This is a genomic window from Brenneria tiliae (assembly GCF_023347575.1).
Taxonomy (GTDB): domain Bacteria; phylum Pseudomonadota; class Gammaproteobacteria; order Enterobacterales; family Enterobacteriaceae; genus Brenneria; species Brenneria corticis.
Genome location: NZ_JAKPCB010000092.1, coordinates 115,343 through 173,013, shown reverse-complemented (window position 1 = coordinate 173,013; position 57,671 = coordinate 115,343). Strand labels below are relative to the sequence as shown.

Here is a 57,671-nt window from a genome sequence, read left to right as displayed (position 1 = left end):
CTTTGGAAATCATGCGCAGTTGCAATACCAGGCGCTCTTCCAGCTGTCTTCGCTGTTCCGGTCCGACATCCAGCGCTTCCGCTCCGGCACTGAAAACGATGGTCACCATCGCTTCCGACTGCGCTTCCGCAAAACTGCGCGGGATATGATTTTCGACTTCCAGATAATCCGCCAGTTCGGCGATAAAATGCTGAATCTCACGCGCGACCGCGGCACGGAAAGCAGCGGAAGTCCCTGAGCGCTCACGTAGTAACAATCTGAAAGCATTTGGGTTATTGCCGATAAATTCCATAAAGGTCGAGACGGAGGTTTTGATTACGCTGCCGCTTTTGGCAATCCGCTGCCGCGCCTGGCGCATCAGCTGGCGCAACATTAGCCCGCTTTCATCCACCATCGTCAGCCCCAGCTCATCCACATCACGGAAGTGGCGGTAGAAAGATGTCGGCGCAATACCGGCTTCCCGGGCGACTTCACGTAAACTCAGGCTGGCAAAACTGCGCTCGGCGCTTAACTGGCTGAACGCCGCCTCAATAAGGGAACGACGCGTCCGTTCTTTTTGTTGTGCTCTGACACCCATTATCCTGCCCAAACCATCTGCTCTCCTTTCCAGAAAGGCACTATAGCAAACTTTATTGTCAACATAGCGCGACAAACTTTGCCATATTAAAAATGTGATAATAGGTTTCCACAATAAATACCAGGATGATTGGGATCCCGCACGGGAAATGTTACAATCACGTTATTGTTTTGTACAAACAGGTTATCCGATTATGACCCTACAACAGCAATTCGATTATGACGCCATCGTTATCGGTTCCGGCCCGGGGGGTGAAGGCGCCGCCATGGGATTGTCCAAACAGGGCGCCAAAATAGCGGTGATTGAACGGCACTATAATGTCGGCGGCGGCTGCACCCATTGGGGAACCATCCCTTCCAAAGCGCTGCGTCATGCCGTCAGCCGTATTATTGAATTTAACCAGAACCCGCTCTACAGCGATAACGCCCGCGTTATCAGTTCCTCCTTTTCCGATATCCTGCGCCACGCCGATAGCGTAATCGGCCAGCAAACCCAGATGCGCCAGGGGTTTTATGAACGTAACCAGTGCGCGTTGTTCTCCGGCGAGGCCCGGTTTATCGACGCCCATACCCTTGCGGTGCATTATCCGGACAATACCCACGACACGCTGACCGCGGCCAATATCATCATTGCCAGCGGCTCACGCCCCTACCACCCCGCAACGGTCGACTTTGACCACCCCCGCATCTACGACAGCGACTCCATTCTGCAGCTCGACCACGAACCCAGACATGTGATTATCTACGGCGCCGGGGTGATTGGCTGCGAGTACGCGTCCATTTTTCGCGGCCTTAACGTCAAGGTTGATCTGATCAATACCCGCGATCGCCTGCTGGCCTTCCTCGATCAGGAGATGTCGGATGCCCTGTCCTACCACTTCTGGAATAACGGCGTGGTGATCCGCCATAACGAAGAGTTTGAAAGCATCGAGGGGGTGGAAGACGGCGTTATCGTCAACCTCAAGTCCGGTAAAAAGATGAAGGCTGACTGTCTGCTGTACGCCAACGGCCGCACCGGCAATACCGAAACGCTCGGTCTGGAACAGATCGGCCTGAGTACCGACAGCCGCGGACAACTTAACGTCAACAGCCTGTATCAGACCGGGCTGGCGCATATTTACGCCGTCGGCGACGTGATTGGCTACCCCAGTCTGGCTTCCGCGGCTTACGATCAGGGCCGCCTTGCCGCACAGGCCATCATCAAAGGCGATGCCAACGCCCATCTGATCGAAGATATTCCCACCGGAATTTACACCATTCCTGAAATCAGCTCCGTGGGGAAAACCGAGCAGCAGCTCACGGCGATGAAAGTCCCCTATGAAGTGGGGCGGGCGCAGTTCAAACATCTGGCGCGCGCGCAGATTGTCGGCATGAACGTGGGAAGCCTGAAGATCTTATTCCACCGCGAGACGAAACAGATTCTGGGCATTCACTGTTTCGGCGAGCGCGCGGCCGAGATTATTCATATCGGGCAGGCGATAATGGAACAGAAAGGTGAAGGTAATACTATCGAATACTTCATTAATACCACCTTCAATTACCCAACCATGGCGGAAGCCTACCGGGTTGCCGCGCTAAATGGGTTAAACCGCCTGTTCTGACGCGGCATCCATATAGATTTGCATATGCTCGCGGATGGTATCGGCCAGTTGCTCATAGCGCCCGCGCAGCGGCGAGCCGGGGCGGTAAATCAGAGCGATGGTGCGCTTCGGCTCCGGTTTGTAGCAGGGCAGATAGCAGACGCCGTCACGCTCACGTTCATGGGGCACCGCCAGCGCCGGCAATAACGTGATGCCGCTGCCCGCCGCCACCATATTGCGCAGCGTTTCCAGGCTGGTGGCGCGAAAATGCGTGTCCTCGTCCGCTCCGGCCTGAAAACAGAACCCCAACGCCTGATCGCGCAGGCAGTGTCCGTCTTCCAGCATCAGCAATTTCTCGCCGGACAGGTCGGCCATCGCCACCCGCTCGCGGTTGGCCCAGGGATGCCCCTGATAAATCGCCAGTTTCATCGGTTCGTCAAACAGGGGGACTTCGATAAAGGCTTCAGACTCTTTCACCAACGCCAAGATGGCGCAATCCAGCTTGCCGCTGTCCAACTGCGCCAGCAGCTGATGGGTCTGTGCTTCATGCAGATACATTTCAAGCTTGGGGAAAGTGCGGTGCAGCATGGGAATGATTTGCGGCAGCAGGTAAGGTCCCACCGTCGGGATCAGGCCGATATGCAGCGGCCCTGACATGGTTTCACCCTGCTGGCTGGCCATCTCTTTCAACACCTTGACTTCACGTAATACGGTGCGCGCCTGTTCAACCAGCAATAAACCCGCCTGAGTAAACAGCACCTTTCTACTGGTCCGCTCCAGCAGCATAACGCCTAATTCATCTTCCAGCTTACGGATTTGTCCACTGAGCGTTGGCTGACTAACGTGGCAAGAATCCGCGGCGCGCCGGAAATGACGATGTTCTGCCAACGCCACCAGATACTCCAGATCCCGAATATTCATTTATTATTCTCCTTATTGTGATAGCAAGTGACGATGGATAGAATAGCAACGATAGGCATTTGCTATCAATAGCCAAAATGAATAATATATCCCACCGTGCGTATCTATTTATTTCTACCTAAGTAAAACAACATCTTTACTATTAATAGGTCGAGTCCATGTTTATCAGCCTGCGCTTTCAGCCACCTGTCACGCTATAACGAGTTAACGGGCGTATTCAAGCAATTTGGCGTTGATAGCATTTTGTGTCTCCCGGCTAACGCCATATTTGTAATGAATGCCGGAAAGCAGATCAATACGCAGACAATATCGTATTCCTCCGCTAGGGGAATAGAGAATTCGCCAATATGCTGATGAAAAAACCCGGCGTTGAATGCCGCAGAAACAGAGGGCGGTTTTATCCGGCGATTTGATGGAAGAGACGGAGAACCTTGAGCGATAAGATCGAAAACCCCGCGGCGGCGGGGTTTCAGGCGGTGCCTATCAGGCTACGTCAGGGCGCACGCCCAGAGTATGGCAAATCGCGTAGCTCAATTCAGCACGGTTGAGGGTGTAGAAGTGGAAGTCTTTTACCCCTTCACGACTGAGGATTTTCACCATATCCATGGCAATGGCGGCGCCGACCATTTTGCGCGTATCGGGATCGTTATCCAGGCCGTCGAACATCGCCGTCATCCAGTTCGGCACGCGAACATTGGTCATGGTGGCGAAGCGCTGCAATTGCTTAAAATTGGAAACCGGCAGAATGCCGGGAACGATCTCGACGTCAATACCGGTTGAAACACAGCGATCGCGAAAACGCAGGTAGCTTTCCACATCAAAAAAGAACTGGGTGATCGCCCGGTTGGCGCCGGCGTCAATTTTACGCTTTAGATTGATCAGGTCAGCCTGGGCGCTTTTCGCTTCCGGATGCACTTCAGGATAGGCGGCGACGGAAATATCAAAGTCGCCGACTTCTTTTAACAGGGAGACCAGGTCGGCCGCATACATATCGGGTTTACCGCCGCCGGCCGGCAAATCCCCGCGCAGCGCGACGATATGACGAATACCGCTCCGCCAGTAATCCTGGGCGATTTCGCGCAGATGGTCGCGGGAAGCATCGACACAGGTAAGATGGGGAGCCGCTTCCAGTCCGGTGCGTTCTTTAATCGTCTTGATAATGCTGTGAGTGCGATCGCGCTCACCTGAATTCGCCCCGTAGGTAACGGAAACGAACTTCGGTTTAAGGCTGCTCAGACGGTCGATGGAGTTCCACAGCGTTTCTTCCATCTCACTGGTGCGCGGTGGGAAAAATTCAAATGAAACATTTATCTGTCCCTGCAATTCCGCCAGGCTTTGATTCAGCGCTTCCCGCTGATTTGCGTGAAAAAAACTCATCCTGCTACCCCATCGACCGTTGCTATTATTATCATTCATAAACGTCTATACGTTTAGACGTCTATATAAAAAATGACGCAATCCGCCCGATGAGTCAATGTTTTTAACCGCCGGAGGCGGTGATGATTACTCATGTAACATGAAAGAAATTCATGATGCGCAAGACGTAGCGGGCGGGCGACGGCGCAACGGCGCCGAAACACGCGTTGCCGACCGTCAGCATTCATTTTAAAGCAGTTGCGCCAGACGATTTAAATCCGACTGGATGGCCCCGGCGGTCACATCCCGTCCGGCTCCCGGACCGCGGATCACCAGCGGGTTATCCCGATACCAGCGGCTTTCGATGGCAAACACATTATCGCACGGCAATAATGACGCCAGCGGGTGATCGGGCCGGACGGCCTCGACGCCGACGCGCGCCTTGCCGTTACTGTCAAAACGGGCGACGTGCCGCAGTACCAACCCCATCTCCTGAGCGGCTTCCAGCCGTTGCAGCATCTGCTCGTTAAGCGGCTCGCCGTTCTCAAAGAATTGATCGACGGAACCTTGTTCGCAGCCCGCCGGCACCAACGATTCAACGCGCACCTGGCTTGGTTCGATTTCATATCCGGCCTCGCGAGCCAGGATCACCAGCTTGCGCATCACGTCCTGTCCGGACAGATCAACGCGCGGATCCGGTTCCGTCAGCCCTTGCTGACAGGCCTGATCCACCAGCTCGGTAAACGGCACCGAACCGTCGAATTGCAGGAACAGCCACGACAGCGTGCCGGAGAAAATACCGCTGATAGACAGAATAGCGTCGCCGCTTTCCCGCAGATCCCGCACGGCGAAGTTAACCGGCAAACCGGCGCCGACGGTGGCGTTGTATAACCAGTGGCGGCCCGTTTTGGCGAAGGCGTCGCGGATCTGGCGATAGTTATTGCCGCCGGAGGCTCCCGCCAGCTTGTTGGCGCTGATCACATGAAAACCGTAGCTGGCGAAATCAAGATACAAATCAGCGACCGATTCGCTGGCGGTCACATCCAGCACCACCAAATCATCAAACGGGTGGGCGCGCATCCACAGGAACAGATCTTCGCCGTCACGCTCCTGCGCTTCATCGTCGAAAAAGGCCAACGCCCTGCTGGCGTCCAGACCGTCGTAATTCAGCAGACTGCGGGTGCTGTCCACCACCCCGGCGAGAACGAACTCAAAGCCGGTGCGGGCGGAAATATTCGTTTGCTCGCGGGCAAACAGCTCCAGCCAGCGGGAACCGATATTCCCTTTGCCGAACAGCACCAGGCCGATGCGTTTTTCGGCGCGGAACAGCGAGTGATGCAACCCGCGGATCAGGTGTTCCGTCGGCCCGACGCGCAGCACCGCCACCAGGCTGATGCCATCTTCGGACTGCCAGATAAACTCTGTCGGCTGATCTTTCAGCTGTTGGTAGAAACGGTGGCTGTGTAGCGGATTCTTGCAGACGCCGGCCCCCACCATCGCCACCAGCACCAGATCTTCGCGCATGGTCAACTGCACGGGCAAAGCGGCCTGATTGAGTAATTTCCAGGCGCTGTCGACCACCTCGGAGGTGTAGCACAGCTGCAGCAGATTGCGATCGTGATGAACGCCGGTCGCCAGCGGTTTTATCTGCGCGCGGTTCAGCAATTGTTCGATCTCTTTCTGCAGCAGCGGGAAGTCGTGTTCCGGCGGCACCTGAACGTCGATCAGACAGACGTCGTCGTGGCTGGTGACGATTTTGGCGCCGGTGCCGGACGCCAGCACGCGCTCAATACGCGTAGAGCCCTGTTCCGGCTGATAACTGCAGCGCAGTTGCAGATCGATATCACTGCCGGATACCGGCTGCAAGGTGCGGGTATGCAGCACCGGCGCGGCGAGGCGCGCCAGTTCGCTGGCTTCATCCAGCCGTAACAGCGGCAGCAGGCAGGCATCTTTGACTTTGCGCGGGTCGGCGCTGTATACCCCGGCGACGTCGCTCCAGATGGTCACGCGTTCAACGCCCGCCAAGGCGCCGATCTGGGTGGCGGAATAGTCGCTGCCGTTGCGTCCCAGCAGCACCGATTCGCCCGCCTCGTTGCGGCAGATAAACCCGGTGACCACCAGACGCTGCCCGGCGTGCTGCGCCAGACACTGTTGCAGCAGCGGCCAGGAGCGGCCCTCATCCACCTGGGGCTGCGCCGCCCGTTCGGCGCGCAGAAAGTCACGCGCATCCAGCCAGGAAGATTGCATATCCAGCTGGTTAAGCAGCGCGGACATCAGGCGGGCCGACCAGATCTCGCCGTGGCCGACGACTTCGGCATACACGGCGTCGGTGATATCGCCATCCAGCAGCGCGGCCAACCGTTCCAGATCGCGGATAAACTGGGTGGTCAGCGGTTCGGCCGCGTCAGGAGGCAACAGCCCGGCAATCAGGTCGCTTTGATAGCGACGCAGCGCCTGCTGAACCTGATGCGCGGAAAGCCGATCGCTTTGGCTCAGCTTTAGCCAGCTGATGAGCTGGTTAGTGGTGCCGCCGGCGGCGGAAACCACCATCAAATCGCCGGGATGACTGTGCTCGGCCATAATACCGGCAACGCGCTGATAACACTTCACGTCGGCCAGACTGCTGCCGCCAAACTTATGCAGCTGCCGCCCGGTTAAGGTTCCCGCTACTCCTGATGCACTCATTCTTACCTCTTCGCTGCGGCCTGAAATGCGCGATCCAGATCGGCAACCAGATCGTCGCCATCTTCAATACCGGTTGAAATACGCAGTAACGTTTCAGAAATCCCGGCGGCGGCGCGCGCTTCCGGCGCCATACCGGCATGCGTCATCGTCGCCGCATGGGAAATCAGGCTTTCCACTCCGCCCAGCGACTCCGCCAGGGTAAAGAACTCCAGCGACGCCAGGAAGCGGCGCAGGGTATCTTCATCGCCGTCCAGCTCAAAACTGAGCATGGCGCCAAATCCGGATTGCTGACGGCGCGCGATCTCATGACCGGGATTCTGCGGCAGTGAAGGGTGATATAAATTTTTCACCAGCGGCTGTTGCTGTAAATACTCCACCAACTGTAGCGCATTTTTCTGCGCCGCGGCCATACGCGGAGACAGGGTGCGCAGACCGCGCAGTAGCAGATAGCTGTCAAACGCGCCGCCGGTGACGCCAATATTGTTCGCCCACCAGGCCAGCTCCGTCGCCGTTTCTTGATCGCGGGCAATCACCGCCCCGGCGACCACGTCGGAATGGCCGTTCAGATACTTGGTGCAGGAGTGAACCACCAGATCCGCGCCCAGCGCCAGCGGTTGCTGCAAGGCGGGGCTGAGGAAGGTGTTATCCACCACGCTGACGGCCCCCGCCGCTCGCGCCGCCTGGCAAATGGCCGCGATATCCACCACCCGCAGCAGAGGATTGCTGGGGCTTTCCACCAGCACCAGTTTAGGCTTCTCTTCCAGCGCCGCGTTGAGCGCCGCTTCATCCCCCTGGTCGACAAACCTGACGCGAAAGGCGCCGCGTTTGTTCAGGCTGTCGAACAGGCGGTAGCTGCCGCCATAGCAATCATGCGGCGCTACCAGCAGATCGCCGGGACGCAGAAAGACCGTACACACCAGCATAATGGCCGACATGCCGCTGCTGGTCATCACCGCGTCCGCACCGCCTTCCAGTTCGGCCAGCGCGCGCTGAACGACATCGCGGGTTGGGTTGCCCCGGCGAGAATAGTCGTGCGCTCTTGGCTGATTAAATCCGGTAAAGTTATAGGTACTGGAAAGATGAATGGGGGGGACAACGCAGCCGTATTGCTCGTCATTATTTAATCCGCTGCGTACTGCGATGGTAGCCTGTTTACGCGTCATCTGCTCTTTTCCTGGCTGGAAGCTGAAAGTAGGAACTAAAGAGTAAACCCAGTTGAGTTAGCCGTCAATACATCTAGACTTCTAAACTTCTTTGCGTATAGATTGAGCATCAGCATAATAACCGCTAGAATTGTGCTATTTCATGACAGCTTCTGTCTTCATCACGATTAATTTAAGGTATCCCATGGCTGAGTGGAACGGCGAGTATGTCAGCCCTTACGCTGAACACGGTAAAAAAAGCGAACAGGTTAAAAAAATTACTGTCTCTATTCCGCTGAAAGTATTGAAGATACTGACTGACGAGCGGACCCGGCGTCAGGTTAATAACCTGCGTCACGCAACCAATAGCGAACTGCTGTGCGAGGCTTTTTTGCACGCATTCACCGGCCAGCCGCTGCCGAACGATAAGGATCTTCGTAAAGAACGCAGCGACGAAATTCCGGAAGCGGCCAAAATCATCATGCGGGAGATGGGGATCGACCCGGATACCTGGGAATATTGATGGTCGGGCGGGACGGTGTTATGAGATGTCGTATCGGCGGGTGATAACCAACAAAGGCACCCTTGGGTGCCTTTGTTGTCTTACAGCTGACCGGTAACGCTTATTTTTTGCTGCCCGGTACGCTGAAACGCTTGTTGAAGCGATCGACACGACCACCCGTTGCAACATCACGCTGCTTACCGGTGTAGAACGGGTGGCATTCGCCACAGACGTCCAGGTTCAGGTCGTGACCCACGGTAGAATGGGTTTTGATGACGTTACCGCAAGAGCACGTTGCCGTAACTTCTGCATAATTCGGGTGAATACCTTTTTTCATGGGAAACCTCTGTTAAGGCCGTGTCGCTATCCAGCCCTGTTCCGCCAGACACCACACGAAAGTTGAGTAAGAAGTTGAATCAATCAACCATTATACCACGCAGTATAATGGCGGCGAATCATACAGAATCCAACCAGCCGATGCAATCGCATCCACACATTATCGTGCGCAGCATGTACACTAGCGCCTGTTATTATTTCACGCCTATGCCGCGGTTGGTTAAAATCGCCATATTCTGATCCCTGCCGGAGAAGTCATGTCTGTCGCTCAGGTCGCGCTCCCCGTGCCATTAGCACGTACATTCGATTATATACTCCCCGCGGGCGTTAAGCCTCAGGTTGGCGTGCGCGTCAGCGTCTCTTTCGGCAACCGCAAGGCTATCGGCATTATCGCCGCGCTCAGCGAGTCCAGCGAACTGGCGTTGGCGCAGCTAAAGCCGCTGCACGCCGTACTCGACGAGCAGCCGCTGTTTCCCCCCAGCCTGTGGCGCATTCTGCTGTGGGCGGTGGACTACTATCACTACCCGATCGGGGAAGTGCTGTTCCATGCCTTACCCATCCTGCTGCGCCAGGGCAAGCCGGCGCACCGCGCGCCGCTGTGGCAATGGTTCGCCACGGAACAGGGCAAGGCGACCCCGCTGGACGCGCTGAAGCGCGCGCCGAAACAGCAGCAGGCGATGGCGGCGCTGCTTCAGGCGCCGCTTTACCGCCACCAGGTCGGCGAAACCGACCTGACGGAAACCGCGCTGCAGGCCCTGCGCAAAAAGGGACTGTGCGATTTAACCGCCGCCAGACAAACGGTGCGCGACTGGCGTAAAGACTTCAGCATCTCCACCGAGCGCCTGCGTCTGAATACCGAACAGGCCACCGCCGTCGGAGCGATTCGCAGCGAGGACCAACACTTTGCCGCCTGGTTGCTGGCGGGAATTACCGGCTCGGGAAAAACGGAAGTGTATCTCAGCGTGCTGGAGAACGTACTGACGCAGGGCAAACAGGCCCTGGTCCTGGTGCCGGAGATCGGCCTGACGCCGCAGACCATCGCCCGCTTCCGCGAGCGTTTCAATGCGCCGGTCGACGTGCTGCATTCCGGCCTTAATGACAGCGAACGGCTCGCCGTCTGGCTGAGCGCCCGCGCAGGCGAGACGGCCATCGTCATCGGCACCCGTTCGGCCCTGTTTACCCCCTTTGCCCGGCTGGGCCTGATCGTCATCGACGAGGAGCACGACAGCTCATACAAACAGCAGGAAGGCTGGCGTTATCATGCGCGCGACCTGGCGGTATTCCGCGCCAGAGAGGAAAATATTCCCATCATTATGGGCACGGCCACCCCGGCGCTGGAAACGCTGTATAACGTCCAGACGGGCAAATACCGGCGGTTGAAGCTCAGTAAACGGCCGGGAAACGCCAGGCTGGCCAGCCAGCACCTGCTTGATCTAAAGGGTCAGCCGCTTACCGCCGGGTTATCGCAACCGCTTATCGCCCGCATCCGCCATCACCTGGCGCAGGATAATCAGGTGATTTTATTCCTCAACCGCCGCGGCTTCGCCCCGGTGGTGATGTGCCACGAGTGCGGCTGGATTGCGGAGTGCCCGCGCTGCGATCACTATTACACCCTGCACCAGCATCAGCAGATACTGAGCTGCCATCATTGCGACAGCCACCGCCCGGTGCCGCATCAGTGCCCGCAATGCGGCACCACCAATCTGGTGCCGGTGGGAATGGGGACGGAGCGGCTGGAACAGGTGCTGGAGCCGCTGTTTGCGGGAACGCCGATAACGCGCATCGATCGCGATACCACCAGCCGCAAAGGGGCGCTGGAACAGCAGCTTTCCCAGGTAAGACAGGGCGGCGCCCGCATCCTTATCGGTACGCAAATGCTGGCGAAAGGCCATCACTTTCCCAATGTGACGCTGGTTGCGCTGCTGGACGTCGACAGTTCGCTGTTCTCCGCCGATTTTCGCGCCGCCGAGCGTTTCGCCCAGCTTTATACCCAGGTTTCAGGGCGCGCCGGGCGGGCGGGAAAGGCGGGAGAAGTGGTGTTGCAGACCCATCATCCGGAGCATCCTTTATTGCAAATCCTGCTGCAACAGGGCTACGACGCCTTCGCCAGCCAAACGTTAAAAGAGAGGCAAAGCGTTTTTCTGCCGCCCTACACCAGCCACATCCTGTTTCGCGCCGACGACCATGATAATCAGCAGGCGTCGCTGTTCCTGCAACAGTTGAGGAACCTGCTGGAAAGCAGCCCGCTGCGCGATGAATCGCTGTGGTTGCTTGGTCCGGTGCCGGCATTGCAGCCCAAACGCGCGGGCCGTTTCCGCTGGCAGTTGCTGCTGCAGCATCCCTCAAGGGCGTTGTTGCAACGCCTGGTCAGAACGTCAATACCGTTGATCGGCACGCTGCCGCAGTCGCGCAAGGTAAAGTGGGTGCTGGACGTCGATCCAACGGACAGTTAGCGCATCCGCCGCCGCCGTGGTTGCGAACCGCGTCGAAAAACTGACATCTGTCACAGTTTCTATGCAAATTAAGCAATAAAAATTGCGCTCAATCTGTTAAGACTGTGCGCGGAGGCGGTATTCTGAAAAACATCGCCATTGCGTACCGCCATTGATAAATGACGGCCGAAAACCACAGCCCGCAAGGTAAATCAGAGAATCCTGGCTGATAGCGCCAGTTTACGCTGACGCAAGGAGAAAAGCGTTGGAGCAGAAAAAAGAAGTCGCCACGGCAACGATGAAAGACGTGGCGGACAAGGCCGGCGTGTCGACCGCCACCGTATCGCGTACGTTGATGAATCCGGAAAAAGTATCCGCGACGACGCGCAAGAAAGTCGAACAGGCGGTTATTGCCGTGGGATATTCTCCCCATTCCCTGGCCCGAAACCTCAGGCGCAATGAATCACGCACCATCCTGACTATTGTACCGGACATCTGCGATCCCTATTTTTCCGAGCTATTCAGAGGGATCGAAGAAACCGCGGCCGAACACGGCTATCTGGTACTGATTGGCGACTGCGCCCACCAGCGGCAGAAAGAGAAAACCTTTGTCGATTTAATCATTACCAAACAGATTGACGGTATGCTGCTGCTGGGGTCCGACCTGCCGTTCGACGCCGGGAAAGAAGAGCAGCGCAGCCTGCCGCCGATGGTGATGGCCAATGAATTTTCACCGGAGCTGGAGTTGCCGACGGTACATATTGATAATCTGACGGCCGCGTTTGAGGCGGTGCACTATCTGCATCAGTTGGGCCATCAGCGTATCGCCTGTATTGCCGGGCCGGAACATATGCCCCTGAGCCAATACCGCCTGCAGGGGTATGTTCAGGCGTTGCGCCGCAGCGGCATCACCATTGATAACCAATATATTATCCGCGGCGATTTTACTTATGAAACCGGGGCAAACGGCTTAACGGCGCTGATGAAGCACCCTCAGCCCCCAAGCGCCATTTTTTGCCATAACGACATCATGGCGCTTGGCGTGCTTGCGCAGGCCAAAAAAATCGGGCTGGATATACCGCACGACCTCTCCGTGGTCGGTTTCGACGATATCGAGCAAGCCCGGTACTGCTGGCCGCCATTGACAACGGTGGCGCAACCGCGTTATCAGATCGGACGCGAAGCGATGCTGCTACTATTAGAGCAGCTACACGGCCACCGGGTACAAACCGGCTCCCGGCTGCTGGCCAGCGAACTGGTTATTCGCGACAGCACCGCGGCGCTGAATTATTCCCGCAACAGGCTTTAAGACTTCTGGTGCTGGTCAAATATTTTAGGGTTCAGTAACATGTCCTCCTGATTACTTTATTCAATTCACAGCGAAAAAACAGTGGCACAAAGAGACTACGTCAGCCGGGGGCGCTCGGGCACCCGCCGGAAAAAGACAACCGGCCGGAGAAAAAGCAACGCGTCAGGAACGTCTAAGACCATGATAGCGCTGGCTGTCGCCGTTTTAGTCACCTTTGCGGGCGGGTTGTATTTTATCGCCCATAATACGCCGGAGGAGTCGCCGGTATTGCCACGCCAAAGTACCGGGAAAGGGAATGGACTGCCTCCCAAGCCGGAAGAACGCTGGCGCTACATTAAAGAGCTGGAAAACCGCCAGCTTGGCGTTCCTGCGCCGACCGAACCCTCCGCCGGGGGGGAAATCCAGTCGCCGGTACAGCTGACCGACGAACAACGCCAGCTGCTGGAACAGATGCAGTCCGATATGCGCCGCCAGCCGACGCAGCTCTCCGAGGTGCCTTACAACGATCAGACCCAGGTGCCGCGCTCGGCGGTCACCATCAACCCGCCGGCGCAAACACAGCCGGCAACGCCGCCGGTCACGCGGGCGCCGCCGGCAGCGACGCCGGTAGCGCCGAGGCAGGAAACGGCGAAACAGCCGCCGGCGCCCAAAACGGAAAAAACACAGCGCTGGATTGTGCAGTGCGGATCGTTCAAAAGCATGGAGCCGGCCGAGTCGGTAAGGGCGCAGCTGGCTTTCGCCGGCATTGAAAGCCGCATCGCCTCCAACGGCGGGTGGAACCGCATCACGCTCGGCCCCTATGCCAACCGCGCCGCAGCCGACAAAATGCTGCAGCGTCTCAGAGAGATCGGCACCGCCAGCTGTATCCCGCTTGCCAGTGGGGGTTGAAAACCCCGGCACCCCGCCCCATCTATAAATCAATATGCCCCGCTGACCGCGGGGGCCTTTTTTTCAGTAACGGGGACTTACTCGTGACAACAATTGTAAGTGTACGCCGCAACGGCCATGTGGTCATTGGCGGCGATGGGCAGGCCACGCTGGGAAATACCGTGATGAAAGGCAACGTGCGTAAAGTACGCCGCCTGTATAACGATCGCGTTATCGCAGGCTTTGCCGGCGGTACGGCCGATGCATTCACGCTGTTCGAGCTATTTGAGCGCAAGCTGGAAATGCATCAGGGCCATCTGGTGAAAGCCGCGGTAGAACTGGCGAAGGACTGGCGTACCGACCGTATGCTGCGTCGTCTGGAAGCGCTGCTGGCCGTGGCCGATGAAAATGCGTCGCTGATTATTACCGGCAACGGCGATGTCGTGCAGCCGGAAAATGATTTGATCGCCATCGGCTCCGGCGGTCCTTACGCTCAGGCCGCCGCTCGCGCGTTGCTGGAAAATACCGAGTTAAGCGCACGGGATATTGTCGAGAAATCGTTAGGTATTGCTGGCGATATCTGTATCTACACCAACCAGTTCCACACGATTGAAGAATTAGCCTCCAAGGCGTAAGGATCAACTATGTCTGAAATGACCCCGCGCGAGATAGTCAGCGAACTTGATAGCTATATTATCGGTCAGCACAACGCCAAACGAGCGGTGGCCATCGCGCTGCGCAACCGCTGGCGGCGCATGCAGCTGGAAGAAGCGCTGCGCCACGAAGTCACGCCGAAAAATATTCTGATGATCGGCCCTACCGGCGTGGGTAAGACCGAAATCGCCCGCCGTCTGGCCAAGCTGGCCAATGCGCCGTTCATCAAGGTTGAGGCCACCAAATTTACCGAAGTCGGCTATGTCGGTAAGGAAGTTGACTCGATCATCCGTGATTTGACCGATTCGGCGATAAAAATGGTGCGTCAGCAATCCATCGAGAAGAACCGTCATCGGGCCGAAGAGCTGGCGGAAGAGCGGATCCTCGACGTTCTGATCCCCCCGGCCAAAAACAACTGGGGACAGCCTGAAGAGAATCAGGAACCCTCGGCGACGCGCCAGGCGTTTCGCAAGAAGCTGCGTGAAGGCCAGCTGGACGATAAGGAAATCGAGATCGATCTGACCGCCGCGCCGGTCGGCGTCGAAATCATGGCGCCGCCGGGCATGGAAGAGATGACCAACCAGCTGCAATCCATGTTTCAGAACCTGGCGGGGCAGAAACAGAAAGCCCGCAAGGTGAAAATCAAGGAGGCCTTTAAGCTGCTGGTGGAAGAGGAAGCTGCCAAACTGGTTAACCCGGAAGAGCTGAAGCAGCTGGCGATCGAGTCCGTCGAGCAGCACGGCATCGTGTTTATCGATGAGATCGACAAAATCTGTAAGCGCGGCGAAACCTCCGGCCCGGACGTGTCCCGCGAAGGGGTACAGCGCGACCTGCTGCCGCTGGTGGAAGGCTGCACCGTCTCGACCAAGCACGGTATGGTCAAAACCGACCACATCCTGTTTATCGCCTCCGGCGCGTTCCAGGTTTCCAGCCCGTCGGACCTGATCCCGGAACTGCAGGGACGTTTGCCCATTCGCGTTGAATTACAGGCGCTGACGACGGAGGATTTTGAGCGTATCCTGACGGAGCCAAGCGCATCATTGACCGAGCAATACAAGGCATTGATGGCAACGGAAGGTGTCATCATCGAATTCTCCGCCGACGGGATCCGGCGGATTGCGGAAGCCGCGTGGCAGGTCAACGAGCGTACCGAGAATATCGGCGCCCGTCGTCTGCATACCGTGCTGGAGCGTTTGATTGAAGATATCTCTTACGATGCCAGCGAAATGAGCGGTCAAAACGTTACCATTGACGCAGATTACGTACGTAATCACCTGGATGAATTAGTAGCAGATGAAGATCTGAGCCGATTTATCTTATAATCCGTTTTCACGGACGTCCTGTTAATCGTTAAACGGGAGGCTCTGGCCTCCCGTTTGTGTTTATGGCGCTGCCGTTACCGAAACTTTTTATTATTCATAAACAATAAAAATTGAAGCACACCATGACCTTATCAACCCATAACAGCAAGATCAAAGCCTGGCTGGACAGTTTGCGTCCCAAAACGTTGCCATTAGCTTTCGCCTCTATCGTCACCGGCTCGGCGATTGCAGGCTGGCACAGCAGTTTTAAGCCAGGGATCGCTTTACTGGCTTTGCTTACCGCCGGATTACTGCAGATTCTGTCCAATCTGGCGAATGACTATGGGGATGCGGTAAAAGGCAGCGACACCGCGGACCGCATCGGTCCGCTGCGCGGGATCCAGACCGGCGCCATTACCCTGACGCAGCTCAGGAACGCGCTGATAGCGACCGTTGCCCTGACCATTATTTCCGGGGTGTCGCTGGTGATTGCCGCCTGTGAAAAACCAACCGATATCATCGGCTTTCTGATCCTGGGATTACTGGCTATTCTGGCCGCCATTACCTATACCGTCGGCAACAAGCCTTACGGCTATATCGGGCTGGGCGATATCTCGGTGCTGATATTCTTCGGCTGGCTGAGCGTGGCCGGCTCCTACTACCTGCAAACGGGCCATTTCGACAGCATCGTCCTGCTGCCGGCCACCGCCTGCGGCCTGCTGGCCACCGCGGTGCTGAATATCAACAACCTGCGCGATATCGACAACGACCGCATCAGCGGGAAAAATACCCTGGCGGTGCGCCTGGGATCGCAAAAGGCCCGCTGCTATCACACCGTGCTGCTGCTGCTGGCGCCGGTTTGCCTCGGACTGTTCGCCATACTCTATCTGCACAGTCTGGCCGGCTGGCTGTTTATCCTGACGCTGCCTTTGCTGCTCAAACAGGCCATTTACGTGCTGCGCGAAACCAGCGCGTTCAGCATGCGCCCGATGCTGGAAAAAACCGTCAAAGGCGCTCTGCTGACCAATCTTCTGTTTGCCGTGGGCGTTATGCTGAGCTGACAGGAAGTGCGCAAGATACGCAACGGTTTACTGATGCGTATCAAGTTAACATTTGATGATTTTGCCAACATCCTTCAGAAAGGGATATACTCATTACCCCCAGCGGCAAACTGACGTCAATCCTATGAAATACGATACTTCCGAACTGTGCGATATCTATCACGAAGAGGTTAACGTTGTCGAACCTCTGTTCTCCAATTTTGGCGGGCGTACTTCATTTGGTGGGAAAATCACCACGGTGAAATGTTTTGAGGATAACGGCCTGCTTTATGACCTGCTGGAAGAGAACGGCAGCGGGCGCGTGCTCCTGATCGACGGCGGCGGCTCGGTGCGTCGGGCGTTAATCGACGCCGCGCTGGCCAGGCTGGCGACCCAGAACGAATGGGAAGGCATCGTCGTCTACGGCGCCGTGCGTCAGGTGGACGATCTGGCTGAGCTGGATATCGGCATCCAGGCGATGGCCGCGATCCCGGTCGGGGCGGTCGGCGAAGGCGTTGGCGAGAGCGATATCCGGGTTAATTTCGGCGGCGTGACGTTCTTCTCCGGCGATCACCTCTACGCTGACAACACCGGGATCATTCTGGCGGAAGATCCGCTGGATATTGAATAACGCCCCGTTCGGTGGTGAAAAGGGCGAATCATCGCCCTTTTCTGCAAAACCCGCAGCCTATCTCGGTATGGGATGGATGCGCTTAGACCTCTTCCATTTTCCCTAACAGCGCGCGCAGGCGATCCTGCCAGACCGTCTGTTCTTCTTTCAGCTGTTCGTTCTCGCGCACCAGCGCTTCACGGGAACCCGCCGCCGCCTGCACCTCTTGCGACAAGGCGTTGTTTTTCTCTTTCAGCTCTTCAATTTCCATTTGTAACAAAGTAATAGTATCAATCGCTTGCTGAACTTTTGCTTCCAGCTTTTCAAACACTTCAAATGACATTCTTCAAACCCCTTTTAATCGCAAGGCATAAATTCGGTTAACGCCGGCCCGCGGCAGCTGCGCGATCGCACACCTGACGCGGCGCCCGTCGTTTAATACGCCTATAGACGTAACCTGATGGCGAAACTGATCAACAGCGACCATAACGGAATTGTATGTAGCCAATGTATCCCTGTCTAGCAGACATCCCCCCACAATATCGAGTGTGACATCTTTTCTTCGCCGCCACTATCAGCACAAACTGAAAAACAGGCCTGACGGCCGGCCTTCTTTATGGCTAAAGTTAATAAATTTAACCTGGCATTTAACATAAGGCGGGCGTTACCAACCACCAAACGGCAATTCACCATGCGAATACGCTCATTTTTTTGACAAACAACACACATTTTGATTTCGATATTTCTCGTTTTCGAACATTAACGATAAATTCACATCACCAATACATTCAAAGCAAGAAAGCAAAGGACGCTGCATTCCGGTTCCCTTGCAAGATCCACCACTCTGTACCCTAGCCATTAGGAAAATAATTATGAGTCAATTAGAAAGTTCCACCTTAAAAGGCCAGTGTATCGCCGAGTTTCTGGGCACCGGCCTGTTGATCTTCTTCGGCGTCGGCTGCGTCGCCGCGTTAAAACTGGCGGGCGCCAGCTTCGGGCAATGGGAAATCAGCATCATCTGGGGGTTGGGGGTGGCGATGGCCATTTACCTGACCGCCGCGATTTCCGGCGCGCATCTTAACCCGGCGGTCACTATCGCCCTGTGGCTGTTCGCCTGTTTTGATCGCCGCAAAGTCGTCCCCTACATTCTGGCCCAGATAGCGGGCGCATTCTGCTCCGCGGCGCTGGTCTACGGCCTGTATTACAATCTGTTCGTGGATTTTGAGCAGACGCACCATATAGTGCGCGGCAGCGTGGAAAGCCTGAATCTCGCCAGTACCTTCTCGACTTATCCGCACCCGCAGATTTCCGTCATCCAGGCGTTCCTGGTCGAAACGGTGATTACCGCTATCCTGATGTGTCTGATTCTGGCGCTGACCGACGACGGCAACGGTATCCCGCGCGGGCCGCTGGCGCCGCTGCTGATCGGTATTTTAATCGCCGTTATCGGCGCCTCCATGGGGCCGCTCACCGGCTTTGCGCTGAACCCGGCGCGTGACTTCGGTCCCAAGCTGTTCACCTTCCTGGCGGGCTGGGGAGAGGTCGCTTTCACCGGCGCGCGCGACATACCTTACTTCCTGGTGCCGATTTTCGGCCCCATCGTCGGCGCCTGCCTGGGAGCCTTCGGCTACCGCGCCTTGATTGGCCGCCATCTGCCGTGTGACGTTTGCAAAACCGACGGCGAAACGACGGTAGGCACCGAGACCCGTTAAACTTAACGCCACGGCGATCGTTCCTTTACGGTTAACAATGACAGGATTGAATTTATGACCACGGAAAAAAAATACATAGTCGCGCTCGATCAGGGCACCACCAGCTCCCGCGCCGTAGTGCTGGATCATGACGCCAACATCATCAGCGTTTCACAGCGCGAGTTCAGCCAAATTTATCCAAAAGCGGGTTGGGTAGAACACGACCCGATGGAAATCTGGGCTTCGCAAAGCTCCACGCTGGTGGAAGTGCTGGCCAAAGCCGATATCAATTCCGACGAAGTCGCGGGCATCGGCATCACCAACCAGCGCGAAACCGCCATCGTGTGGGAGAAAGACACCGGCAAACCGATTTACAACGCCATTGTCTGGCAGTGCCGCCGCACGGCGGAGATCTGCGAAAAGCTGAAGAAAGACGGTCTGGAGCAGTATATCCGCGACACCACCGGCCTGGTGATCGACCCCTATTTCTCCGGCACCAAGGTGAAATGGATCCTCGATCACGTTGAAGGCTCGCGCGAGCGGGCGCAGCGCGGCGAACTACTGTTCGGCACCGTGGATACCTGGCTGATCTGGAAAATGACCCAGGGACGCGTCCACGTCACCGATTACACCAACGCCTCCCGCACCATGCTGTTCAATATCCATACCCTTGAATGGGATGAGCGCATGTTGCAGGCGCTGGATATTCCACGCGCCATGCTGCCCGAAGTGCGCGCCTCCTCGGAAATTTACGGGCAAACCAATATCGGCGGTAAAGGCGGCACGCGTATCCCGATTGCCGGTATCGCCGGCGATCAGCAGGCGGCGCTGTACGGCCAGCTGTGCGTTCATCCGGGGATGGCGAAAAACACCTACGGCACCGGCTGCTTCCTGCTGATGAACACCGGCACCGAAGCCGTGCTCTCAAAACACGGCCTGCTGACCACCATTGCCTGCGGGCCGCGCGGTGAAGTCAATTACGCCCTGGAAGGCTCCGTCTTCGTCGGCGGCGCCTCCATCCAGTGGCTGCGCGATGAGCTGAAGCTGATTGGCGAATCGATGGATTCGGAATACTTCGCCACCAAAGTCAAGGATACCAACGGCGTGTATGTGGTTCCCGCCTTTACCGGGCTTGGCGCCCCCTACTGGGACCCGTACGCCCGCGGCGCGATCTTCGGCCTGACCCGCGGCGTCAACGCCAACCACATTATCCGCGCCACGCTGGAATCCATCGCCTACCAGACTCGCGATGTGCTGGACGCCATGCAGGCGGACGCGAATACCCGCCTGAAGGCGCTGCGCGTCGATGGCGGCGCCGTCGCCAACAACTTCCTGATGCAATTCCAGTCCGATATTCTCGGCACCCGCGTCGAGCGTCCGGAAGTGCGCGAAGTGACCGCTCTGGGCGCCGCTTTCCTGGCCGGTCTGGCGACCGGATTCTGGAACGATCTGGATGAAGTGAAAAGCAAAGCCACCATTGAACGTGAATTCCGCCCCAGTATCGAAACGGTTGAGCGCAACTTCCGTTACAAAGGCTGGCAAAAAGCCGTCGCCCGCGCCCGTGAATGGGAAGAGCACGACGAGTAATCCCCACCGGGCGCGCCCGTCGCGCCCGTTTTCCCACGCCCGATCCCAGCGCCCCGGCGCACGCTTTACCAGCGCTAAAACGGCGGCCAGGGCCGTTCCGCAGCATGTTACGGCAAGGTGTTACCATTTTCGTGATCGGCATCATGTCGTTATTCAACACCCTCTTGCTGTTAGCGATAATATTGCCCCGCGCCGCGGGTAACGGGCTTTCCATTTCAGAGGGCCAGAGTGCATAATCTTATTTTCTTCCCATGCCATTCCTTCAGGTAGCCTCCGCATGAAAAACCAGCGCGTCACGCTGCAGGATATTGCACAGTTATCCGGCGTCACCAAGATGACCGTCAGCCGTTACCTTCGCACGCCGGATAAAGTTGCGCCTGAAACCGCCAAACGCATCGCCCAGGTGATGGCCGAGGTCAATTACTGCGACGAAAATCGCAAAGAAGGCACGCAGCCCGCCTTCGCGCCGCGCATTGGCATACTGGTGCCCTCATTTAACAACCAAATATTTTCCGACCTGCTGGCAGGCATCGAGTCGGTAACAGCGGCAAACGGTTATCAGACGCTGGTGGTGAACTACGACTACGATAAAAACCGCGAAGAAGAGCAGATTATCAATCTGTTATCCTGCCAGCTTGCCGGTTTGATTCTGACCGATTCCGAACATACGCTGCGCGCCAACAAGTATCTGGATTCGGCGGAAATCCCCATCGCCCAGGTGATGGATCTGGAACCGCTTGCCGGGCGTATCGTCGTGGGATTCAACAACTATCAGGCGGCGTATGATATGACCGTAGCGCTGCTGGCCAGCGGTAAACGTCACGTCGTCTACTTTGGCTCGATGTCGGATATACGGGATCGCAAGCGTTATCAGGGTTACAGCCAGGCGATGCAGGATGCCGGCCTCTCCGCGCGGCAAATCACGCCCAATAAGGTTTCCTCGGTATCAATCGGCGCGGGTATGCTGACGCTGTTGCGTCAGATGTATCCGCAAGTGGACGCCATATTCTGTACCAATGACGATATCGCGGTTGGCGTGTTACAGGAATGCCTGCGGCTGTCCATCGCCGTCCCGGCGCAGATGGCGATATCCGGTTTTCACGGCCTGGATATCGGCCAGGCCACCACCCCCGCCGTTGCCAGCGTCGTCACCCCGCGCTTTGAGATGGGCAAAGTGGCGACTGATATTTTAATTAAAAAAATCAACAAATTGCCCACGATAGAATACGTGGATCTCCACTATCGGCTTTCCCTTGGCGGGACGCTTTAACCCTCGTTCAAGGGAGACGCCCGTTACCCTTGCGCCTCCTCCTCCATACATTTTTCCGCCTGACGGCCCGCTGCCGTCAGGAGAATTGCAGGGCCGATCACGTTACCGGTAACATCTTTTGTTAACATGATTTACAGTGATCTGGGTCACAAACATAAAGCCTGAAAAAAGGTCTCATATTTACATCGGTTAATAACAGGAACGATATTATTTTTGACGAGTGAAATGGGAATAAATAACACCTCGGCAGGCAGCGTTATTTATTATATAAACATTTCATAAAGATCATTAGTGAAAATAAAAACCAGATACTTGTTTGTGGATTTTTAATTTTAAAAATCTACCGGGATTTTCTATCCATACCCAATAGACTTCAACGTGCGGGGGAGCCGGCACGCCTGCGGTTTGAAGTATGACGGGTATAAAAATATTATTTTTAAATAAAACAGGTAACCATGATGACAATTAAAAAGTTGGCGGTTCGACGTTGGTGGTATTTAATGCCCATCATATTTATTACCTATAGTCTGGCCTATCTCGATCGGGCTAATTATGGATTTGCCGCCGCCTCCGGCATTGAGGTCGATTTAGGGATCACCAAAGGAACGTCTTCTTTAATCGGCGCACTTTTTTTCCTGGGCTATTTTTTCTTTCAGGTGCCAGGGGCGCTATATGCCGTCAAGCGTAGCGTGCGGAAATTAATATTTTGCAGCCTGATTTTATGGGGTCTTTGCGCGGCGGCGACGGGGATGGTCAGCAATATCGCCATGCTGATGGTGATCCGCTTTATACTCGGCGTGGTCGAGGCGGCGGTGATGCCCGCCATGCTGATTTACATCAGTACCTGGTTTACCAAAGCAGAACGTTCCCGCGCCAATACCTTTCTTATTCTGGGAAACCCGGTCACCGTGCTATGGATGTCCATTGTTTCCGGTTACCTGATCAACGCTTACGGCTGGCGCGAAATGTTTATCATCGAAGGCGCCCCGGCCATTATCTGGGCTTTCTGCTGGTGGATTCTGGTTCGCGACAAACCATCCGACGTATCATGGTTAAGCGCGCAGGAAAAAGCCGACTTGCAGAGGGTAATGGACGATGAACAGAAAAATATCAAACCCGTGCGTAACTATGGCGAGGCGCTGCGCTCCCGCAATGTGATTATGCTCTGCGCCGTGCACGCCTTATGGAGTATCGGCGTCTATGGTTTTATGATGTGGATGCCGTCAATTATCAAATCCGCCGCAGCCATGGATATCGTCTCCGTCGGCTGGCTGTCGGCGCTGCCCTATTTTTCCGCCGTCGTCACCATGCTGAGCGTCTCCTGGCTGTCCGATAAAATGCAGAACCGTCAATTATATATCTGGCCGCTACTGCTGATCGCCTCCGCGGCGTTTTTCACCTCTTACAGCATCGGCAATCAGTACTTCTGGATCTCCTATGCCTTGCTTGTCGTCGCCGCAGCCTGCATGTATGCGCCCTACGGGCCGTTCTTTGCGCTGATCCCTGAACTGCTGCCGAAAAACGTCTCTGGCGTATCCATCGGGTTAATCAATAGCTTCGGCGCGCTGGGAGCCTTCCTGGGAGCCTGGCTGGTGGGTTATCTGAACGGCATTACCGGCAATCCAAGTATGTCATACAGTTTTATGGCCGCGGCGCTGCTGCTGTCGGTGGTAATCATGACCCGGGTTCGCGCTCCCGCGCAGCAAAAACCCGTCATTCCCCATGCCGGGAAAAGCCTTACCCAGCGTTAATTATTATGGTCCGTGCCGTTCAGGCGGCACGTTCCGGCCCCCTATTGACGAAAAAGGCGGGCGGATGAAACCGCGCTGATACGCCGTCAGGATCCTATCCGTTGCCTGTCATTTACGTCCCCCGCCTTCGGGTGTGATAAAATCCCCGCCCACAAACTCCCTTTCCGGTTCAATAACAGACAGGTATCCATGAAACGTGAATTAGCCATCGAATTCTCGCGCGTCACCGAGGCGGCCGCGCTGGCAGGCTATAAATGGTTAGGCCGCGGCGACAAAAACGCCGCTGACAACGCGGCGGTGCAGGCCATGCGCATTATGCTCAATCAGGTCGATATCACCGGCCGGATTGTTATCGGCGAAGGCGAAATCGATGAAGCGCCGATGCTGTATATCGGCGAACAGGTCGGTACCGGGCAGGGTGACGCGGTGGATATCGCCGTCGATCCCATCGAAGGTACGCGCATGACCGCCATGGGGCAGGCCAACGCGCTGGCGGTGCTGGCGGTCGGCGAAAAAGGGGCTTTTCTGCACGCACCCGACATGTATATGGAAAAACTGATTGTCGGCCCGGAGGCCAAGGGCATTATCGACCTGCAGCTCCCGCTGGCGGAAAACCTGCGCAATATCGCCCGCAAGATGAATAAACCGCTCAGCCAGTTAACGGTGATTACCCTGGCCAAACCGCGTCATGACGCGGTGATTGCGGAGATGCAGCAGTTGGGCGTGAAGGTGTTCGCCATTCCCGACGGCGACGTTGCCGCCTCCATTCTTACCTGCATGCCGGACAGCGAAGTCGACGTGCTGTACGGCATCGGCGGCGCGCCGGAAGGCGTTATCTCCGCGGCGGTGATCAGAGCGCTCGACGGCGATATGCAGGGCCGGCTGCTGGCGCGCCATCAGGTTAAAGGCGACAGCGAAGAGAACCGCCGCATCGGCGAAGATGAGCTGGCGCGCTGCCGGGAAATGGGCATCGAGGCCGGGAAAGTGTTGCCGCTCGACGAGATGGCGCGTAATGACAACGTGATTTTCTCGGCAACCGGCATCACCAAGGGCGATCTGCTGGAAGGGATCGCGCGCCGCGGCAATATCGCCACCACCGAAACCCTGCTGATCCGCGGAAAATCACGCACCATCCGCCGCATCAAATCCACCCATTACCTCGACCGCAAGGATCGGACGCTGCATGATTTTCTGCTTTAACCCGATGGTTAACCAATCTATTTTAACCGCCTAATTGTTTCACAATTGTTAATAAATGGCGTATCGTAGAGGCGGCCAATTAATGGCCGCACGGACATAACGCGGATATCGCCGGCCGTTGTATCCCGCAGTACATCCCATGATTGCCTGGCGCGGAAAAGCCGCCGCGCCTGCGATTTGCCGGATAGCGGATACCACGGTAATAACAGAAACAGGAGCACACAACGATGGCTGAATGGGTGACAGGCAAAGTTATTCAGGTGGAAAACTGGACGGAGAGTTTGTTCAGCATCCGGGTTCATGCCCCCACCGCGCCCTTCACCGCCGGGCAGTACGCCAAACTGGCGCTGGATGTGAACGGCGAGCGCGTGCAGCGGGCCTATTCCTATGTCAACGCCCCCAGCGACCGCAATCTTGAGTTCTATCTGGTCACGGTTCCCGAGGGGAAATTAAGCCCGCGCTTACTCGATTTGCAGCCCGGTGATGAAGTCATGGTGACCAAAGACGCCGCCGGTTTTTTTGTGCTGGAGGAGATTCCAGAATGCGAAACCCTGTGGATGCTGGCCACCGGCACGGCGATCGGACCTTATCTCTCCATTCTGCAGGAAGGCAAAGATCTGGCGCGCTTTAAAAACATCGTGCTGGTTCACGCCGCCCGCTTTGCCCGCGACCTGAGCTATTTACCGCTGATGCAGCAACTGCAACAACGCTACCTCGGCCAGTTGCAGATTCAAACGGTAACCAGCCGGGAAGAAAACGCCGGCTCATTGACCGGCCGCATCCCCGCGCTGATCGCCAACGGCGCGCTTGAGGCTGCGGTGGGATTGCCGATGGATGCCGCGACCAGCCATATCATGCTGTGCGGCAACCCGCAGATGGTGCGCGATACCCAGCAAATACTGAAAGAAGAGCGGCAAATGACCAAGCATCTGCGCCGCAGGCCCGGTCATATCACCAGTGAGCACTACTGGTGATAAACATTCAGCGGCGGAACCTGACCGGTTCCGCTTGCGGCCCAAAACGGTTGTCTCCGGACGTGCCGACAAAAACGCCGCAGTCGAGAAATACCATCACGCAGATAAGGATGGGGAGAAAACGGCCGATGCCCCACTGCCAGATGGCCGGCAGCATATACCAGTTACCGGCCGCCAGAATCCACGCCACGATTAACAGCAGCGCCCACCAGCCGCTTTTATTACGATCGTGCAGACGCTTTACCACTATCGCCGCCGTAGGCCACAGCAACGCCACCAGAGCGAAAGCGGTGGATTGCGTATCCAGCCACTTCAGGCCGGCCAAGGTGAACAGCAGCAGCATCAGCGCCAGCCAGATGCCAAGCCAAATCCAGAAATCACGACGGCCGATACGGCCTTTAAACGAGAAACACCATTGCTGTAGCGTCATTACGCATCGAACCCCGCATATCAATTCGGGCCGATTTTACCCCAACAGGATGGCGCACCGGCAATCTTTCTGCGAATTTTGACAATACCCAGCGAATGCCGCTTTAATCAGACGTATCGTCGTTATTCGCCGCCGTCGGCTCAATTTAACCTTCACCTGATAAAGTACCCATGACAAGAAAAACCCTGGCGCTCCTGTTTACCCTGTCGGCACTGACGCTCTATCTTCCCGGCGCACGGTCCGATCCGACTTTTCCGCCGAAAACGCCGGTCGCCGCCCCCTATCTGCTGTCGGGCGCGCCTACGTTCGACGAAACGGTCGTGCAGTTTCGCACGCGTTACAACCTGAGCAATCCGACGCTGCCGATCAGCGAATTCCGCGTGGTCGATAGCGGCCACAGCGCCGGTCAGTTGACCCGAGCCGCCAGCAAAATCAACGATCGGCTATATGCTTCAACGGCGTTGGAGAAAGGGACGGGTAAAATCAAAACGCTGCAAATTACCTGGGTCCCACAGCCGGAAGAGACGGAAACGGAAGCCCGGCGCGCGCAGGCCGTCAGCTATATGGCGGCGCTGTTGCGGGCTTTTGTTCCGTCGTTGACGGAGGAGCAGAGCATCAAAAAAATCACCGAATTACTGACAAAAGGCAAAGGACAGCACTTTTACCAGCAAACCGAGGGCGCTTTGCGCTATGTTGTGGCGGACAACAGCGAAAAGGGACTAACTTTTGCTGTTGAACCGATTAAGCTAACGCTATCCACCCCCTGATCAACGCGGCAATTAATGACGAAAAACCGAGCCACGGCAACGTTTCGTCTTTATACTATTAGCAGGTCAGACTGCCGGATAGGCAGTAAAATTTTGATTCACTCGCTATTCCGCCTGGAGGAAAAAAAATGCGACATCCATTAGTTATGGGTAACTGGAAACTGAACGGCAGCACCGCTATGGTCAACGAGCTGATTACCGGCCTGCGCCATGAACTGAGCGCGGTTGACGGCTGCGGCATCGCCATCGCCCCGCCGGCGATCTATCTGGATCAGGCTAATCATCAACTGGCTGGCAGCCGCATCCATCTGGGCGCGCAAAACGTAGACGTCAATCTTTCCGGCGCCTATACCGGTGAAACCTCCGCCGCCATGCTGAAAGATATCGGTGCGAAATACATTATCATCGGCCACTCGGAACGCCGCACTTATCACAAAGAAAGCGATGAATTCATTGCTAAAAAATTCGGCGTACTGAAAGAAACCGGCTTGATTCCGGTACTGTGCATCGGTGAAAGCGAAGCTGAAAATGAAGCCGGACAGACTGAAGCCGTTTGCGCGCGTCAACTGGACGCGGTGCTGAATACGCTGGGCGCCAAAGCGTTTGAAAACGCGGTCATCGCCTACGAACCTATCTGGGCTATCGGTACCGGCAAGTCGGCCACTCCGGCTCAGGCTCAGGCGGTTCACAAGTTTATCCGCGATCATATCGCCAAACAGGATAAGGCTGTTGCTGAACAGGTTATTATTCAGTACGGCGGCTCCGTTAACGCCTCCAACGCGGCGGAACTGTTCACTCAGCCGGACATCGACGGCGCGCTGGTCGGCGGCGCCTCGCTGAAAGCCGACGCTTTCGCGGTGATCGTTAAAGCCGCGGCGGAAGCCAAACGCGGCTAAGTTCACTATCTTCCTGGGGTTTTACCCCACCCCGGCCCTCCCCTTCACTGGGGAGGGAGAATGCTCCTCCCCCTGACAAGGGGGAGGCCGGGAGGGGGTTATCAATAACGCTTCCCGCCTTATCTCACCGCCGGAATTTGCTGGGTAATACAGTGGATATTACCGCCCCCCAGCAGGATCTCGCGGGCGGGCACGCCGCTTATCGCATAGCCCGGAAATATCTGCTGTAACAGGGCGCGGGCAATATCATCGGTACGTTCGTCCAGCAGCGGGAAAATAATCTGCCGGTTGCTGATCAGGAAGTTCACGTACGATCCCGCCAAGCGCGATCCGGCATTACGCTCAATCGCATTCCCCGCATCCACGCCCTGCGTCTCTTCCGGCGTGGCGTATAGCGGCCCCGGCGCCGGCAGCTTCCAGATTTTCAGCTGACGCCCCTGCGCATCGCGCGCGGCGGACAACACCTCATAAGCCGCCGCCGACCGGGGATACTGCGGGTCGTTTTTATCATCGGTCCAGTGCAGCGCCACTTCTCCGGGGCGGACAAAACAGCACATATTGTCGATATGCCCGTCGGTTTCGTCGTTATAAACCCCCTCCGCCAGCCAGATAATCGTCGAGACGCCCAGATAATCACGCATCAGCTGTTCGATCTGCGCTTTGCTCAACTGCGGGTTGCGATTGGGATTCAGCAGGCACTCCGCCGTGGTCAGCAGCGTTCCTTCGCCGTCGCTATGGATTGAACCGCCCTCAAGCACCAACGGCGCGGCGTAGCGTGCATCGCCATGATAGGAGAGCACCTGCGCGGCCACCTTTTCATCCTGGCGCCAGTCTTCATACAGACCGCCGAGTTCGCCGCCCCAGGCGTTAAACCGCCAGTCAATGCCGCGGCGCTCGCCCGCCTGATTCAGCACCATCGTCGGGCCGGTATCGCGCATCCAGGCGTCATCGCTCTCCATGGCGACCAGCGTGACGCTGCCGGGCATGGTGCGTTTGGCGTCATCCAGATAACGGGCCGGCACGCCCATGATTACCGGCGTTTGCTGCGCGATGGCGTCGGCCACAGCGGCAAAGGTTCGCTGCGCCGGCAGCGCATCATCGCGCCAGTTATCGCGGCGATAGGGCCACAGCATCCACACGGCTTCCTGCGGCGCCCACTCGGCCGGCATCGTAAAACCATCCTGATACGGCGTGGTCAATTGTGACATCATTTATCTCCGCGTCTTGCCGTCAGAGCTGGCGATCGCGCCGTACATGTCCGGACGGCGATCGCGGAACAGTCCCCAGGACGCGCGCTGCGCGGCGATGGCGTTCAGATCGAAGGTATGCACCAGTACGGTTTCGTCGGTTTTGTTGGCCTGCGCCACCAGCGCGCCGGTTTGATCGGCGATGAAGGAGGAGCCGTAAAAGGTCATTTCCAGACCGTCGATATATTTACTGGCTTCAGTGCCGATACGGTTGGAGGCAATCACCGGCACCAGATTGGCGGCGGCGTGGCCCTGCTGAACCCGGGTCCAGTGCGGCTGACTGTCGATATCCGGGTACGCCGGCTCGGAGCCGATCGCCGTCGGATAGAAAATCAGCTCCGCGCCCTGCAACGCCAGGCAACGCGCGGTTTCCGGGAACCACTGATCCCAGCAGATGCCGACGCCGATTTTCGCATAGCGCGTCTGCCAGACTTTAAAACCGCTATCGCCGGGGATAAAGAACTGCTTCTCCTGATACGCCGGACCGTTGGGAATATGGGTCTTGCGATACAGATCGAGCACCGAACCGTCGGCGTCGATCACCACCAGCGAGTTGTAGTAAGCATTATTGGCACGTTCGAAAAAGCTCAGCGGCAGCACAACTTCCAGCTCGGCCGCCAGCGCGGAGAAATGTTTAATCAGCGGGCTGGTTTCCAGCTCCTGCGCCAGAGCGTAGTGTTCCGGGCTCTGATCGATACAGAAATAAGGCGCGGCAAACAGCTCCTGAATCAGGATCACCTGCGCCCCTTTGGCATGCGCTTGTCGCACCAGCTTTTCGGCATTCTCAATATTCCTGGGCAGATCCCAGGAGCACGCCATTTGCGTTGCGGCAACGGTAACTTTTGTCATGCGAAAACCTCAATAATAGCTATTTATACCCGCCCTTTTGCGCCAGGCGGATATCGGTAGTAAGCACTGTCACGCGTCGGTCCCTGACGGGAGCGACCATAACGAGTTTAGGTCAACAAGGCATCCGATGCCCGAACTGTAACACCTGAGTCAGGTATTCACCGAAAACGACCGGCGCATTATGCCAGTTAATGACCATGATTCGCTATGATGACGCATCCGTAAGGCAATCACCCAGTAGCTTTCAAGCGGCGGGAAGCGTTCAGCGGGAGCCGGTGACGGCATGATGTTGTTTTTTTAGTATTTTCCTTCGCGTAAAAAATCGCGCTGAGGTGGGCGTGGCCGCCGGGTGAGCGGCAGGGACGCCGCGAAAGCCAGTGCCGCGCCGGACAAAAACGCCGGGAGCGTTTTTGAACAGCGCTTGCGCTGGCCCGTTAGGGCGAGTCCCATGGATGGGACGAGTATCCCGCGTCAATGGCGGCCCGACCAGCGGTCACGTACGCCGAAGGCATCGCGTAGCGACGACACCATTTTGCAACGTAAAATGGAACAACGCTTGCGTTGGCCCGTAGGGTGAACCCCAACGGGGTTCATCATTTCGCGAAAAGCCCGGGGTCACGGGGGGCTGGCGCTTGAGCCCCCCGTGTCGGGCGCGTGCTGCGACGGTGGCAGAAATCGACTGAGGTTAGTGCGCACGAAACCCTCACTGTGCTTACAGACATTCCTTCCCGAGATTTATGGGGAGTCTCAACGCCCACGGGGATAATTATGCCGGAGTGGGGGTATCATTAACTTCAGGATTTATCTGTACTTTCCATGGTAAACCAAAGACATGGCTACGCCTCGATCGAGGTCTCCGCCTGATTCAACGCCTCGCTCAGGATCTGGCGCTGCGTCAGCAGCGCCTGGCTGTTGCGCTCTCGCGGATAAGGGAGGTTCACCGGCAGGATATCGCTGATCCGCCCCGGTCGGGGAGACATCACCACCACGCGATCGGCCAGAAAGACCGCCTCTTCCACATCGTGCGTGACCAGCAGAATAGTCAGATCGGTTTGCCGGCGAATATCGGCCAGCCGCTGCTGCAGCTGCTGTTTGGTGATCGCGTCCAACGCGCCGAAGGGTTCGTCCAGCAGCAGGATTTTCGGGCGCGTCGCCAGTCCCCTGGCAATGGCGACGCGCTGCGCCATCCCGCCCGAAAGCTGGTGCGGCAGGGCGTCGGCAAATCCTTCCAGCCCCATCATCCGCAAATAGTGGGCGATCTGCCCCGCCGTCTCCGCCGCGGAGAGGCCGAGATTGAGCATGCCGAGCCGAATATTGTCCGTCACGGTGAGCCAGGGAAACAATCGCGGCTCCTGAAACACCAGGCTGACGTCGGCGGGAATGCCCTGCACGGGGCGATCGTCCAGCAGGATCGTCCCCTGCTCCGCTTCCTCCAGGCCCGCCGCCAAACGCAAAATCGTCGATTTGCCGCAGCCGCTGGCGCCGATGATGGCGACCAGTTCGCCGGCGCGCAGCGCCAGATTAATCTCTTGCAGCGCCGTCAGGGACGCGCCATTCACCGTAAACCGTTTGGTAATATGCTGAAATTGCAGGGACATGGGTTCTCCATTCGCGGTTACTTAAAACGCCAGCCGGTCAGAAAGCGTTCAGACAGGGTGATAGCGCGGGAAAAAATCGCGGCGACGACGGCAATCAGCACCACGCCGGCGATAATCCGTTCGGACTCCAGCAGCTGTTGGGCGCGAATCATCATGCCGCCCAGTCCTGCGCCCGAAGGAATGAAATATTCCGCGCCGATGGCGCCGGTCCAGGCGTGCATCAGCGCCAGCCGCAGCCCGGAAAAGAGGGAAGGCAGCACGCTGGGCAGCACCAGCATTCGCAGCTTTTGCAGCGGACGCAAGCGCAGCATGCGCGCCACTTCCCGTAGCGTGGGCGGCAGCTGGGCGATGCCCTGCCGGGTCGCCAGCAGCACCGGAAAGAAAGCGGCGACGGCGATAAACACCACTTTGGCGGTGTCGTCCAGACCGAACCAGGCGGTGATAAGCGGCAGCCAGGCAAAAATCGCCACGCTGCGCAGCGCGGACAATAGCGGATTAAACAGCCTGTCGGCCATGGGCCAGCCGCCGAGCCAGGCGCCCGCCAGCACCCCCGCCGCGCTGCCCAGCGCAAAACCTTGCAGGGAGCGCGCCAGGCTGGCGGTCAGATCGGTCAGCAGGTCGCCGTTGGCCAGCCCGGCGAATAGCGTCTCCACGACGCGATCCGGCGCCGGGAGAAAGACGGCGTTGACCCAGCCGCGATCGCCGCTTATCTGCCAGCAGCCGATCAACAGCAGCGGCACGATCCACGGCGTCAGGGACAGGCTGGAAAGCGGGGAGGTCATGGCGTCGCGGCCCAGTACCGGCGCCGGCCAGTGTACCCAGCGCCGTTCCAGCCACAGCAGCAATCGCTCTCCGGCAAAGCCGAAAAGGCCGATAATCAGAATACAGACGAACACCAGATCCAGCATAAACAGCTGGCGGCTTTGCACCAGCAGGTAGCCCAGTCCTTCGCTGGAGGCCAGCAGCTCCACCGCCATCAGCGAGACCCAGCCCTGTGAAAAGGCGAGCCGGATGCCGGTCATCACGTAGGGCAGCATCGCCGGGATAATCAGCAGGCGCAGAAACGCCGGCGGCGGCAGGCGCAGGCTGCGCGCCATTTCATGCAGCTTCTGCGGCGTCTGCTGAATGCCCGCGCAGGTGTACAGCGTGACGGGCACGGTGACGGATTTCACCAGAATCACCAGCTTCAGCGCTTCGCCGATGCCCAGCGCCAGCATAAACAGCGGGATCCAGGCCAGGGTGGGGATCTGCGCGATAACGGTGAACAGCGGCATAAACAGCGCGTGCAGACGACGGCTCAGGCCAAACAGGCTGCCGAGCAGCAGCCCGATCGCGATGCCGCCGCCCAGACCGATCGCCAGCCGCAGCAGGCTGATGGGCAGTTGATGAATCAGCTCTTCGGGGATAAATGCCCGCGCGCTTGCCGCCACCGCCATCGGCGAAGGCAGAATTTGCTCCGACATCCACCCGAGCCGGCTGGCAAGCCACCACCATGCCAGCAGCAGCAGCGGCACCACCAACGCGACGTAGCCCGCCGCCGCCGCGGACAGCAGCGGAGCGGCGAGCGCGGAAGCGGATTTGGACGTCATGGTATCAGACCTACCCGGCAACATTATTTCTGCGTCAGCAGGGACAGGCGCGTAATGCCCGCCTGCTCCACATCGGCCAGCAGCGCCGCGACCGTGCCGTAGCTGGCCTTTTTATCCGCCTGCACCTGCACCGCCAGGCTATCGTCGGCGGCCCTGGCCTGTTGCAGGCGGGGGATCAGCTGTTCGCGATCAAGGCGCTCTTTATTGATAAACACCTGCTGTTCGCCGTCGATGCTGATAACGATGGGATCGCTGCGATCGGCCGGCGCCACCGCCGCGGTTTTGGGTAATTGGATCGGAATGGCGTTGGTCAGCATCGGCGCCGTGACGATAAACACCACCAACAGCACCAGCATGACGTCCACCAGCGGCGTGATGTTCATTTCGCACATCACATCGTCATCGTTACGGGAAGTGAAAGCCATATCACACCACCTCCCGGATGTTTTTAACCGCAAACGGCGCCGCCGACGGCTCGCCGTTTATTTGAAAATCATGCGCCTGCATCACGCTGTAAATATCGTGGGCAAAATCATCCATTTCCGCCACGGCGAGCTTGAGGCGGCGCAGAAAATAGTTGTAGATCAGCACCGCCGGCACGGCGACGGCAATGCCGATCCCGGTGGCGATCAGCGCGTTGCCGATGGGACCCGCCACCGTATCGAGGCTGGCGGAGCCCGTCAGGCCAATCTCCTGCAAGGCCGCCATAATGCCCCAGACGGTGCCGAAAAGACCGATAAACGGCGAGGTGCTGCCGATACTGGCCAGGACCGCCAGCCCGCTTTCCAGCGAACGGCGTTCGCGCTGAATTTGCTGTTGCAGCGCCCGCTCCACCCGATCGGGAAGATGGATGGCGGCGGCCAGATTACCGCGAATACGTTCCGGAGCGTTGAGCGCCGCCTGCGCCAGATTGGCGAGAGAACCGGGCAGGCTGGCGGTGGCGGACAGCGTCTGACTCAGATCTTCCTGCCGCCAGAAGGCGGCGCGGAAGCGTTGGTCGCGGCGCCGCAAACGCCGGTATTGCCCCCACTTCAGCAACCCAAGCATCCAGGTCGCCACGGAGAAAAGCAGCAAAAGCAGAATAACCGCCCCCTCCGGGGAGAGCAGTTCAATGTGTCCGAGCGTCATAACGAATACCTCATGAATTAAGCGAAAAATCGATAGGGACGATTACCCAGCCGCTGACGGCCTGATTACCGCGGCGGGCCGGGACGAAAGACCAGCGCAGTACCGTGTCTCTGGCCGCATCGTCCAGCGCCGGATAGCCGCTTGATTTTTGAATACGAATGGTTTGCACCTTGCCGTCGGCGCGCACCTGCACATTGAGCAGCACGGTTCCCTCATGGCCCCGGCTGATCGCCACATCCGGGTAAGGCGGCGCCGGGTTATGCAGGTAGTCGGCGTTCGCCAGCGGCGGCGTGAGCGGCGCTTGCGCCGCGGCCGGAGAAGGCGCCGCCGGCACCGTCGAGGACGATGCCGGTTTGGGTTCCGCCGGCGGTTTGGGCGCCGGCTGGCGCTTTTTCACCGCTACTTTTTTTTTCGCCACGGGCGGCGGCTTTTTCTCCACGACCGGAGGAAGCAAGGCGTTCTCATCCACCGTTTTGGTTTCCGGCGGCGGCTCCGGTTCCGGTTCGCTTGGCGCCGCCGGTTCAACCACCTCGGGCGCCGGCTCTTCAGGAACGGCGGCGACCAGCTCCACGCTGACGGGCTGCGGACGCGGCGGCGCCGTCACGGGCAGCGTCGCCGGACGATTGAGCAGAGAAAGCGCGGCGGCGTGCAGCGTCAGGGTCAATATCGCCGCCAGCCAATACTGCGGCCGGGACGGACGTAGCGCGTTCAATCGCTGCAGAGCAAAATCGCCGAGGGAGCGGACAGCCTGTGTCGCCTGCGGGGAACGGGGCCGGGACTCCGCGGCGTCTCCCGCATACAGTAATTCCGTCATGATGTTATTACTCCTGACAGCATTAATTCGTTTATCCGATTTTTCTGTCCCATCCAATAAAGTCAAATTATGTATATGCATATCGATATACCCTTATTTATTTGACCAGGATAGGAAGGTCTCTCGTCCGATAATATTTATGGTGCGTTCAGCTTACGGGGAATAATTCCATTCAGGCTAATGCATAGTTGGAATAGTTTTTTTTCGTTTACTGCATACCGGTGAAATATAACGATGAGCGCTGGTTTAGCTAATTAACAAAAATGATAATGCTTTTTTTGTATTAGTCAGTTTATTTCTCACCGTTTAAATGTTGTGTTGCAACAATACCTCAGGGTTCGAATAAATAAAGCGGTTAAAAATAAATATATTCGAAAACACCATAACGGCGGGTAAAAATACCATGATGACTTTAGGGCGTAAAACGTTGTTCACCGGGCTGCTGGCCATCAGTATATTGTGCTCCGGCACGGCGGCGGCCATCAGTGAAATTCGCATCGCCGCGCCGGATATCGGCGCGGGCACGCAGCCCAGCGGCGGCGGGCTGATTGACGTGATTTATAGCCAGAAGCTGCTGGAGCGCGAGTTCGGCAAAGACGGCATCAGCATTCGCTGGACCTTTATCAAAGGCGCGGGCCCGGTTATCAACGAGGCGTTCGGCAACCACCAGGTGGATGTGGCCTACCTCGGCGATCTGGCCAGCATTATCGGCCGCTCCCGCGGGTTGGACACGCGGGTTATTGCGGTGGCGGCGCGCGGCATAAACCACTATCTGGGCGTCGCCCGGGGTTCCGGCATCCATCAGTTGGCGGATTTAAAGGGTAAACGGGTGGGACTGTTTCGCGGTACGGCGGCCGAGCTTTCCTTCGTCAACGCCCTGGACTCCCAGGGGGTGAAAGCGTCCGACCTCAAAATCATCAACCTCGACTTCGCGGCGGCCAGCGCGGCGTTGGCCGCCGGACAAATTGACGCCACCTGGGGCGGCAGCAACATCCTATCGCTGCGCGATAAAGGGCTGGCGGAGATCCCGCTTTCCAGCCGCGATTTACAGGGCGCGGGGCAGCTAAGCGGTTTTCTGCTGGTGGATGGGAAATTCGCCCGGGGTAATGAGGATATTCTCCGCCGTTTAGTCAAAGTACAGCGTGAAGCGGCGGCCTGGGGCAGCGCTGAAAAAAACAAGGACGCCTTTATTCAATTATTGGCGACCCAATCCGGTTACCCGGAAAACATATTACGCGCCGAGTGGGATACTTTACCGCCATTATCGGAGCGACTGTCTCCGGAATGGGACGCCGCCTATGTGGCGAAATTAAAACAGGCGGTGAAACTGGCCCACGAGGTTCGCCTGATTCGGCAACCTTTCGACGTGGATCAATGGCTGGATGATTCCTATCTGAACGCCATACGCTGACCCACTCCTCCCGATATTATTTTTTACCTATTGTTGCCGTAAATTTCACGGCAACGGGCGGGCCTTTTTTAATTAAATGCGGAACTGCACATGAACTTTAAAAAACGTAATTTATGGCTGCACCCAGCCTTAATGAGCTGCGCCTTAACCCTATCGGCGAACGCGCAATCGGCGGAAACGTCAACCCTGGTCGAAAACGCCGCCGAGAATAAAAACGGCGCGCAAGCAACGTCCGGTTCCACGGTGCAACTCAAGCGGGTGAAGGTGAGCGCCCAGCGCGTTCAGGCGCAGCCGCCGGCCACGCTGTCGACGGTTATCGACGGCCAAACGCTGGAAGAAGAGCGCCTGTATCGTTTTGAGGATCTGTCCCAGGCGGTGACGGGCATCGACATCGCGGCGGTAGACGCGATGGATACCCGCGTCACCATCCGCGGCATCGGCGACGGCGGCGGCAGCGAAATCAATATCGGCATGCCGAGCAGCGTCGGCCTTTTTCAGGACGGCGTCTATCTCTCCCGTCCGGGAATGCTCTCCAACGATCTGCTGGATATCGAAAGCGCCAGCGTGCTGAAAGGCCCGCAGGGGATGCTGTACGGCTTTAACACCACCGGGGGCGCGGTGGATATCCGCACCCGCAAACCCACCTTCAGGCCGGAATTTTCAATCAGCCAGTCGGTGGGACAGCGCGGTTACCTGCAATCCAGACTGATGGCGTCCGGCGCCTTGAGCGACAGCTGGGCCGGGCGCATCAACCTTTCCCGCACCGAAAAAGGCGGCTACGTCACCAACGTGGAGAACGGCCACAAGCTGGGCGGAAGCACCAGCAACGGCGTCCGCGGCCAATTGCTGTATCAGCCCAATGACGCTTTCAACCTGCGTATTACCGGCGACTACAGCAACGCCACCAACCGTCCGGTAATGACGTTGATCGACAGTCACGAAGTGGGCGGCGTCGATCTGTTTCGCGCGCGCGCCTCGGCGTTGGGCGTGAATGTGGTCAAGGGGCGCCAGGTGGCGCTGGACGACGAAAGCTCCAACCGCGTTACCCAGGGCGGCGGCGCGGTGGAAGCCAACTGGCGGCTCGCCAACGGCTTCAACCTGCACTCCCTTTCGTCGATACGCTATTTCCGCATGCTGCCCAAAACCGCCGACGGCCTGAGCATCCCCCTGTACCGCAACAGCGGCGCGGATGTGCGCGACCGCACCTGGTCGCAGCGCTTCTGGCTGGATTCGCCGAAAAACGGCGCGCTGGATTATACGCTGGGCGTCGATTACTGGGGAGAAAACCTCGATACCTTCGCGCACGACTATTACTACGACGGCAGCCAGGTCACCGACTGGTACGGCTCGACGGGAAATACCGGAAAATTCGTTCAGCGTTTCGGCGCGCTGGACGACACGCTGTTTTCCACCTACGGACGCGCTACCTGGCACGCCACGGATACGCTGGACGTGACGGTCGGGCTGCGCCATACCCGCGAGAAGAAAGAAGGATCGTTCCGCCGTATCAACAAAAACGATTTTGACTCCGGCCTGCTGGAGCAAACCAATAACCTGCCGTCCGCCATGGTGAACCTGAACTGGTTCGCCACTCCGAACGTCGTTCCCTATCTTACCCTGGGCTACGGGGAAAAATCCGGCGGGCTGAACATCTCCTCCGGCGCGGCGCAAAAGGCGGGGCTCGACTCTCTGTACATCAAACCGGAGAAAACCCGGGCGGCGGAGCTGGGGGTGAAAACCCACTGGCTGCAACGTAAGGTGGAATGGAACACCGCGCTGTTCTGGAGCGAAGTCACCGACTTCCAGACCACCGCCTATGATGAAGAAACCCTCAGCAGCTATCTGATCAACGCCGGGAAAATCCGTTCGCGCGGCGTGGAGTCGCAGTTGGCGCTACGGCCGATCGACGGGCTGACCATCAGCCTGAACGGCACCTTGCTGGATGCGCGCTATCTCAACTTCACCAACGCCAGATGCCCGGCGGAAGTCTCGCTGCTGGCAGGCGCGCCCGCCACTTGCGATCTCACCGGCCAGCGGGTGTTCAACTCTCCGCGCCTGAGCTACAACACCCGCGTACGCTATGAGTGGGAGACGCCGTATAACCTGCAAGCCTTTGTCTCCGGACAGTGGGCGTGGCGCAGCGCCGCCTACGGCACGGTGGATAACTCCGAATTCACCCGCAAATCCGCCTATGGCGTACTCAATCTGTCGACCGGCCTGAGCGGCAAACAGGGCGGCAACGGCTGGCATGTGTCGCTGTGGCTGAAAAACGCGCTGGATAAAACCTACTACCGCACCACCAAGTCCGGCGACTACGGCTCGGCGTACGGCGTATTGGGCGAGCCGCGCACCTTCGGCGTGACCTTCGGTTACGATTTCAAGGGCTGATTCGATGAGCAAGATCTCCTATTCACGCCGGCGTTTCCTGCGCGACGGCACGTTGCTGGCGCTGTCGACGCCGTTGTGGAAAAGCGCGGCGGCGGCTCCGGCGGAGCACAGCGCGCCCGCCGCCACGGCGCCGCAGGTGCGCCTGCGCTGGCTGGACGGGCAGGCTCCGCGTTCTTTCGCCGGCGTCACCTGGGGCGTTCCCTGGCCGCAAGGAGAGGTGCGCGGCGACAGCGACTTCCAGCTGTGGGACGGGCAACAGCACGTTAATTCGCTGCAAAGCTGGCCCCTCGCCCGCTGGCCCGACGGCTCCATCAAGTGGTCGGCCCACGCGCTGGGGGGCCGGCAGCCTCCCGGCGAAAAGCTGACGCTGCGGCCCGCCCCGCCGGCGTCCGCCCCCGCGGCGGAAATGGTCGGCGAAAACGATCGCGGATGGACGGTGGATACCGGCCGTATCCGCTGCCTGATCCCCAAATCCGGCCCCCACCTGATTGAGGAAGTCTGGCAGGACCGGCGGCTGGCATTGACGCACGGACGGCTGGTGCTGCGCGTGCAGGCCGGCGCAGAGAGCGATACGGTGCTGACGCTGGATGAGTATCAGGGCCAGGTCGAGACGGTGACGGTGGAACAGCGCGGGCCGCAACGGACGGTCATCGCGCTGCGCGGCGCCCACCATCATCGCCAGCGGCAGGGCATCACGCGCATCCCGTTTGTGATTCGGCTGTATGGCTATGCCGACTCCGCGTCGCTGCGCGTGGTGCATACCCTGATCTATGACCACGATGACCCCGACCAGAGTCTGAAGGGATTGGGGCTGGCGTTCGACGTTCCCTTGCAGGGGGAGCTGCACGATCGCCACGTACGCTTCGCCTCCGATCGGGGCGGCGTGTTCCGCGAAGCGGTGCGCGGCCTTACCGGGCTGCGCCGCAATGCCGGCGCCGCCGTTATCGACGCGCAGCTGAGCGGCAAAGCGACGCCGCCGGTAGCGGAGTTTCCCCCGGCGGTGGGGAAACGGCTGCATCATATCCCGGCGTTCGGCAGCTATCGGCTGACGCAGCATCATCCCGATGGCTTTCAGATCCACAAACGAACCAAAGAGGGGCAAGGCTGGCTGCTGTCCGCCACCGGCGATCGGGCGGCGGGCGTCGGCTATCTGGGCACGCCGCAGGGCGGCGTGGCGTTCGGCATCCGCAACTTCTGGCAGAGCTACCCGGCCTGCCTGGAGATTAATAACGCCCACACCGCCCTGGCGACGGTGACGCTATGGCTGTGGTCGCCCACGGCGGAGCCGATGGATATGCGCTTCTACCACGACGGCCTGGGACAGGATACCTTCGCCGCGCAGCGCGAAGGGCTGGAGATCACCTACGAGGATTACGAACCCGGCTTTACCTCGCCGCTCGGCGTGGCGCGCACCAGCGAGCTGTTTATCGATATTCTCGCCGCCACGCCGGACAACGCCGGTTTCGCCGCGCTGGCGCAGCGCATGCAACAGCCTCCGCTGCTGGTGGCGCAGGCGCAGGATCTGTCCCGCGCCAGGGCGTTCGGCCCGCTATGGGCCCCGGCCTCGGCCTCCTCGCCGCAACGCGCGCAGTTGGAAAACCAGCTGGCCTGGTATTTCGATTTCTATCGCCAGGAGGTGGAACAGCGCAAATGGTACGGCTTCTGGGACTTTGGCGACGTGATGCACACCTATGACAGCGACCGTCACGTCTGGCGTTACGACGTCGGGGGCTATGCCTGGGATAACTCGGAGCTCAGCACCGACCTGTGGCTGTGGCACTACTTCCTGCACAGCGGCCGGGCGGAGGCGTTCCGCATGGCGGAGGCCATGACCCGCCATACCGGCGAGGTGGACGTTTACCATATAGGGCGCTTCCGTCCCTTGGGCTCGCGGCACAACGTGCGCCACTGGGGAGACAGCGCCAAACAGCTTAGGATCTCCACCGCGGCCAACCGCCGTTTTCTCTACTACCTCACCGCCGATGAGCGCATCGGCGAACTGATGGATGAGCAGATCGAAGGCGTGCGCGCCCTGCGCGACGTGGTGCCCGGCCGCAAGATCGGACAGACCCTGCCCGCCGCGCCGCATCACGTCAGCCTCTATTTCGGCACCGACTGGGGCGCCGTGGCCGCGGCCTGGCTGACGGCCTGGGAGCGGCACGGCGATCCGGCGATGCGCGACCGCCTGCTGAATAGCATGCAAACCATCGCCGCCCAGCCGCACGGCTTTTTCACCGGCGTCGCCGACATCGATCCGGACAGCGGCCGCTTTTCCCCCGCGCCGCCGGACCAGGTTGCCATCTCCCACCTGAGCGCCGTCTTCGGCCTGGCGGAGATCGCCGGCGAACTGCTTGAGGTGCTGCCGGATCCTGCCTTTACCCGCGCCTGGCTGGATTACTGCCGGCTATACAATGACCCCGTCGCCTTAAGCGCCTTTGTCGGCAAACCGGTGAAGAAACTTAATCTGGCGCAGGGCCACGCCCGGCTGACCGCCTTCGCCGCCTGGCGTCTGCGCGATCGGGCGCTGGCGCAGCGGGCCTGGACCGAGTTCAACGACGGCAGCGGCGGCATTGCCAATCCGGGACGAGCGCTGCGGCGCATTGCGCCGCCCGAGGCGCTCTATCCGATTGACGAGGCCGTGGTCGACTCGTTAATCGACAAACATTCGGACAGCGCCATCGCGTCCAATCTGGCGACAAACGCCGTGGCGCAGTGGGGGCTGGCGGCCATCGCCTTGCTGGCCTTGTTGGACGATATCCCTTCCTCACATTGATTCCGCCGGGCAGGCGGAGAGTAAACAGGACATCAAAATGACGTATTCAGGTTGCACTGAAAGCACCACCCTATTGTCTTCACTTCAGGAAACGCACCCGGCCGGCGCGGATAACAAGCGCGAGGCGGCGGAGGATCCGCACCGCTACGCGCTCACCTGGTCAACCGACCAGCGCGGTCAGCCCTTGCTCTGGCGGGTGGAGCAGGAAGATCCCCAGCGCACGGCCATCCAGGCCGATGCCGAACGCCTGACGCTGGAGAGCGCGGCCGGGCTGACGCTGTGGCTGGACGCGCCGCTTGCCGGCGCCTACCGCATCGCCTTTGCGCGCGAAGTGCTGGTGGCCGACGGCCCGCACGATCGCCTGTCCGATCTCAACCAGTTCTGGGCGGCGCGCGATCCGGCCCATAGCAACCTCTTTACGCGCCACGGCCGGCTGAGCGAGTACGACAATCTGGATTTGTACTATGTCGGCATGGGCGGCAACTGGAACAGCACCACGCGCTTTCGTTACTACAACGGACAGGGGGAACGCGCGCTGCTGGGAGAATATACCGACGCCGACCATCTGCTGCGGCCCAATCATCGTTACCAGGTGGTTATTGAGGTCGATCGCCGCGAAACCCGCTTTCTGGTGGATGACGCCCTCTATTTTCGCGCCGCGTATCCGGCGGCGCCCGCGCCGGGCCATTTCGGTTTCCGCACCGTGTACTCGCGGCAGGCGATCAGCGATTTCAGCGTTACGCCGTTATAGCGATACCGCGGAACCATGCAGGTCATGATCGACCTGCGTGAAGGTTTCAATCAGTTTGCGCGCCAGCAGCGGCAGGCGGGCGTCCGCCAGATAGATGATGCCGTAGTGGGTATAAAACTCGTCGGCGTCGTCATCCAGACCGGCGATTTTCAACATGTGGATACCCTGTTGCTTGGGTATATGGAAATGGTTGGTGGTGCCGATGGCGTCCGAATGGCGCACCACGTCCAGCAGGCTATAGCCGTTTTCACACTCGATGCTGGTGCGAATGTCCTGCTTGCCGCTGAGCTGCACCAACGCGCGATGGAGATTGGGCGGACGAATGGTGGCCGCCAGCGGATAGGCGAACAGCTGGTCGACGGTGATCTCGTCGAACGCCGCCAAAGGGTGCCCCTCGCGGCAGCAGAATCCCCAGCGGTGCTGGCTCAGCGGCTGCACCTGATAGCGGGCGTCGAATTCAAAGTTGCGCGTATCCGCCACGATAAACGCCAGCTCTTCCGCCGTCAGCCGATGGCCCAGCGCCTGCCAGTTATCGACGCGAAACACCATCCTTGCCTTGGGATACTGGCGGGAAAAGGCGCCGATCACCTGCGGCATCAGCCAGGCCGCCGGCGCGGGTCCGCAGCCGAAGCGCACCTCTCCGGCCTCTTTGCCGTTGAACTGCTGCACGTCGTTGAACAGATCGTGGGTCTGATTAATCAGGCGGCGCGCATGTTCCAGCACGATCAGCCCTTTGGGCGTAGGCTCCAGTTGGTTATTGCGATCGATCAGGCGAGCGCCGATGGTCTGTTCCAGCGACTGGATACTGCGGCTGAACGCCGACTGGGAAAGTTTCGTCGCCTGCGCCGCCGACGTGAAATTGCGATGCTCAATCAGGGCGATAAAGTGGCGCAACTGGCGAAGATCGATATTCATAGCGGCGAATGGACAGAACCATTAAGGAGGGAAAGGGTAATTTGCAGGCTAACAGCTTTGAACGCCGGTAAAAAATAATAAATGCCTTTTTTATATATCTTTCAGTTATATATCGCCGCCGGGCTGCGCGATGTTCCCCCGACGATCGGCAAAAGCAAGGCGTTAAAAATAAAAATCCCGCTGGCAACAGCGGGATAGTGCGAGATTCAGGCGAAAGCGCGGCGCGGCATCAGAACAGCTTTTTGGCCGTTTCCAGCCAGTCGCCCTTGAAGGGGCGCTTCATGTTCTCAATGGCGTCGATAATGTCATGGTGCACCAGCTTTTCATTCTGGATACCGACGCAGCGGCCGCCGTAGCCCTGCAACAGCAGTTCTATCGAATACGCGCCCATGCGGGAGGCCAGAATACGGTCATAGGCCACCGGAGAGCCGCCGCGCTGAATATGCCCCAGCACCGTGGAACGCGTATCGCGACCGGTTTCCTGCTGGATATACTTGGCCAGCTCGCCGATATCGCAAATATGTTCGGTGATCGCCACAATGGCGTGTTTCTTGCCTTTATCGATACCGGCCTGGATCTCGCTCACCAGATCTTCCGGGCTGAACGGCACTTCCGGCAGCACGATAAACTCACAGCCGCCGGCGATCGCCGCCGCCAGCGTCAAATCGCCGCAGTGGCGTCCCATCACTTCCACGATGGAAATACGCTGGTGCGATGAAGAGGTGTCACGCAGGCGGTCAATCGCTTCCAGCACCGTTTCCAGCGCGGTGAAATAACCGATGGTGTAGTCGGTGCCCGCCACGTCGTTATCAATGGTGCCGGGCAGGCCGATACAGGGAAAACCCATTTCCGTCAGGCGTTTGGCCCCCATATAGGAACCGTCGCCGCCGATAACCACCAGGGCGTCAAGCCCCTGGTCTTTCATGTTCTGCACGGCGACTTCGCGCACGTCTTCTTCGCGGAATTCAGGAAAACGCGCCGACCCGAGGAAAGTACCGCCGCGGTTGATGACGTCCGACACGCTGTAGCGATCCAACTGCTCCATCCGATTTTCATACAACCCCAGATAGCCGTCATAAATGCCGAAAACCTCCAACCCTTCCGTCAGCGCGGCACGTACCACACCGCGAATTGCCGCATTCATACCGGGTGCATCACCACCACTCGTCAGTACTCCGATTCTTTTAATCATGACAACCTCTGGACTTGTAGATGTAATTTCGCAGGATTTTTCTATCGCCAATGGACCGTCGCCCGTTATGTCGACGGCATCCCTCTAAATTTTTAATAGAGGCATATTATAACAAATACCGGCGGCTGAATTGATTCAGGTCAGGCAAAATTATGCTGTAATTTTCACGATCCATGCTGTTTCACGCATAAACCGGCGGGGAATCTCTGCCGGACCGACGCCGAGCTACACATTCAATAGCCCCCTTTGCTCTTCAGGCACCGACGAAACCGGATCCTGATGGATAATAATATCAGAACCGGGGAATCGCCTTAGCAACGCCTGTTCCAGATCGTCGGCAATCTGATGCGCTTGCACCAGGGGCAGCGCGTCATCCATCTCCAGATGCAGTTGGATAAACCGGGTAGGCCCGGCGCGGCGGGTGCGTAAAGCGTGCGCGCCGCGGATTCCCGGCCAGCCGGTGATAATATTAACGATAGCGTCGCGCTCATTATCCGGCAACGCGCGATCCAGCAGCGACTGCACGGCCTGGTAGCCCATACGCAGCGCACTGTACAGAATATAAACCCCGATGCCCAGCGCAAACAGCGCATCGGCGTGGGTCTCGCCCCGCCAGCTTAATACCAGCGCCGCCAGTATCGCGCCGTTCATCAGCAGGTCGGACTGGTAGTGCAGCATATCCGCCCGCACCGCCTGGCTCCCGGTGCGTTTAACCACCCAGCGCTGAAAGGCCACCAGCGACAGGGTTGACGCTAAAGCGATAACCGTCACCCCTATTCCCACCTCCGGCGCGTGCAGCGTCCGGGGGGTCATCGTATGCTGTAAGCCGGTCAAAATAAGAAACAGGGCGGAGCCGGAAATAAACATGCTCTGCGCCAGCGCCGCCAGCGACTCCGCCTTGCCGTGGCCGAACGTATGTTCGGGGTCCGCCGGCTGCAGCGAGTAGCGCACCACCAGAAGATTCACCAGCGACGCGGCGATATCCACCAGAGAATCCACCAGCGACGCCAGCAGACTCACCGACCCGGTGTACCACCAGGCAAACAGCTTCATGATAAACAACAGGAGCGCGACGGTTGTCGCCCCAATCGCCGCCAGGGTAATCAGACGCGCATACTGTGACCCCATAACCCCCCTCACCTGAAAACCGGCAATCAGTTGATAACCGAATTGTCTAAAGCTTGAGCATAACGCCTGAAAATAAAAATACACCATCCCAGCGCGATCAGCGCCAGCGCGGCGCCGATAAAACCGATTTCCGTCAGGTTCAGGTGGGTAATCACCTGATTGCCGAGCAACGCGCCGCCGCCGATGCCGACATTATAAATGCCGGAAAACAGCGCCATGGCGACGTCCGTCGCATCGGGGGCCAACGTCAGGACTTTGACCTGCATACTCAGACCGATGGCCATAATCGCCACGCCCCAGACGAAGCATACCAGCGACAGGCTGGCGCGACTGAAGGAAAGCGGCAACAGCAGCAGCAGGCACAGGAACAATAACGCGATGGCGGCGATCAAAAACCCCGCCGGATATTTGTTGCTATAGCGGCTGAACAGCATGCTGCCGAGGATCCCGGCGCCGCCGAATAGCAGCAGCAGCGCGGTGATAAAGCCGTCGCTCATCAACGCCACCTTTTGCACAAAGGGTTCGATGTAGCTGTAAGCGGTAAAATGGGCGGTGACCACCACCACCGTTAAACCATAGACGCAGAGCAGCGCCGGCCGTTTAAACAGCTCCGGCACGCTTTTCAGCGAACCGGCATGACTGCTGGGCAGCTCGGGCAACAGTTTCATCATCACCAGCATAACCACAGCGGCAACCGCGCCGATAATCGAAAAAGTGACGCGCCAGCCTAAATACTGGCCGATCACCCGGCCTAAAGGCAGGCCCAGCACCATCGCCAGCGCGGTTCCCGTCGCCAGCAGGCTCAGCGCCTGCGCTTTTTTATCCCTGGGCGCCAGACGCACCGCCAGCGATGCCGTTATCGACCAGAAAACCGCGTGGGACAGCGCCACGCCGATACGGGCGATCACCAATACCCAGAAGTTCCACGCCAGGCCGGATAACAGATTGCTGGCGACAAACAGAATAAAAATCTTAATCAACAGCCGTTTACGCTCCATATTGCTGGAAAGCAGCATACAGGGCAGCGACATGACGCCCACCACCCAGGCATAGATGGTGATGATTAACCCCACCTGCGCGGCGCTCATCGAAAAGCTGACGGAAATGTCGGACAGTAAAGCGACGGGAACAAATTCAGCGGTGTTAAAAATAAACGCAGCCAAAGCAAGGCTGACGACGCGCAGCCAAGCTGTCGATCGGGGAGAACGGGTCATTATATTGATATCAAAAGTTAAAATAAAAGAATGCGCAAATCGGCTCGGTGAGGGGATTACGCGAAGCGCCAATTATCGGACAGGTATCACGCGCCATCCAGCGGCGTTTTTTTCCAACCGGCGTTTCCCCCATGGGTTTCAGGCGGCAGGAGAACCCTGCGGCCTGAAAAATGAAGGGGATACGGCTTATTTCAGCTTCAGCGTCTGAATAATGCTTTCCGCTTCGGCCTGCGCCTGCTGCTGGTTATCCGCCGGCAGCGTAATTTGCAGCGTCAGCAGACGATCGTCCACCTTGCCCAGCACCACAGATGAATAAGCCTGCTGGCCGCTGCTGGTGATAATGCTGTCCAGCTGTTGCAGTTTCTGCCCGTCCACCTCGATGGTTTTGTTGGTCACCACCTGGAGATTGGCGTCACGCGTGCGCTGCTGATCTTCCAGACGCTGCGTCAGCACCGATAACTCTTCGGTGGTGTTATCGCCCAGAATCACGATCGCCGCCTTTTGCCCGCTGGCATTGGCGTAAACGTGCATATTATTGGCCTGAGTACCCAGTTTACCGCTTTGATCGCTCATATCGGCCGGCAGGGTAAAGGCAACCTTGCCGGACAGCAATTCAATATTCTGGCCGGTCGCCGCTTCCGCCGCCGGTTTGTCCTGCGCCGGCGCGGCGTCTTTCGCATCGCCGTCGCAGGCGGCAAGCATAACAACCAACAGGCTCATTGCGAGGTATTTCACTACATTCGGCATTAGGGTTCCCTTTCTCTTTTTATTGGAACGGATAAAACATTATCGCACGCTATTCGATCGGTAAAAACAGCCAGTTTGCGGCCGTCTATTGCTGCGATACCGGCCTAGCGGCGACTCGCCGCGGGACGATAAGGCGTGCCGGGCTGCTGTTCGCTCAGGCGTTTCAGCACCATATTCAGCATAACGCCATACATCGGCAGGAAGAAAAGCAGGCTGATCAGCAGCTTGAAAGTGTAGTCCACCAGGGCGATTTCAATCCAGTTGGCGGCCATAAAAGGATCGCTGCTGCGATAAAAGGCGATAAAGAAAAAGGCCAGCGTATCGCAGAGGTTGCCGAAGACGGTGGATACCGCCGGGGCCACCCACCAGGCGTTGCGCCGCCGCAGCCGGTTGAAAACGTGCACATCCAGAATCTGCCCCAGCACGTACGCCATAAAGCTGGCGCAGGCGATGCGGGCCACGATGATATTGAGCTGCCCCAGCGCGCCGAATGACTGCCACGCTCCCTGGTAAAACAGGGCCGACACCAGATAGGAGATCAGCAGGGCGGGCGCCATCACGGTCAGAATGATACGCCGCGCCAGCGGTGCGCCGAAGATCCTTACGGTCAGATCGGTGGCCAGAAAAATAAACGGAAAAGTGAAGGCGCCCCAGGTGGTATGAAAACCAAAAATCGACACCGGGAGCTGTACCAGATAATTACTGGAAGTAATGATCAGAATATGAAACAACGCAAGCCAGATCAGCGCCGCAAGCCGCTGCCGGGGAGTAAAACCATACATATATGCGACCTTTTTGGTTATTGGGGTGAGGGAACCCAAGAAACGTCCTGCTCTTTTTTAGCCGCCGCCCTTCCGGGCCGCCGCTTGCGGCGCATAATACGCATTTGCTTCGGCAATGCAATGGTTGTTTTTTACGCAAACGTTGTCGCGGCTTGCGCCGAAAAATCCCCGGCGTAAACTATGGCGGTTTTTATTGCCATCTATCACCGAGAGCCCTGATGACCGACCTCTTCGCCAATCCCGACATAACCCTTGACGCCCAGGGGCTGCGCTGCCCGGAACCCGTGATGATGGTACGCAAAGCGGTACGCCAGATGGCGACCGGGCAAACGCTGCTGGTGCTGGCGGACGACCCGGCGACCACCCGCGATATTCCCGGTTTCTGCCGTTATATGGAGCACGAGCTGCTGGCGCAGGTCACCGAGCAATTGCCGTATCGGTATTTGCTGCGCAAAGGGGGATAAGCGCCGCGTGCCGGCAAAGCCCGGTGCTTTGCCAACAGCCTGACCGCCTTTACCCGTCCCGTTTCTTCAGCAAGCGCAGCGCGTTGGCGGTAACCAGCGCCGTGGCGCCGGAGTCCGCCAGCACCGCCAGCCACAGCCCGGTGATCCCCATAATGCTGGTGATGAGAAACAGCGCTTTCAGCCCCAGGGCGATGGTAACGTTTTGGCGAATATTGCGGTTCGTCGCCCGCGACAGCCGGATCATCGCGGCCAGCCCATCCAGACGGCTGTGGGTCAAGGCGGCGTCGGCGGTTTCCAGCGCCACGTCCGTGCCGCTGCCCATGGCGATGCCGATGGTCGCCGCCTTCATCGCCGGGGCGTCGTTAATGCCGTCCCCCACCATGGCGGTGGGACGTTGCCGATTAAGTTCGCCGATGGCCGTCACTTTATCCGCCGGCAGCAAACCGGCGCGGAAATCAATGCCCAGCTCGCCGGCGATGGCCGCGGCGGCTCGCGGGTTGTCCCCGGTCAGCATCACGCAGCGGATATTCAGCGCCTGGAGCCGACCCAGCGCGGATCGCGCATCGCTACGCAGCGTATCCCGCAGCGCCAGCAAACCGAGCACGCGGCTCTCCTCCTGCACCACCACCACCGTTTTCCCTTCATTTTCCAAGGCATCGACGCGTTGCCGCCAGTCAGCATCCAGCGTGCCTGCCGCCAGCCTGGCCGGGGAGCTGACCTGAAGGCGTTTGCCGGCGATCGTCCCCGCCACGCCGATGCCCGCCAGCATCCCCCGCTGCTCCGCGACGGGCAGAAACGCGCTCGCCGCCAGCGCCCGCCGCACGATGGCTTTCGCCAGCGGATGGCGCGAACCCGACTCCACCGCCGCGGTACGCGCCAGCAGAGCGGCCTCGCTGACGCCGGCGGCGGGCACAATATCCGTAACCTGCGGTTTGCCTTCGGTCAGCGTGCCGGTTTTATCAAAGGCGACGGTACGGATGCCGCCCAGCGACTCCAGCGCCGCCCCGCCCTTAATCAGCGCCCCCTGGCGGGTCGCCGCGGCAAGGCCGGAAGCGACCGCCGCCGGGGTGGATATCACCAGCGCGCAGGGACAGCCGATCAGCAACAGCGTCAACCCGCGGTAGATCCATTCCTGCCAGGGCTGCGCCAGCAACAGCGGCGGAATCAGAATAACCAGCAACGACAGCAGCATAATAGCCGGCGTGTAGTAACGGCTGAAACGATCGAGGAAGCGCTCTATCGGCGCCCGGCGCTCTTCCGCCTGTTCGATCAATTGCAGAATACGGTCAATCGCGCTATTGCCCGGCGTTGAAACCACCCGCAGCTGCACCATCCGGTCAACGCACAGGCAGCCCGCCGCCACCTTCTCGTCCCGTACCCGTTCAACCGGAACCGACTCCCCGGTCAGCGCGCTTTCGTCAAAACTGGCGCCGGCGGTCAGCAATACGGCATCGGCCGGCAGCCGGTCGCCGGGAGCGACTTCAATAATATCGCCGGGAAACAGCTGGGCGATCGGCACGCGGACGCGGCGTTCATTTCTGACCACCGTGGCCTCTTCGGGGATCAACGCCATTAAGGCGCTGACCCCTCGACGGGCGCGGTGGGCGGCATAGGACTCCAACTGTTCGCCCAGCATAAAGAGCAGCAGCACGACCGTGGCTTCCGTGGCGGCGCCAATCAGTAATGCGCCGACCGCGGCCACGCTCATCAGGGTTTCAATGGCAAAAGGGGTGCCGGAGCGGATAAGCCGCCACGCTTTTTTCAGGATCGGCACCAGCCCGACCAGCGTGGTGGCGATAAAAGCGATGCGCCCGCCGGACTCGCTAACCAGCGAAAGTCCCCAGCTTGCCGCCGCCAGCAAGGCGAACAGCGCCAGGAAGCCGTATTCATCGATAAAACGGCGCGAATCAGGAAAAAGAGGCGTGTGCGGAATGATATCCTGCAAGGTAAAACCGGCTTGCTTAACGGCGTATTGGACCTGGTCTCGTACGTCGCGGCGGGCATCGACAACCAGTTTTTCGGTGGCGAACAGTACCTTGGCCTGTTCTATTCCGGTGAGATTTTTTACGGCATTTTCAACTTTGCGCGCGCAGCTTGGGCAATCCATCCCGCTGACTTTCCAACTGAAACGCTGATGCCCGGCGGGTCGGTCGCTATCGCCGCCGTCGGGATCGTCCGAATCGGCATTATCGCCGCTTTCCGCGCTCAGCTCCGGTCCGCGGCCGGTATTGGCGACGGCGCCTGATGCGCGCTTTACCGCACAGCAGCTTTTTTCAACCCGTGACGATTGGCGGGCGTGCTTATGGCAGCAGGCCGATTTTTCAGCGCCGTGCTGGTGATGCTGATGAGAATGCATATCTTCCTCCCGAGTTGATGATAGTGATTCTCATCGCCAACTTTACACCCTCGTATCAGGCTAATCCAGCGATTCGCTTACCCGCCAGGGATTAAAAATAGAGCGAACGAACGATCAGGAAATGGCCGCCGAAATAGCAGGCCGCCACCACCGCCTGATGGGCGCGGAAATTGATCCGATAATGATGAATAAGCCAGGCCGCATGGGCGATAAACAGCAGCGCGCTGCCGGCCAGCAACGAGAAATTATAGTCCGTGCCGAGGGCAAAATAACGCTCGCCGGCCACCCAGACCATCAGCGTGGTCATAACGATAAACGCGCACACCGGCCAGCGCTGCGTATCCAGGCGGCTCCAGATAATCACTATCAGCACCGCCGCCAGAACGATCAGCGCCAGCGCCAGCGGCCAGAAGAAGGTGAGCGTTATCTGGCTGGTGAAAAAGCTGACGGTATACAGCAGATGCGCGAGAAAGTAGGCGCCGAAGGCATAGAGAATGCGCTGCGTCGGCAGCAACAGCAGGGTATCGGCAACCAGCGAGGCCAGCAGCCCAATGACGATCAGATAGCCCGGCGCGCTCAGCAGCGGCGTTTGCCAGGCCAGCGCCAGCAGCAATAATAAGGTAACGGGTTTAAACAGCCAGCGCTGCCATACCGGACCACGATAGCTGGCATCAACATACAGCCAGCCGGAAAAGAGCACGGCGATAAACGACCAAAGCATAAATTGTCCTTATTCTATAAGACAGGGCGGTATAGAAGGAAACCCGGCATCAGCTTATCTCTCTCCAACCGTTATATTTATTCAGTGTAGGGGATTGTGAGGAAGATAAACAACATCGGGTGCGGCAGATGCGCATACCGATGCTTCATGCTATGTTAGCGGCCCGTTTGGTTTGTTGATCGGCACATAAAATATGTTGAAGGAGAGTATGGTTGAATGAGCAATGAACCCGCGCTTTATCGTATTCAGTTTATGAATAATGGTAAAAACTACCAGCTTTACGTGCGTGAATTGGTCCCCAGCAATCTGTTTGGCTTTATTGAGATCGCCGATTTCGTCTTCGACAGCCAATCAACGCTACTGGTCGACCCCTCCACCGAAAAGCTGAAAACCGAATTTTCCGGCGTCAGCCGCAGCTTCATTCCCTTACAGGCGGTGATCCGTATCGACGCCGTCACTGAAAAGGGCAGCGCCAGGATTTCCGAACTGGGCGATAACGTTACGCATTTCCCCTACCTTCCCGGCAAAAAAAACTGACGCCTCAGTAACCCGCTCCGAACGCTGATACCGGCTGACGCCATGATCCGGGCGCCCGCCGGGAATGGGATTACTTCTTTGGCGGTTTAGGCTGCTTGCTCTGCCAGGCGAGCAGTTCAAATACGCCAAACAGAAAAATGCGCGCCTGCTGCCCCCAGGTCAGCGAGGGGTTCTCCTTCGGCTGGCTGGATTTTAACAGCAGCAGTTGGAAACCATGCATCAGGATGGTAAACGCCATCGCCACCGTCATAAAAATATTCAGCGGCCGGGGAAAAGGATGGATCAGGTTAACGATCAGAAATCCCCACACGCCCAGCATCAATAAACGGCCCAGATTAATCCATATCACCGCGTGCTCCTTTGTTCTCTTGGCGAAGATATAAACGATACGCCACCTGACCGGCGATTTTCTCACGGTGCAGCAGCCAGCCGTCCGGTATCGTCAGATGGCTATTCTCCGCCTCGGTTTCCACGTAAATCCACGCTTCCGGCGCCAGCCAGCCTTGCCGCTCCAGCAGGGACAGCGTCTGGTTGAGCAAATCCCGGCGAAACGGCGGATCGACGAAAACCACGTCAAACGGCTCGCCGGCCTGAGCCAGCCAGTGCAAAGTATCAGTATTGACGACCAACGCGTTTTCCGCCCGCAGCAGCGTCAGATTTTGCGTTAACTGCCGCGCCACGGCGCGCTCCGTTTCCAACAGCGTGGCGTGGGCGGCATAGCGCGATAGCGCCTCCAGCGCCAGCGCGCCGCTGCCGGCGAAACAGTCCAGGCAACGTGACTGCTGGATCACGGGCGCCAGCCAGTTGAACAAGGTTTCCCGCACCCGGTCGGTGGTGGGCCGTAAGCCGGGACTGTCGGGAACCGGGAGTTTTCTGCCGCGCCACTGACCACCGATGATTCGGATCTGTCCGGCGGCTGACGATGCGTTTTTTTTAGCCATAGCTCACATATTGATTGCCGCGCCGGACAAGCCAGCCGACACAGCCGGAGAAATTTAGCCGCTATTCTAACGGCGGTTAGGGGTTGAGGGAATGTTAAGATAGCGTTGTTGCGGCAACGCGCCTCAAAAGTCGCGGATTGCCGCTTTGACATATCCGGTTACCGAGATTGTCGGTCATTGTTCCCCGCGGCTGCGTGTTGCTGCCGATAGGAAAGTGTTAAACTTGTGGTTTATAGGCAAAATAGCCTGATTTTCATTATCGATTCGCTGCAGTGAGCGGCGTGGAGCGCGATTGCAACATGACAAAAGAGAAGAAGCGCGGTTTTTTTTCCTGGCTGGGATTAGGCCGACAGGAAGAAGAACAGCAGCAGCAGCCGCAAGATAAACCTGAAGCCGCGGATACGCCGGCGGCGGAACCCGCAGCGGACGCCGATGACCATCGGCTCTCCGAACCCGCACCTGAAACCGAATCCGGCGACTCCCCCGCGCGGGAAAACGAAGCCCCGACCGAACCGGCGCCGCAGGAAGAACCGCATGTCGCCGCGGAAACCGTGGCGCAGGAAAGCGCGCCGACGGCGGAACAGGTTGCGGATAGCGCGCCGGAGGCGGTTGAGCCGTTAGCTGAGGAAACGGCGCCGGTCATTGAAGCCGAACCGGAAAGCCGGCAAGCCGATCACACCGCGCCGGCGACGCACGAACAAGAGCGCCCCACCAAAGAGGGGTTCTTCGCCCGCCTGAAACGCAGCCTGGTGAAAACCCGCCAGAATCTGGGTTCAGGATTTATCGGATTGTTTCGCGGTAAGAAAATCGACGATGATCTGTTTGAAGAGCTGGAAGAGCAGCTGCTGATTGCCGATGTGGGCGTTGAAACCACGCGCAAGATCATCGCCAATCTGACGGAGCACGCCAATCGCAAACAGCTGAAAGATGCTGATACGCTTTTTGTTAAGCTGAAAGAAGAAATGGCGACGATCCTTGCTAAGGTTGATGAGCCGTTGAATATCGAAGGCAAAACGCCTTACGTGATCCTGATGGTCGGGGTGAACGGCGTGGGTAAAACCACCACCATTGGCAAAATGGCGCGCCAGTTTCAGGCCCAGGGCAAATCGGTGATGCTGGCGGCGGGAGATACCTTCCGCGCCGCCGCGGTCGAGCAGCTTCAGGTCTGGGGCCAGCGCAATAACGTCGCGGTGGTGGCGCAGCATACCGGGGCCGACTCCGCCTCGGTGATTTTCGACGCCATCCAGGCCGCCAAGGCGCGCGGGGTGGATGTGCTGATTGCGGACACCGCCGGTCGCCTGCAGAACAAAGCCCATCTGATGGAAGAGCTGAAAAAGATCGTGCGGGTGATGAAAAAGCTGGATGAAGAGGCGCCGCACGAAGTCATGCTGACGCTGGACGCCAGCACCGGACAGAACGCGGTGAGTCAGGCGAAACTGTTCAACGAGGCCGTCGGGCTGACGGGCATCTCGCTGACCAAGCTTGACGGCACCGCCAAAGGCGGGGTGATTTTCGCTATCGCCGACCAGTTTGGCATTCCCATCCGCTATATCGGGGTGGGTGAAGGCATCGAAGATTTACGGCCGTTCAAGGCCGACGATTTTATTGAGGCACTTTTTGCCCGAGAGGATTAAAACGGATGATTCGTTTTGAACAGGTCAGTAAAGCGTATCGCGGCGGACGTCAGGCCCTGCAGGGGGTGGATTTTCATCTGCGCCCGGCGGAGATGGCCTTTCTGACCGGCCACTCCGGCGCGGGGAAAAGCACCCTGCTGAAGCTGATTTGCGGTATTGAACGCCCCAGCGCCGGTCAGATTCTGTTCAGCGGGCACAATATCAGCCGCTTGACGAAGCGCGAGGTGCCGTTTCTGCGCCGCCAGATCGGGATGATCTTCCAGGATCACCATCTGCTGATGGAGCGCACCGTTTATGACAACGTGGCGATGCCGCTGATCATTGCCGGCGCCACCAGCGAAGATATCCGCCGCCGGGTCTCCGCGGCGCTGGACAAGGTCGGCCTGCTGGATAAGGCCCGCAACTACCCTATCCAGCTCTCCGGCGGCGAGCAGCAGCGCGTCGGCATTGCGCGGGCGGTGGTCAATAAACCCGCCGTGCTGCTGGCGGACGAACCGACCGGTAACCTGGACGACGTGCTGTCCGAAGGCATTCTGCGCCTGTTTGAAGAGTTCAACCGGGTAGGCGTAACGGTATTGATGGCAACCCATGACACCGGGCTGATATCCCGACGCAATTATCGGGTGCTGACGCTCTCCGACGGCCGCATGATCGGGGGAAACCATCATGGCGAATAACGCCCGTAATGTGAAGAAAACCGTCACAAAGGCCAAATCGCTGCGCGGCGGCTGGCGGGAACAGTGGCGTTACGCCTGGAGCAATACCCTGGCCGATATGTTGCGCCAGCCCCTGGCGACGCTGCTGACCGTGATGGTGATTGCGATTTCCCTGGCGTTGCCGAGTATCTGTTATCTGGTGTGGAAAAACGTCAGCCAGGCGGCCGCCCAGTGGTATCCCACGCCGCAGTTGACCGTCTATCTGGACAAATCCCTGGACGATGACGCCGCGCAGGCGGTGATCACCCGGCTTCAGGCGGAAGAAGGGGTCGAAAAGGTTAATTATCTGTCGCGTAATGACGCCATGGGCGAGTTCCGCAACTGGTCCGGCTTTGGCGGCGCGCTGGACATGCTGGAAGAAAATCCGCTGCCGGCGGTCGCCATTATCACCCCCAGGATGAATTTCCAGAGCGCCGACACCCTCACCACGCTCCGCGAGCGCGTGGCGGCGACGCAGGGGGTGGATGAGGTACGCATGGACGACAGCTGGTTTGCCCGGCTGGTGGCCTTGACCAGCCTGGTCGGACAGATTTCCGCGACCATTGGCATCCTGATGGTTATCGCCGTCTTTTTAGTTATCGGCAACAGCGTGCGCCTGAGTATTTTCAGCCGCCGCGAAACCATTAACGTTATGAAGCTGATTGGCGCGACGGATGGTTTTATCCTGCGTCCCTTCCTGAACGGCGGCGCCGTTATGGGATTCGGCGGCGCCGTGCTGTCGCTGATCCTGTCGCAGGCGTTGGTGTGGAAGCTGGATGCCGCCGTCACTCAGGTCGCCGCGGTGTTTGGCACCACCTTCAAAGTAACCGGGCTGAGCTGGGACGAATCCCTGCTGCTGTTGCTGGTCGCCGGGATGATCGGCTGGCTGGCCGCCTGGCTGGCGACGGTGCAACATTTACGTCGTTTTACACCGCAGTAATCTTTTTTTGCTATAATCTTCCCCTGTGATTCAGGCCGCGCGCACAGGGGAAACGCCCTCGGGCGCAACGGTTTTTTCACCTCGGCGGGCGTATGATTTCCTCGGGTATTCATCTTGATATGTTAAATAAAATGGATAGAATCAGAGGAACTTGTGAGTAAAATCACAGTCTGAACTTATGTCGGGTTACTGCACGACCCGCCGATGCACAACGGCGTTAATATCGCGATTCGTCCGTGACGGGTCGCACAAGCGGTTCTCTTCCTAAGAGACATCGCATAATTGAGAGAGGTTGAATGACCAAAGATATGCAAACTTTCACCCTGGTACCCCAAGGCAGTCTGGAAGGTTACATTAGAGCCGCCAACGCCTATCCTATGCTGACGGCGGAGGAGGAGCGGGCTCTGGCTGAACGACTGCATTATCATGGCGATCTGGAAGCAGCCAAGCAGCTGATTCTGTCGCATCTGCGTTTTGTTATCCACGTTGCCCGTAATTACTCCGGCTACGGCCTGCCGCAGGCGGACCTGATTCAGGAAGGCAACATCGGCCTGATGAAGGCGGTGCGCCGCTTTAATCCCGAAGTGGGCGTGCGTCTGGTCTCTTTTGCCGTGCACTGGATTAAAGCCGAGATTCACGAGTACGTTCTGCGTAACTGGCGCATTGTGAAAGTGGCGACCACCAAGGCGCAGCGGAAGCTGTTTTTCAACCTGCGCAAATCGAAAAAACGTCTCGGCTGGTTTAATCAGGACGAAGTGGAGTTGGTGGCCCGCGAACTGGGTGTGACCAGCAAGGACGTACGCGAGATGGAGTCGCGCATGGCCGCGCAGGACATGACTTTCGATCCGACGCCGGACGAAGAAACGCACGATGGCAAAGCCATGTCGCCGATGCTGTATCTACAGGATAAATCGTCTGATTTTGCCGACGGCATTGAAGAGGATAACTGGGAAGGCCACGCGGCGGACAAACTGACTTAC

The 57,671-nt window shown here is 58.3% G+C and carries 53 protein-coding genes and 1 pseudogene (2 of these 54 running past the window's edge); 29 read left to right on the top strand and 25 right to left on the bottom strand.

Annotation, left to right across the window (positions count from 1 at the left end):
• On the bottom strand, positions 1-580 hold the 5' portion of the coding sequence (fabR, locus tag MFP24_RS06945) for an HTH-type transcriptional repressor FabR (RefSeq protein ID WP_168197613.1). It extends 53 nt beyond the left edge of the window; only the first 580 of its 633 coding nucleotides appear in the window; the start codon lies at positions 578-580; its stop codon lies beyond the left edge, outside the window.
• A gap of 190 nt (positions 581-770) precedes the next feature.
• On the opposite strand from fabR, the gene sthA reads away from it, so the two are divergent.
• Entirely contained in the window at positions 771-2,177 is a 1,407-nt protein-coding gene (gene sthA / locus MFP24_RS06940; RefSeq protein WP_249229711.1) for a Si-specific NAD(P)(+) transhydrogenase, read from the top strand.
• Here sthA and oxyR read toward each other — a convergent pair.
• Entirely contained in the window at positions 2,160-3,077 is a 918-nt protein-coding gene (oxyR, locus tag MFP24_RS06935; protein WP_249229712.1) for a DNA-binding transcriptional regulator OxyR, read from the bottom strand. The genes sthA and oxyR overlap by 18 nt on opposite strands.
• 171 nt (positions 3,078-3,248) lie before the next feature.
• Here oxyR and MFP24_RS06930 point away from each other — a divergent pair.
• Positions 3,249-3,400: pseudogene (locus MFP24_RS06930) on the top strand (glutathione peroxidase); the annotation flags it as partial.
• A 160-nt stretch (positions 3,401-3,560) separates the two neighbouring features.
• Here MFP24_RS06930 and metF read toward each other — a convergent pair.
• From metF to metB, 3 genes are all read right to left on the bottom strand, one after another.
• Positions 3,561-4,454 (bottom strand): methylenetetrahydrofolate reductase, encoded by an 894-nt coding sequence (gene metF, locus MFP24_RS06925; RefSeq protein ID WP_249229713.1) that lies wholly within the window; start codon positions 4,452-4,454, stop codon positions 3,561-3,563.
• A gap of 228 nt (positions 4,455-4,682) precedes the next feature.
• Positions 4,683-7,118: a bifunctional aspartate kinase/homoserine dehydrogenase II gene (locus tag MFP24_RS06920; RefSeq protein WP_249229714.1), complete on the bottom strand. Its 2,436-nt coding sequence runs from the start codon at positions 7,116-7,118 to the stop codon at positions 4,683-4,685.
• A gap of 2 nt (positions 7,119-7,120) precedes the next feature.
• A complete protein-coding gene (gene metB, locus MFP24_RS06915; protein WP_249229715.1) occupies positions 7,121-8,281 on the bottom strand; it encodes a cystathionine gamma-synthase in 1,161 nt (386 codons plus the stop codon).
• 184 nt (positions 8,282-8,465) lie between these two features.
• Here metB and metJ point away from each other — a divergent pair, with 184 nt between their 5' ends.
• Positions 8,466-8,783: a met regulon transcriptional regulator MetJ gene (metJ, locus tag MFP24_RS06910; RefSeq protein WP_136166586.1), complete on the top strand. Its 318-nt coding sequence runs from the start codon at positions 8,466-8,468 to the stop codon at positions 8,781-8,783.
• Positions 8,784-8,883: 100 nt separating this feature from the next.
• Here the strand turns inward: metJ and rpmE are convergent, their stop codons facing one another.
• Positions 8,884-9,099, bottom strand: coding sequence for a 50S ribosomal protein L31 (gene rpmE / locus MFP24_RS06905; RefSeq protein ID WP_009114838.1), 216 nt, complete (start codon positions 9,097-9,099; stop codon positions 8,884-8,886).
• A 256-nt stretch (positions 9,100-9,355) separates the two neighbouring features.
• Here rpmE and priA point away from each other — a divergent pair, with 256 nt between their 5' ends.
• The 7 genes from priA to rraA all read left to right on the top strand — a co-directional run bounded on the left by priA (position 9,356) and on the right by rraA (position 17,332).
• Positions 9,356-11,551, top strand: coding sequence for a primosomal protein N' (priA, locus tag MFP24_RS06900; protein WP_249229716.1), 2,196 nt, complete (start codon positions 9,356-9,358; stop codon positions 11,549-11,551).
• Between the two features lie 244 nt (positions 11,552-11,795).
• Positions 11,796-12,839 carry a DNA-binding transcriptional regulator CytR gene (gene cytR, locus MFP24_RS06895; RefSeq protein ID WP_249229717.1) on the top strand — a complete coding sequence of 348 codons (1,044 nt, stop codon included), beginning with the start codon at positions 11,796-11,798 and terminating at the stop codon, positions 12,837-12,839.
• 81 nt (positions 12,840-12,920) lie between these two features.
• Complete coding sequence (gene ftsN / locus MFP24_RS06890) at positions 12,921-13,727, top strand: cell division protein FtsN (RefSeq protein ID WP_249229718.1); 807 nt, start codon at positions 12,921-12,923, stop codon at positions 13,725-13,727.
• Positions 13,728-13,810: 83 nt separating this feature from the next.
• Positions 13,811-14,341, top strand: coding sequence for an ATP-dependent protease subunit HslV (gene hslV, locus MFP24_RS06885; RefSeq protein ID WP_136166590.1), 531 nt, complete (start codon positions 13,811-13,813; stop codon positions 14,339-14,341).
• Between the two features lie 9 nt (positions 14,342-14,350).
• On the top strand, positions 14,351-15,682 hold the full coding sequence (hslU, locus tag MFP24_RS06880) for an ATP-dependent protease ATPase subunit HslU (RefSeq protein ID WP_249229719.1): 1,332 nt from the start codon (positions 14,351-14,353) through the stop codon (positions 15,680-15,682).
• Between the two features lie 122 nt (positions 15,683-15,804).
• Positions 15,805-16,722 carry a 1,4-dihydroxy-2-naphthoate polyprenyltransferase gene (locus MFP24_RS06875; protein ID WP_249229720.1) on the top strand — a complete coding sequence of 306 codons (918 nt, stop codon included), beginning with the start codon at positions 15,805-15,807 and terminating at the stop codon, positions 16,720-16,722.
• A gap of 124 nt (positions 16,723-16,846) precedes the next feature.
• On the top strand, positions 16,847-17,332 hold the full coding sequence (gene rraA, locus MFP24_RS06870; RefSeq protein WP_249229721.1) for a ribonuclease E activity regulator RraA: 486 nt from the start codon (positions 16,847-16,849) through the stop codon (positions 17,330-17,332).
• Positions 17,333-17,414: 82 nt separating this feature from the next.
• Here the strand turns inward: rraA and zapB are convergent, their stop codons facing one another.
• Entirely contained in the window at positions 17,415-17,654 is a 240-nt protein-coding gene (gene zapB, locus MFP24_RS06865; protein WP_136166594.1) for a septal ring assembly protein ZapB, read from the bottom strand.
• Positions 17,655-18,183: 529 nt separating this feature from the next.
• Between zapB and MFP24_RS06860 the strand changes: the two genes are divergently transcribed.
• The 6 genes from MFP24_RS06860 to fpr all read left to right on the top strand — a co-directional run bounded on the left by MFP24_RS06860 (position 18,184) and on the right by fpr (position 25,784).
• A complete protein-coding gene (locus MFP24_RS06860) occupies positions 18,184-19,023 on the top strand; it encodes an MIP/aquaporin family protein (protein WP_249229722.1) in 840 nt (279 codons plus the stop codon).
• 54 nt (positions 19,024-19,077) lie between these two features.
• Positions 19,078-20,589 (top strand): glycerol kinase GlpK, encoded by a 1,512-nt coding sequence (glpK, locus tag MFP24_RS06855; protein WP_249229723.1) that lies wholly within the window; start codon positions 19,078-19,080, stop codon positions 20,587-20,589.
• Between the two features lie 277 nt (positions 20,590-20,866).
• Complete coding sequence (locus MFP24_RS06850) at positions 20,867-21,859, top strand: LacI family DNA-binding transcriptional regulator (RefSeq protein WP_249229724.1); 993 nt, start codon at positions 20,867-20,869, stop codon at positions 21,857-21,859.
• 455 nt (positions 21,860-22,314) lie between these two features.
• Entirely contained in the window at positions 22,315-23,610 is a 1,296-nt protein-coding gene (locus MFP24_RS06845) for an MFS transporter (protein ID WP_249229725.1), read from the top strand.
• A 189-nt stretch (positions 23,611-23,799) separates the two neighbouring features.
• Positions 23,800-24,810, top strand: a complete 1,011-nt coding sequence (gene glpX / locus MFP24_RS06840; RefSeq protein ID WP_249229726.1) for a class II fructose-bisphosphatase — start codon at positions 23,800-23,802, stop codon at positions 24,808-24,810.
• 227 nt (positions 24,811-25,037) lie between these two features.
• Complete coding sequence (gene fpr / locus MFP24_RS06835) at positions 25,038-25,784, top strand: ferredoxin--NADP(+) reductase (RefSeq protein WP_249229727.1); 747 nt, start codon at positions 25,038-25,040, stop codon at positions 25,782-25,784.
• Positions 25,785-25,791: 7 nt separating this feature from the next.
• Here fpr and MFP24_RS06830 read toward each other — a convergent pair whose 3' ends face one another.
• The gene (locus MFP24_RS06830) at positions 25,792-26,214 is read right to left on the bottom strand and encodes a DUF805 domain-containing protein (protein WP_249229728.1); all 423 of its coding nucleotides are present in this window, start codon (positions 26,212-26,214) and stop codon (positions 25,792-25,794) included.
• A 170-nt stretch (positions 26,215-26,384) separates the two neighbouring features.
• Between MFP24_RS06830 and MFP24_RS06825 the strand changes: the two genes are divergently transcribed.
• Together MFP24_RS06825 and tpiA are read left to right on the top strand one after the other, a co-directional pair.
• A complete protein-coding gene (locus MFP24_RS06825; RefSeq protein ID WP_249229729.1) occupies positions 26,385-26,981 on the top strand; it encodes a DUF1454 family protein in 597 nt (198 codons plus the stop codon).
• 128 nt (positions 26,982-27,109) lie between these two features.
• The gene (gene tpiA, locus MFP24_RS06820; RefSeq protein ID WP_249229730.1) at positions 27,110-27,877 is read left to right on the top strand and encodes a triose-phosphate isomerase; all 768 of its coding nucleotides are present in this window, start codon (positions 27,110-27,112) and stop codon (positions 27,875-27,877) included.
• Positions 27,878-27,996: 119 nt separating this feature from the next.
• Here tpiA and aguA read toward each other — a convergent pair whose 3' ends face one another.
• The 7 genes from aguA to MFP24_RS06785 all read right to left on the bottom strand — a co-directional run bounded on the left by aguA (position 27,997) and on the right by MFP24_RS06785 (position 35,102).
• Positions 27,997-29,088, bottom strand: coding sequence for an agmatine deiminase (gene aguA / locus MFP24_RS06815; protein ID WP_407061982.1), 1,092 nt, complete (start codon positions 29,086-29,088; stop codon positions 27,997-27,999).
• The gene (gene aguB, locus MFP24_RS06810) at positions 29,089-29,973 is read right to left on the bottom strand and encodes an N-carbamoylputrescine amidase (RefSeq protein ID WP_249229731.1); all 885 of its coding nucleotides are present in this window, start codon (positions 29,971-29,973) and stop codon (positions 29,089-29,091) included.
• 836 nt (positions 29,974-30,809) lie between these two features.
• A complete protein-coding gene (locus MFP24_RS06805) occupies positions 30,810-31,571 on the bottom strand; it encodes an ABC transporter ATP-binding protein (protein WP_249229732.1) in 762 nt (253 codons plus the stop codon).
• Between the two features lie 17 nt (positions 31,572-31,588).
• Positions 31,589-33,160: an ABC transporter permease gene (locus MFP24_RS06800; protein ID WP_249229733.1), complete on the bottom strand. Its 1,572-nt coding sequence runs from the start codon at positions 33,158-33,160 to the stop codon at positions 31,589-31,591.
• A gap of 23 nt (positions 33,161-33,183) precedes the next feature.
• Complete coding sequence (locus MFP24_RS06795) at positions 33,184-33,585, bottom strand: ExbD/TolR family protein (RefSeq protein WP_249229734.1); 402 nt, start codon at positions 33,583-33,585, stop codon at positions 33,184-33,186.
• A gap of 1 nt (position 33,586) precedes the next feature.
• Positions 33,587-34,288: a MotA/TolQ/ExbB proton channel family protein gene (locus MFP24_RS06790; protein WP_249229735.1), complete on the bottom strand. Its 702-nt coding sequence runs from the start codon at positions 34,286-34,288 to the stop codon at positions 33,587-33,589.
• A 10-nt stretch (positions 34,289-34,298) separates the two neighbouring features.
• Positions 34,299-35,102 (bottom strand): energy transducer TonB, encoded by an 804-nt coding sequence (locus MFP24_RS06785; protein ID WP_249229736.1) that lies wholly within the window; start codon positions 35,100-35,102, stop codon positions 34,299-34,301.
• Positions 35,103-35,505: 403 nt separating this feature from the next.
• Here MFP24_RS06785 and MFP24_RS06780 point away from each other — a divergent pair, with 403 nt between their 5' ends.
• From MFP24_RS06780 to MFP24_RS06765, 4 genes are all read left to right on the top strand, one after another.
• Positions 35,506-36,513, top strand: coding sequence for an ABC transporter substrate-binding protein (locus MFP24_RS06780; RefSeq protein WP_249229737.1), 1,008 nt, complete (start codon positions 35,506-35,508; stop codon positions 36,511-36,513).
• Between the two features lie 90 nt (positions 36,514-36,603).
• Complete coding sequence (locus MFP24_RS06775) at positions 36,604-38,901, top strand: TonB-dependent receptor (protein WP_249229738.1); 2,298 nt, start codon at positions 36,604-36,606, stop codon at positions 38,899-38,901.
• Positions 38,902-38,905: 4 nt separating this feature from the next.
• Entirely contained in the window at positions 38,906-41,674 is a 2,769-nt protein-coding gene (locus MFP24_RS06770) for an exo-rhamnogalacturonan lyase family protein (protein WP_249229739.1), read from the top strand.
• A 37-nt stretch (positions 41,675-41,711) separates the two neighbouring features.
• Positions 41,712-42,425 carry a DUF6250 domain-containing protein gene (locus MFP24_RS06765; RefSeq protein ID WP_249229740.1) on the top strand — a complete coding sequence of 238 codons (714 nt, stop codon included), beginning with the start codon at positions 41,712-41,714 and terminating at the stop codon, positions 42,423-42,425.
• Here MFP24_RS06765 and MFP24_RS06760 read toward each other — a convergent pair.
• The 4 genes from MFP24_RS06760 to MFP24_RS06745 form a co-directional block, all read right to left on the bottom strand.
• Positions 42,420-43,340: a LysR family transcriptional regulator gene (locus tag MFP24_RS06760; RefSeq protein ID WP_249229741.1), complete on the bottom strand. Its 921-nt coding sequence runs from the start codon at positions 43,338-43,340 to the stop codon at positions 42,420-42,422. The two genes, MFP24_RS06765 and MFP24_RS06760, sit on opposite strands and share 6 nt — an antisense overlap.
• Positions 43,341-43,569: 229 nt before the next feature.
• Complete coding sequence (gene pfkA, locus MFP24_RS06755; RefSeq protein WP_136166616.1) at positions 43,570-44,532, bottom strand: 6-phosphofructokinase; 963 nt, start codon at positions 44,530-44,532, stop codon at positions 43,570-43,572.
• A 225-nt stretch (positions 44,533-44,757) separates the two neighbouring features.
• Complete coding sequence (gene fieF / locus MFP24_RS06750; protein ID WP_249229742.1) at positions 44,758-45,660, bottom strand: CDF family cation-efflux transporter FieF; 903 nt, start codon at positions 45,658-45,660, stop codon at positions 44,758-44,760.
• Positions 45,661-45,686: 26 nt separating this feature from the next.
• A complete protein-coding gene (locus tag MFP24_RS06745; protein WP_249229836.1) occupies positions 45,687-46,823 on the bottom strand; it encodes a sugar transporter in 1,137 nt (378 codons plus the stop codon).
• On the opposite strand from MFP24_RS06745, the gene MFP24_RS06740 reads away from it, so the two are divergent.
• Positions 46,720-47,082, top strand: coding sequence for a hypothetical protein (locus tag MFP24_RS06740; RefSeq protein ID WP_249229841.1), 363 nt, complete (start codon positions 46,720-46,722; stop codon positions 47,080-47,082). The two genes, MFP24_RS06745 and MFP24_RS06740, sit on opposite strands and share 104 nt — an antisense overlap.
• Here MFP24_RS06740 and MFP24_RS06735 read toward each other — a convergent pair.
• Entirely contained in the window at positions 47,061-47,621 is a 561-nt protein-coding gene (locus tag MFP24_RS06735; RefSeq protein WP_249229743.1) for a DcrB family lipoprotein, read from the bottom strand. The two genes, MFP24_RS06740 and MFP24_RS06735, sit on opposite strands and share 22 nt — an antisense overlap.
• A 104-nt stretch (positions 47,622-47,725) precedes the next feature.
• Positions 47,726-48,403, bottom strand: coding sequence for a 7-cyano-7-deazaguanine/7-aminomethyl-7-deazaguanine transporter (locus tag MFP24_RS06730; RefSeq protein WP_249229744.1), 678 nt, complete (start codon positions 48,401-48,403; stop codon positions 47,726-47,728).
• 218 nt (positions 48,404-48,621) lie between these two features.
• Between MFP24_RS06730 and tusA the strand changes: the two genes are divergently transcribed.
• A complete protein-coding gene (tusA, locus tag MFP24_RS06725) occupies positions 48,622-48,867 on the top strand; it encodes a sulfurtransferase TusA (protein WP_249229745.1) in 246 nt (81 codons plus the stop codon).
• 49 nt (positions 48,868-48,916) lie between these two features.
• On the opposite strand, the gene MFP24_RS06720 is transcribed toward tusA, so the two are convergent.
• Positions 48,917-51,223, bottom strand: coding sequence for a zinc/cadmium/mercury/lead-transporting ATPase (locus MFP24_RS06720; RefSeq protein ID WP_249229746.1), 2,307 nt, complete (start codon positions 51,221-51,223; stop codon positions 48,917-48,919).
• Between the two features lie 91 nt (positions 51,224-51,314).
• On the bottom strand, positions 51,315-51,944 hold the full coding sequence (locus MFP24_RS06715; protein WP_249229747.1) for a lysoplasmalogenase: 630 nt from the start codon (positions 51,942-51,944) through the stop codon (positions 51,315-51,317).
• A gap of 216 nt (positions 51,945-52,160) precedes the next feature.
• On the opposite strand from MFP24_RS06715, the gene MFP24_RS06710 reads away from it, so the two are divergent.
• Complete coding sequence (locus tag MFP24_RS06710) at positions 52,161-52,481, top strand: DUF1820 family protein (RefSeq protein ID WP_009114875.1); 321 nt, start codon at positions 52,161-52,163, stop codon at positions 52,479-52,481.
• 70 nt (positions 52,482-52,551) lie between these two features.
• On the opposite strand, the gene MFP24_RS06705 is transcribed toward MFP24_RS06710, so the two are convergent.
• Complete coding sequence (locus tag MFP24_RS06705; RefSeq protein ID WP_009114876.1) at positions 52,552-52,830, bottom strand: DUF1145 family protein; 279 nt, start codon at positions 52,828-52,830, stop codon at positions 52,552-52,554.
• Positions 52,817-53,422: a 16S rRNA (guanine(966)-N(2))-methyltransferase gene (rsmD, locus tag MFP24_RS06700; RefSeq protein ID WP_249229748.1), complete on the bottom strand. Its 606-nt coding sequence runs from the start codon at positions 53,420-53,422 to the stop codon at positions 52,817-52,819. Before rsmD ends, MFP24_RS06705 begins: the two co-directional genes overlap by 14 nt.
• 299 nt (positions 53,423-53,721) lie before the next feature.
• Between rsmD and ftsY the strand changes: the two genes are divergently transcribed.
• The 4 genes from ftsY to rpoH all read left to right on the top strand — a co-directional run.
• Positions 53,722-55,056, top strand: coding sequence for a signal recognition particle-docking protein FtsY (gene ftsY / locus MFP24_RS06695; protein ID WP_249229749.1), 1,335 nt, complete (start codon positions 53,722-53,724; stop codon positions 55,054-55,056).
• A gap of 5 nt (positions 55,057-55,061) precedes the next feature.
• The gene (ftsE, locus tag MFP24_RS06690) at positions 55,062-55,733 is read left to right on the top strand and encodes a cell division ATP-binding protein FtsE (protein WP_009114879.1); all 672 of its coding nucleotides are present in this window, start codon (positions 55,062-55,064) and stop codon (positions 55,731-55,733) included.
• The gene (ftsX, locus tag MFP24_RS06685; RefSeq protein ID WP_249229750.1) at positions 55,723-56,691 is read left to right on the top strand and encodes a permease-like cell division protein FtsX; all 969 of its coding nucleotides are present in this window, start codon (positions 55,723-55,725) and stop codon (positions 56,689-56,691) included. The genes ftsE and ftsX overlap by 11 nt, the downstream gene beginning before the upstream one ends.
• A 296-nt stretch (positions 56,692-56,987) precedes the next feature.
• Positions 56,988-57,671 carry the 5' portion of an RNA polymerase sigma factor RpoH gene (gene rpoH, locus MFP24_RS06680; protein ID WP_136166628.1) on the top strand. Its footprint extends 174 nt past the window's final position, so 684 of the gene's 858 nt are visible here — the first part of the coding sequence; it begins with the start codon at positions 56,988-56,990; the stop codon falls past the right edge of the window.

Coding starts and splice junctions, on each gene's coding strand:
- sthA (WP_249229711.1), top strand. CDS start 771: ATGACCCTACAACAGCAATTCGATTATGACGCCATCGTTATCGGTTCC.
- oxyR (WP_249229712.1), bottom strand. CDS start 3,077: ATGAATATTCGGGATCTGGAGTATCTGGTGGCGTTGGCAGAACATCGT.
- metF (WP_249229713.1), bottom strand. CDS start 4,454: ATGAGTTTTTTTCACGCAAATCAGCGGGAAGCGCTGAATCAAAGCCTG.
- MFP24_RS06920 (WP_249229714.1), bottom strand. CDS start 7,118: ATGAGTGCATCAGGAGTAGCGGGAACCTTAACCGGGCGGCAGCTGCAT.
- metB (WP_249229715.1), bottom strand. CDS start 8,281: ATGACGCGTAAACAGGCTACCATCGCAGTACGCAGCGGATTAAATAAT.
- metJ (WP_136166586.1), top strand. CDS start 8,466: ATGGCTGAGTGGAACGGCGAGTATGTCAGCCCTTACGCTGAACACGGT.
- rpmE (WP_009114838.1), bottom strand. CDS start 9,099: ATGAAAAAAGGTATTCACCCGAATTATGCAGAAGTTACGGCAACGTGC.
- priA (WP_249229716.1), top strand. CDS start 9,356: ATGTCTGTCGCTCAGGTCGCGCTCCCCGTGCCATTAGCACGTACATTC.
- hslU (WP_249229719.1), top strand. CDS start 14,351: ATGTCTGAAATGACCCCGCGCGAGATAGTCAGCGAACTTGATAGCTAT.
- MFP24_RS06875 (WP_249229720.1), top strand. CDS start 15,805: ATGACCTTATCAACCCATAACAGCAAGATCAAAGCCTGGCTGGACAGT.
- rraA (WP_249229721.1), top strand. CDS start 16,847: ATGAAATACGATACTTCCGAACTGTGCGATATCTATCACGAAGAGGTT.
- zapB (WP_136166594.1), bottom strand. CDS start 17,654: ATGTCATTTGAAGTGTTTGAAAAGCTGGAAGCAAAAGTTCAGCAAGCG.
- MFP24_RS06860 (WP_249229722.1), top strand. CDS start 18,184: ATGAGTCAATTAGAAAGTTCCACCTTAAAAGGCCAGTGTATCGCCGAG.
- glpK (WP_249229723.1), top strand. CDS start 19,078: ATGACCACGGAAAAAAAATACATAGTCGCGCTCGATCAGGGCACCACC.
- MFP24_RS06850 (WP_249229724.1), top strand. CDS start 20,867: ATGAAAAACCAGCGCGTCACGCTGCAGGATATTGCACAGTTATCCGGC.
- MFP24_RS06845 (WP_249229725.1), top strand. CDS start 22,315: ATGATGACAATTAAAAAGTTGGCGGTTCGACGTTGGTGGTATTTAATG.
- glpX (WP_249229726.1), top strand. CDS start 23,800: ATGAAACGTGAATTAGCCATCGAATTCTCGCGCGTCACCGAGGCGGCC.
- fpr (WP_249229727.1), top strand. CDS start 25,038: ATGGCTGAATGGGTGACAGGCAAAGTTATTCAGGTGGAAAACTGGACG.
- MFP24_RS06830 (WP_249229728.1), bottom strand. CDS start 26,214: ATGACGCTACAGCAATGGTGTTTCTCGTTTAAAGGCCGTATCGGCCGT.
- MFP24_RS06825 (WP_249229729.1), top strand. CDS start 26,385: ATGACAAGAAAAACCCTGGCGCTCCTGTTTACCCTGTCGGCACTGACG.
- tpiA (WP_249229730.1), top strand. CDS start 27,110: ATGCGACATCCATTAGTTATGGGTAACTGGAAACTGAACGGCAGCACC.
- aguA (WP_407061982.1), bottom strand. CDS start 29,088: ATGATGTCACAATTGACCACGCCGTATCAGGATGGTTTTACGATGCCG.
- aguB (WP_249229731.1), bottom strand. CDS start 29,973: ATGACAAAAGTTACCGTTGCCGCAACGCAAATGGCGTGCTCCTGGGAT.
- MFP24_RS06805 (WP_249229732.1), bottom strand. CDS start 31,571: ATGTCCCTGCAATTTCAGCATATTACCAAACGGTTTACGGTGAATGGC.
- MFP24_RS06800 (WP_249229733.1), bottom strand. CDS start 33,160: ATGACGTCCAAATCCGCTTCCGCGCTCGCCGCTCCGCTGCTGTCCGCG.
- MFP24_RS06795 (WP_249229734.1), bottom strand. CDS start 33,585: ATGGCTTTCACTTCCCGTAACGATGACGATGTGATGTGCGAAATGAAC.
- MFP24_RS06790 (WP_249229735.1), bottom strand. CDS start 34,288: ATGACGCTCGGACACATTGAACTGCTCTCCCCGGAGGGGGCGGTTATT.
- MFP24_RS06785 (WP_249229736.1), bottom strand. CDS start 35,102: ATGACGGAATTACTGTATGCGGGAGACGCCGCGGAGTCCCGGCCCCGT.
- MFP24_RS06780 (WP_249229737.1), top strand. CDS start 35,506: ATGATGACTTTAGGGCGTAAAACGTTGTTCACCGGGCTGCTGGCCATC.
- MFP24_RS06775 (WP_249229738.1), top strand. CDS start 36,604: ATGAACTTTAAAAAACGTAATTTATGGCTGCACCCAGCCTTAATGAGC.
- MFP24_RS06770 (WP_249229739.1), top strand. CDS start 38,906: ATGAGCAAGATCTCCTATTCACGCCGGCGTTTCCTGCGCGACGGCACG.
- MFP24_RS06765 (WP_249229740.1), top strand. CDS start 41,712: ATGACGTATTCAGGTTGCACTGAAAGCACCACCCTATTGTCTTCACTT.
- MFP24_RS06760 (WP_249229741.1), bottom strand. CDS start 43,340: ATGAATATCGATCTTCGCCAGTTGCGCCACTTTATCGCCCTGATTGAG.
- pfkA (WP_136166616.1), bottom strand. CDS start 44,532: ATGATTAAAAGAATCGGAGTACTGACGAGTGGTGGTGATGCACCCGGT.
- fieF (WP_249229742.1), bottom strand. CDS start 45,660: ATGGGGTCACAGTATGCGCGTCTGATTACCCTGGCGGCGATTGGGGCG.
- MFP24_RS06740 (WP_249229841.1), top strand. CDS start 46,720: ATGATTAACCCCACCTGCGCGGCGCTCATCGAAAAGCTGACGGAAATG.
- MFP24_RS06735 (WP_249229743.1), bottom strand. CDS start 47,621: ATGCCGAATGTAGTGAAATACCTCGCAATGAGCCTGTTGGTTGTTATG.
- MFP24_RS06730 (WP_249229744.1), bottom strand. CDS start 48,403: ATGTATGGTTTTACTCCCCGGCAGCGGCTTGCGGCGCTGATCTGGCTT.
- tusA (WP_249229745.1), top strand. CDS start 48,622: ATGACCGACCTCTTCGCCAATCCCGACATAACCCTTGACGCCCAGGGG.
- MFP24_RS06720 (WP_249229746.1), bottom strand. CDS start 51,223: ATGCATTCTCATCAGCATCACCAGCACGGCGCTGAAAAATCGGCCTGC.
- MFP24_RS06715 (WP_249229747.1), bottom strand. CDS start 51,944: ATGCTTTGGTCGTTTATCGCCGTGCTCTTTTCCGGCTGGCTGTATGTT.
- MFP24_RS06710 (WP_009114875.1), top strand. CDS start 52,161: ATGAGCAATGAACCCGCGCTTTATCGTATTCAGTTTATGAATAATGGT.
- rsmD (WP_249229748.1), bottom strand. CDS start 53,422: ATGGCTAAAAAAAACGCATCGTCAGCCGCCGGACAGATCCGAATCATC.
- ftsY (WP_249229749.1), top strand. CDS start 53,722: ATGACAAAAGAGAAGAAGCGCGGTTTTTTTTCCTGGCTGGGATTAGGC.
- ftsE (WP_009114879.1), top strand. CDS start 55,062: ATGATTCGTTTTGAACAGGTCAGTAAAGCGTATCGCGGCGGACGTCAG.
- ftsX (WP_249229750.1), top strand. CDS start 55,723: ATGGCGAATAACGCCCGTAATGTGAAGAAAACCGTCACAAAGGCCAAA.